This window comes from Streptococcus cameli, from assembly GCF_053207365.1.
This window is the reverse complement of the sequence record NZ_JBRUIM010000001.1, coordinates 345,216-401,560: the sequence shown is the minus strand read 5'-3', so window position 1 is coordinate 401,560 and position 56,345 is coordinate 345,216. Positions and strand designations below refer to the sequence as shown.

The following is a 56,345-nucleotide window of genomic DNA, read 5'->3' as shown; positions in this document are numbered from 1 at the left end:
TCTCCAAATAGACCTTGTCACCCAGCATTAGTTCAATATCGCGACGAGCCATGGAGCCAATTTTTTTCAACATGGCACCTTGTTTGCCGATGACAATCCCTTTTTGGCTGTCACGCTCGACCATAATGGTGGCCCGAATCCGGACCTTGTCTGTCTCCTCATCCCGTTTCATCTCATCAATCATAACGGCGATGGAATGGGGTACTTCTTGCTTGGTCAAATGAAGCACCTTCTCACGAATCATTTCAGAGACCAAGAACCGCTCAGGGTGATCTGTGATTTGATCAGCTGGGAAGTACTGAAAACCTTCTTCTAGATTCTCTTTCAGAATCTCCATTAGGCGATTGACATTGTTTCCTTGTGTAGCAGAAATTGGAACAATCTCCTTGAAATCCATCTGGTTACGGAAATCATCAATCTGCTCCAGGAGTTGGTCTGGGTGAACCTTATCAATCTTATTGATGACGAGAATAACAGGAACATTGGCTTTTTTTAATCGCTCAATGATCATGTCATCCCCTTTTCCACGGGCTTCATCTGCCGGCACCATAAAGAGGACCGTGTCTACCTCGCGAAGGGTTGAATAGGCAGATTCAACCATGAAATCTCCAAGAGCTGTCTTGGGTTTGTGGATACCAGGAGTGTCGATGAAGACAATTTGCTCGGTTTCCGTCGTGTAAATCCCCATGATTTTATTACGGGTGGTTTGCGCCTTATCACTCATGATGGCGATTTTTTGCCCCATCACATAATTCAAAAAAGTAGACTTGCCGACATTTGGTCGACCTAAAATGGCTACGAAGCCTGATTTAAACATAGATTTTATTGGCTTGATACCACAGAAAATGGAAGTTTTCCATTTCTGGTCTTGTCAAGCTATTCCTTTCATTGATTCATTTATGGAAAAAAGAGTTTCCAAATTTTTGGTAAGAAAATAATGGCCCCTGTTGCAACTGCATAACCTGAAACAAAAAGCACTGCACCTGCTGCCATGTCTTTGGCATTTTTAGCCAATATGGAAAAATGGTAACCACTGGCTAAATCGACCACACTTTCAATAGCCGAATTGACGATTTCAAAGGCAATGACCAAGGAAACTGCTAGGAGTAGAAAGAGCCACTCTGTCGCAGACACACGAAAAATCAGCCCCATTAAGACAACTAAAATGGCTGAAACTGCGTGTTTTTTCATGTTTCGCTCTTCTTTAAAAGCAGTGAACAAGCCCGTGATGGCAAATTCCATACTGGCTACCAAGTCACGGTTTTTCCATTTCCGTTTTGAATTAGTGTCGTGTGAGTCCATAAGCTGTCAATATCTCTTCCTGTAGTCCAAACATTTCCGCTTCTTCTTCTGGCGTATAATGGTCATAGCCATTGATATGCAAGAAGCCGTGTACCGCTAAGAATCCCATTTCTCTCTCAAAGGAATGGCCATAGTCTGCTGCTTGTTCCTTGGCCTTATCAATCGAAATAAAAAGCTCACCAATGTAGCTGTCGAACTCTTCCATCATTTCGGCTAACTCTGGATTGTCCTCTAAATCCTCTTCCTCAAACTGGAGAGGCATTTCGGGTTTGTATTCCAAACTGATAACGTCTGTCGGACGGTCAGTGTCACGGTATTCTAAATTGAGTTCATGGCTACGCTCGTTGGAAACATAGGTCACAGCCATCTCCTTGTTTTGCTTGCCTAATTTTTCTGAGGCAAATTGCAAGAGTTCTAGGGTCTGTTGCTTGATGTCTTCTGAAACCAGACCAGTTTCGTCTATCATTTCTACATACATGGCTCTCTTCCAATACAGTAGTTAGAGGGATTGTCTCGTATCCTACTACTTTTCTTTCTGTCCAAATTTTCACTTCTATTATATCACAAAGAAGCAGAAATACCGAACTTACCCCTACACCTTTTCTTTTAGCCAGCTAAGCAGTTGGTTCATGTTGTCCAAAACAGCGTCCGCAACAATACCTGGCTCACTCGGTTGACGGTGTCGATGGTTGAGCCAAACAGCCTGCCAACCTGCACCTTTTGCACCAACAATGTCATTTTCAAAGGAATCACCGACATAGCAAATCTCTTCTGATGCCATCCCTAGACGTTCTTCCAAGAGTTGGAAAATGGCTGGATTTGGCTTGGTCATGCCGACCTCTCCTGAGATAATAATCTTGTCCGACGCTATCCATTCTTCCACCTGCAAGGATTTGACCTTATTTAACTGGTGCAGGTGAGGTCCATTGGTAATAATCCCCAAGTCAATACCAGCTTGCTGGCACCAGTCAAAGACCGCTTTGGCTCCATCTACCAAAACTAGTTGTTCTTGGTAGCTTGCATATTGGTCTTGAATGGATAAGGCCTCTTCGTCTGAAACTGTATAGCCAAAGTCAGCCAGAGCTGTTTTCATACGGTAGAGGTGCATATCCCTCATGCTGAGCTTCCCCGAGACAGAGTCCTCAAAGGATAAATCTGAATAATGGCGAAACTGTTTGTATAGAGGAACAAGGTCCTCGTCTCTTAGAGTAACAAGATCTTTAATGGCCCGCTCAAATGGCAATACCTGATCATAGAGTGTATCATCCACATCAAAAATTAGTGCTTTCATGACCCTATTGTAGCATAAAATTCGATTTACCTCAGCTACTAGCCTAACACAAGTGCAAGTAAAAAACTCCTGATAACTATCAGGAGTCCTCCTACACTTTCTGCTGGATTTTGTGCATTTGTGCATAGTGACCATCTAGAGCCATGAGGCTGGCGTGATTGCCTCGCTCCACAATGCGACCTGCGTCCAAGACGAGGATTTGGTCTGCGTTTTGAATGGTCGATAGGCGGTGGGCGATGATAAAGCTGGTACGCCCTTCTTTCACCACTTCCATGGCATTTTGAATGATTTCTTCTGTCTCCGTATCAATGTGGGAGGTCGCCTCGTCCAAAATCAAAATTTTAGGATTGGCAATCAAGGTTCGGGCAAAGGCAATCAGTTGCCGTTCGCCACTTGAGAAGGCAGCTCCTTTCTCCACAACTGGCTCGTGAATCCCCTTATCCAAACGGTCTAGCATATCCTTTGCGCCAACCTTGTAAAGGGCTTCTTTGATATCCTCATCAGAAAACGCAGCGTTGTCCATGGTCACATTGGTCGCAATGGTTCCCGTAAAGAGATAGGGATCCTGTAAGACAATCCCCATCTGGGCCCGGACACTCTCCCGAGAAAAGTGGCGAATGTTTTGACCATCAATGGAAATGGTCCCTTCTTGTGGATCATAAAATCGGAAAAGCAGGTTCATAATGGAAGATTTTCCAGACCCGGTATGTCCAACCAAGGCAATGGTTTCTCCCTTATCAGCATGAAAGGAAATGTCTTTTAGAACATCTTGCTTGCCATCATAGGAAAAACGCACCTGTGAAAAATCAACAACTCCATCTGTGACCTGTAAAACCGCTTCGCTGTCGTCCTCAGGCATTTCTGTCAAGAGCTCCATCAACCGTTTTCCAGTGGTCAAAGAGCGTTGGATATTGGGCAATTGACGCACCAACATGCCCAGCAAATCAAACAGGGTCGTCACATAGTTAATATACAAGAACAAGCGTCCAGCAGTAATCCCAGCTTCTTGCCCTAAAAATTGGTAGCCAATCACGGTCAAAATCCCTGAGATAACCAGGTATTTCAATAGTTCGGTCAAGGTCCATGAAGCGGCGGAATCCACCAATACAATCCGCTTATCTGCTGCCATCATTTTGTGAGCAACTTGATAAAATTGTTTGAGAACGGCTTCTTCCTGATGAAAGAGCTGGATAATGGTGGAACCATTCATGGTTTCATTGACCTGGGTATTGACCTCGCTTCTGGCATCGTAATAATCCTTCATGGGTTGATCCGTCAAGCGTTTGTAGATGATTTGGAGCCCAAAGAAAATTGGTACCAACACAAGTAAACTTGCCCCAACAACCAAGTCCAAACTCATCAAAATGGCATAGATAAAGATAACCTGCACCAAGGTGATAAAGACTTGGGATAAGAGGGTATTGTAAAACTGATTGCGAAGCGTCTCTGAATCGTTGACGATTCGGGTCGCAATTTTTCCAGCTGGCTTGTCGTCAAAATAAGAAATCGGTAACCGTTGCATGACCTGATAAGCCCGGTTTCTTAGGGTCTGGGTAACCCGATTGGAACAAGCAATCAAGACACGAAAAGAGCCATATCGAAAGCTACCAGCTAAGGCCAGTAAACCAATGTAGAGTCCCAATTCTTTCAAAAAAACTAATTGGTCAAAGGGCATCCCTTTTGAGACAGCTGTCAGCTGGTTATCAATGATTCCCTGCAAGACAAGCGGAGCCAATTGGGCACCTGCAGTCGCCAGTAGCAAAAGAAGTAAGCCTGCCACAAAGAAGGTCCAAGCATGACGGATTTCTTTGATCAATTGTATCATGGTTTTCATCTGCTATTCCTCCTCTCCTTGTGCTTGTTGGCGTTGGTATTGTTCATAGTACCAACCTTTGTTGGCTAATAGGTTTTCCGGTGTTCCTTCTTCAATAATACGGCCTTCATCCAGCACAATGACCCAATCCGCGTGTTGCACAGCAGATAGGCGATGGCTGACGATAATCGTTGTTTTTCCAGCCCGTTCTTCTTGGATATTGGAAATGATGGCCTGCTCAGTTCGTGCATCCACTGCTGAGAGCGAGTCATCGAGTATCAACAGGTCTGGATTTTTCAAAAAGGCCCGGGCAATCGAAATCCGTTGTTTTTGACCACCTGAAATGGACACTCCTCTTTCGCCAATCATGGTGGATAAGCCATCCGACATTCGGTTGATGTCATCTGTGAAGGCAGCTGTCCCGATGGCCTCTAAAATGGCCTCATCAGAAGCCTGATCACCGCCCATGGCAATATTCTCTTGTACCGAGCGGGAAAACAAAATGTGTTCTTGCGGAACGTACCCAATCAAGTCTTCTACTGTTTTTCTAGAAAAGCCACTGATAGGTTGCCCATTCAAACGAAACTCCCCAGAACCAGTTGGGTACTGGCGAATCAATTGGCGGACAAGGGTTGTTTTTCCAGATCCCGTCTTGCCAACAATCCCCAATGTCTGCCCTGCTTTTAACTGCAAACCGATTCCTGACAAACTAGGCTTTTGAGCCGCTGGGTAGGTGAAGCTATAATCCGTCAATTCCAAATCCAACAAGGATCCAGCCTCAAGATCACCATCTTCTTCCATATCGTCCCCAGCTTCAATCAATTCTTGCAGTTTACCAAAAGAGTTTTTTCCAGCTTGGTAAACCAAAATAAAGTCAGATAACATAGAGAAGGGCTCAATCAAGGACACAACATAGAGCTGGAGAGCCACCACCTGCCCCAAACTAATCTGCCCTTTTTGCATAAAATAGACACCCGATCCAATAATGGTGATTGTGCTCAACCCCAACATGACACTGTATAGTGGCATATAGAGGGCCCGGTAGTTACCAATTTTATTCCATTTTTTAGCCAAGTCCAAGGTTTTTCCCTGAAATTTTGCTTCTTGGTGCTGTTTTTGGCTGTATGCCCTGGTTACCCGAATCCCTTCGATAGTCTCAAGGACTTCATTGCTCAAATCCGAGACAGACTCCCGCGCCTCATCAATTTTTTCTTCTAAAGGTTGTGAAATCTTGTAGGTCCCATAGGTCATCACCGCAATCGGCAGCATTCCCAAGAGACTGATCTCCCATGAAATCAAAAACATAACGGGGATGACAAAGGCAATCATACCACCCGCATACAGAACAATCATGAGACCATAGCCAACCATTTGCTCCATGGTTTCCACGTCAGTTGAAAAACGGGTCATCATATCCCCTGAGCGAAATTTTTCATAAAAGGCCGTTCGCATGGTGACCAACTTGTGAAAGGCACGTTCTTGCATATCAAATTTAAACTGAGTGGATTGCTGGAACAATTTGAGGTGCCAGATATAAGCCGTCACATAGTTTAAGACAGTCGCCACTACCAATACAAGAATATTGGTCCACAGGGTCTTCTCTGTCAGTGACTGTGTCGCCATGGCATCTACCAAACCTTGGACAACCTTGGTTGGGATGACCAAGGTTGCATCGTAAACAACCAAGGCAAGAGCCACCAGTAGATACACCCATTTGTGTTTTTTAACGTATTCAATTACAATTCCTATCATTTTCTCTCTCCTTTATTGACACATCAATTACCCTATTTCCCCTTTTTTAAACACAAAAAGGCCCAGATAGAATTACTCCATCTGAGACCCTCAAGTCCACAAAAAGAAACAGATTCCTAATTAGGAAACGGTCTGCCAAAGGAGTAATGGAAAATACAATGAATTGAACTCTTGTGTCTTGTTCATGATGCTACTCCTTTCTTTCTAAATTCGTTCTTATACCTATTCATTCTAACAGAATAATGGGCAATGTCAAGAAAAGTTTGTGATTTTTTTTACTTATTTCTTTATATATCCAAGAATCCCTTACGAGGGTTTACTTTCAAAACTTGACATACAGCATACAAATCTTGGTCGCTTAAACCTTCATAATTTTTTATATTCATAGTTTGTAAATGAATTTGGGCAGCTTTATCAACAGTTTCAATCAGACCAAAGCAATCCTGAAAATCTTTTCCAGTTGCAAGAATCCCATGAAAAGCCCAAACCACAATTCGGCATTCTTTTAACTTTTCAATTGAATTAAGAGCAATTTCTAAAGTACCAGGTAATTCCCATGGTAAGATACCAACACCATCTGGAAAAACAACTATGCTTTCCGTTAGGACTCTCCATAAAGGTAACGTATACGATTTATCATCATGCTTAGAAACCAATGAAAATGCGGTTGCATTCGGAGCATGATTATGTACAACTACTCTATGATCCGGATCAATTTCTAATCTTTGTGAATGGGCCAAAAGATGCATATAAAATTCACTTGTTGGACGTTTATTACCTTCAAACCCCCATATTACATTATAACCATCTTGCGTTACAAAAATAACCCCTGTATCTCTACTAGTATGATTTTTGAGAGTTCTAAAGTGACTTCCAGAAGCTGTTATTAATACATATTTCCCTATCATATTGTTAGGTATGTTTTCTACAATCACATTTTTAATACAGGAATCTAGATTTAAATATTCTAAATCACTTGCTGTCAAAATACAACTCACATTTCCTCCATTGTATTCATCCCATCCCTTATTCCACATATCGTATGTTAATTCACATAACTCAGCCATAATAGGAGAGTTTTCAAAACTGGTTTTCATTATTATTTCCTCCAAAAAGAGAGGATAGTTTCCCTATCCCCATCAATCAGCTTTATTCAAAACCTTCGTCTTTTTTCTCTTGATTCCAAATAGGACGATGATTGATTAAATCATCAATATCACCAATCTTTTGACCTTTAGAATAATAACCATCTAAAATGCCTAATTTTTGGAAAATTGTTTGTTTGTAAGCAATTTCAGCATTCCATTCAACTGTATCAATGATTTGTAATGCTTTATTCAATGCTTCCTCACCGTCAGCACCAGGAGTTAAAACTAGAATTCCATGGCTATCTAATAAATATTCTTTCGGAAGTTTATTACCAGATGACAGCAATTCTTGACGGACAATCTCTGCTAACTCAGGCGTTGTATTTGGTGCAAAATCTAAGACCTTAATATACTCCACTTTTTGAGTCGCTTCTGATAAATTTGGCATATCTAAATGACTCGTAGCCCAAAACATTGCGTTAGGTGCATGGGCATGAAAGACACACTTGATATCAGGATTTGTCTCATAACATGCAAAGTGTAAATTAATTTCACGTGTTGGTTTGCCTTCTCCAGCAACAACTTCTTGTGTTTCAAGATCTAAAACCAATACCTGAGCAGCACTTACCTTACCATGATATGTTTCTGACATCATAGATGGAGTCATAATAATATATTCTTTCCCAGAAGCATCTGTTGTCTTAAATGAGAAATTCCCACCTGCTGTATTGGTATTCTTTCTATAGAAAGTTAACTCAATAGCTTCTGCCATAGCTCGTCTTTCTTGTTCAAATAAAATTTTTCCACTAGTCATTTATTGTCACCTTTTTTCTTTCCTTCACGTAAGGCATTATATATTTTCTCAGCTGTCTCTCTTTTTTCCTTTTGTTGATCATCGTATTCTTTAAATAAATCTTGATAACCTTTTTGATATACAATAAAACTAAAGATAATCGCTAATAAGTTATAAAAGTAATTACCTGTATTGAGTCCTAACAAGAATAATATCAACGCAAGAAACAGTAGAGTTAACCATAGAGTTTTTTTAGTTTTCATAACGTTTTGACGGTACTTCTTGATGAATCATTGTTTTATATAGCCACACAAACAATAATAAGAATAATACCGCCCCTCCGATTGCTAAGAAATTACCATTAAATGTTTCAGCAAACAGGATGCGCAATTCTGGAGCTTCTAATGTTGACCATGTAATCAATTTTCCTTTTTCGACATCAACAGCGCCAGTTGAATTTGCTAACCCAGTTAAGATTGGAGCAAAATAAGTAGCACTATATAAGTACAATGGAAGATAGATTAAACCTAAAATCATCATACGAGCCAGGTTACCACCTGTTAGGAGCAAACCACCAACTGCAATAGAGTAATTAAGTACACCAGCGATAGGAAGAACAGTGTTTCCAGGCAAAATCAAAGAATAACCAATAAAGAATGGCACCATCAAAATCAATGTCACCCATACTTCAGAACGTCCAGCAAGAAGTGGCCAGTCCATTCCAATAAAGACTTCACGGTCATTGAATCGTTTTTTCATAAATTCACTCATGGAATCTGCTAATGGTGAAAGAGCTTGCATAAACAATTTACTTACCATTGGGAATAGTGCCATCGCAGTTGCCACTTGAATACCTAAGTTTAATGATTGAGAAACAGAATACGCACCAGCGAAACCTAACAAAACTCCAATAATAAAGCCCATTACAGAATTTTCAGAGAAAATCCCTAATTTCTTACGTAACGCATTAGTGTCTGCTTTTTTGTTTAAGAATGGAATTTTATCCATCAATTTATTGACAGGCAACATGAATACTGCAGATAAGTTCATACAGTGAGTTACTGTTACCAATGGAATACCAGTCAAATCTTCAATATGTTTCTGGAACATGTCCCCCAGTTTCAACTCCAACACTACTTGAAGAGCTGCAACTAAGAAACCTGCCCATAGATGACCACTTACATAATAGACAAGGTAACCAGTCAAAGCTTTACCCCAGACGTTCCACATGTCAACATTCAATGTCTTCGTCCAATTGAAACTAAGCATGATGATATTAATAATAATTTGGACAACAAAGAATGTAAATGCATAACCCCAAGACCAAACAATACTTGCTGCACCTGTCCATCCTAAATCAAGAGCAGGAAGAGAAATACCTGTATTTAAAGCCAATGCTTCTGACGCAGGAGATACTGCATTAGACATGAACCCAATAATCATGCCCATTCCTGTAAAAGCAACACCCAGTGTAATAGCTGATATAAAAGCCTTTTTTAGGTTCATTCCGACTAATAAACCTAGCACCAATATAATTAATGGTACAAAAATTGCAGATCCTAAATCCAAAATCCATTGAATTACATTTTGAAAGATTTCCATTATCTTATCTCCTTTAAAAAATGAAATGAAATTTAATATTAATTTATTTGTTAGTTGACTCTACAATTTGCTCGTAGACATCATCTGCCCCCATACCTGTCAAGAAGGGAACTCCAGGATAAACATCCACACCCAAACGAGCTGCTTCATCTAGTACTTCTTGTTCAGGCATAGCAATATATACATAGATTGACGCTTGAGGCAACTCATTCAAAATTGATTTATAATCTACTGCTTCTACAGGATAATCAATGCGATCGTCTTCAAAGCGAGATTTTATTTTTTCAGCAATAGTTGTACTTGTTGCAACTCCACTACCACATGCTACGATTAATTTTCTTGCCATTTTTATTCTCCTTTTCATTTATTGGCTTTTTATAATTGTTGATTGAGTACATGATACATTTCAGATTCTGTATCAATAGCTGCAAATTCTTTTACAAATTCTTCTTGATAAAACATTTCCATCAGTTTAGACAATAACCCTACTTGCCCTTTTGGATCTTTGATTCCTAGAAATAGAAAATGCTGACATATTGTTTCTGAATTATCACCCATTTGCAACATTCTTATAGGATTTCTATTTTTAACAACAAAGATAAATGGTTCTAAGATTACCTCTGGATCTGTATGTGGAAGAGCAATATTTAAAAACTTTGTCTTTAATCCTGTCGGAAATCGTTCTTCTCTTTTTAACAATGATTCAACATATTGTTCTGAAACATAGTTTTTTTCCAACAACTCCTTTCCAATTTGTTCAAATAAATCTTGATAATTTTGAGCGTTGCAATTTAAACGAATTAAATCCGAATGTAACATTGTTTTATACATGGTCAACTCCTTTTGTTAAAAAATGTTGTTTATTTTGTTGTTTTTTGTTATTTTTTGTTATAATGTGATTATAAATGTTTTTTTGTTAATTGTCAACGCTTTCACTGTTAAAAATGATATTTTTTGTTGGTGTTTTTAATGTTTATTTTGTTTGTGTTTATGGTATCATTATAATATCAATACTGTTGAAGGGAGAAAACTTTTGTTAAAGACAAATAGAAAAAAAGAAATATTAAAAATGGTTGAACAGCTCGATGTCGTCTCCTATCAAGAACTTGCTAATACCCTTAATGTTTCTACAATGACTGTCCGTAGAGATGTTGCAGAATTAGAAAAAGAAAACGCCGTGATTAAAGAACACGGCGGAGTTCGTAAATTGATGGTAAAAATAAAGACAACAGATGAGAAGCGACATCTCTTTTCTAAAGAAAAAGATTACATTGCAGAAAAAGCAGCTACTTTAATCACTCCTAATAGTGTTATCTATTTAGATGCAGGAACAACCATTCTTGCTCTAGCAAAACATTTACAGAAAGATCATAAACATATCATCACAAATAGTCTCTTTACATTTAATTGGCTCATTGAAAATCAATTTAAAAATGTTTTGTTAACAGGTGGCGAATTCGTATCCAAAACAGAAGAATTTCATGGCCAACACGCAGAAAGACTCGTTCGCGATTTTTCCATTGACTATGCATTCTTAGCTACAAATGGTTTAATCGATGAAAACTTAACAACTTTTTCTCCATTTAGTGGCCGCTTACAATCAACTGTTATCGAACAATCCAAAATGGTTTATTTAGTAGCCGATCATTCAAAATTTGGGCAGAGCGACTCTTATATATACGGTAAATTAAACCAAGTAGATGCTATCATCTCAGATAATAAATTAGATTCCTCTATAAAGAAACATTATGAACAATATACAAATATTATCAATTAACCCCATTATCTGAAAGGAAAAAAATATGGTATTGATCGTCACTTTAAATCCATCAATTGATTTACTTTATTTTGAAAAAAAATTCACTCTGGGAGCTCATAATCGCTTTAATAATTCTAAAATTATGGCCGCCGGAAAAGGAATCAATTGCGCACGTGCACTCTCTTGTATTGGTGAAAACGCAACAACACTTTCCCTTGTAGGAGGTTTATCTGGAGACTTTTTCAAACAACATCTTATAAAGGAACCTTTTGAGAAGTTATTTATTCCGAGTTCTGGAAATACACGACACTCTATCACCATTATGCACAATGATGGAATGCATACCGAAATTGTTGAAGCAGGCCCAGAAGTAAATGAACAATTGAAACATGAAATTTTTAACTCAATATTGACCACAGTCAAAGAAAAAAATATTAAAATAATTTCGTTAAACGGATCTGTACGCTCATCTAATGAATATTTCTATAATGAACTCATTGCATTTTTAAGACATAACACAGACTCTCAAACAAAAATATTGGCTGATTTTTCCCAACATGCATTACGAAAAATCGTAAACGAATCAAAATACTACCCTGATTTCATCAAGCCAAATATGGAAGAATTTTGTCAACTAACCGGTTTACATATTTCTACCAAAAATGAGGTTATCAATTATCTAATAGAAAACCCTTCTCCCATTCCATATACATTAGTTTCATGTGGTGAACAGGGGGCCGTCGCCCAATTTAATGGTCAATTATACGATGTCACAGCTCCTAAAATTAATCTAGTCAATCCGACAGGATCTGGAGATTCAACGGTTGCTGGTGCAATATATGCATTTAAACACAATATGGATGATGAAAGTATTATTCGTTATGCTATCGCTAGTGGGACCGCCAATGCTATGGAAGATGGTGTTGGTGTCGCACCCAGAAATATTGTCAAGGATTTAATTACAAAAGTTATCATTAAAAAAGTTTAATATTTTTTTGTCCATTGCAACGGACAAAAAAACTCCATATAGAAACTATATGGAGTTTTTTTATTCAATGCTAGTTGCCGGGATCGAACCGGCGACCTCATCCTTACCATGGATGCGCTCTGCCTACTGAGCTAAACCAGCATACTATGTAATTGTATCATATTCTCTTCGTTTGTCAATATCTTTGTGTTTGGAAATCGTGATTTCTGTCCCAGCTTGCATTTTGGTGTATTTTTCTTTAGAATAGAAAAAAACAGAAAATGAGGTGAATCTATGATTATTGGGGTTCCAAAAGAAATTAAAAATCACGAAAACCGCGTGGCTTTAACACCTGCCGGTGTAGCAAGTCTAGTCCAAGCTGGCCATACTGTCCAGATCGAAACAAGGGCTGGTGAAGGATCTGGTTTTGCAGATAAAGATTACCAAGAACAAGGGGCACAAATTGTGGCAACTGCTCAGAAAGCTTGGGCTGCTCAAATGGTCTTAAAAGTTAAAGAACCCTTGGAAGCTGAATATGGCTATTTACGGGAAGATTTACTCCTCTTTACCTATCTCCATATGGCTCCAGCCCCAGCATTAGCAGACGCTATGCTAACGGCCAAAACAACGAGTATCGCCTATGAAACAGTGACCAATAACTTTGGTCAATTGCCACTTTTGATCCCAATGAGTGAGGTCGCTGGTCGTATGGCTGTCCAAATCGGGGCTCACTTCCTGACCAAACAAGAAGGTGGTTCTGGTGTCCTATTGGGTGGTGTTCCAGGGGTACCAAAAGGAAACATCGTCATTATTGGAGGTGGTGTTGTGGGAACACAAGCGGCCCGCGTTGCCCTAGGATTCGGAGCAAAAGTAACCATTTTAGATATTTCTGCCAAACGCTTGGCTGACTTAGAGGATATCTTTGGTAACCAAATCCAAACCCTCATGTCCAACCCGTTTAATATCGCCCAAGCTGTGCAAGATGCCGATTTGGTCGTTGGTGCTGTCTTAATTCCAGGTGCCAAGGCACCGAAGCTCGTGACAGAAGAGATGGTGAAGACCATGCGTCCTGGATCTGTTATAGTGGATGTGGCCGTTGACCAAGGCGGTGTCATCGAAACAGCCGATCAAGTAACGACCCATGAGAACCCTGTCTATGAAAAACATGGTGTACTCCACTATGCAGTGGCCAATATCCCAGGTGCTGTTGCTAGAACATCAACTTTGGCCTTGACCAATGTTACCCTTCCTTATGTCTTGGAATTGGCCAACAAAGGATTCCAACAAGCCATTGCCGATGATAGTGGTCTTCTACAAGGCGTTACAACCCATAAAGGCCATATCACTAGCCTCCCTGTTGCTGAAGGTTTGGGAAGACTTTATACACCCGTGACTGATTTATTGTCATAATGAAAAAAGCTGGTTAACACCAGCTTTTTTCATTAGACTAATTCTTTTAACTTACTTTGATTGACCTCTGGATAGGCATCAAGGAAGTTGCTAATTTCTTTTAAAACCGCAGGAATGTGTCCTTTTTCGTCGTTTTCAACTTGTAAGACCAAGAGAGGCTCATGAAGGCTCATGCGGAGCAAGAACCAACCTTGGCCAAATGGCTCTGACAAGACAAAGCGGATGCCTTCTTCGTTTTCAGGATTGACGGTCCAACCTGCTACTGCATGATTTTCCAAGTCAGAAATAACTTGTTTTCCTAAGGTTTTGTAATCTTCGGTTTCCAATTTAAAACGGACTTCTTGTGTTTCAAGAGGTTGTTTCAAATCAGCAATTAAATCATCGACCGTTTGGCCTTTTTCCACTAGTTTTGGCAAGAGCATAAGAATTTTAGCTGCTGCATAGGTCCCATCATCTAGGAAATAATTTTCCTTAAAGGCTGCGTGACCACTTGTTTCAATAGCCAATTGGCAATCGATCCCCGCTTCATTTGCAGCAATCGCCCGATTGATGACATTTCGGTAGCCCGAAATATAGCGAATTTGTTTGCCACCTAAGTTTTCAATAAAGTCCTTAAGGTGGTCAGAAGTTGGTGAGTTGGTGACAATGCTAGTACCTGGGTGTTCGCTAAGGGCAATCTGGCTTAAAACAGCAATCAAATTGTTACGGTTGAGAATTTCTCCCTTACTGGTCACCACTGCCGCCCGGTCCACATCGGTATCAAAGATAATTCCTAAATCTGCCTTATGGTTTAAAACAGCCTCCTGAATGCTGGCCATAGCTTCCTTATTGTCTGGGTTTGGAATGTGATTTGGGAAGGTCCCATCCGGCTCTAAGAATTGCGAACCATCTGTATCTGCTCCTAAGACCGCCAATACTTTGTCTGCAAAGAAACCACCCGCACCATTTCCTGCATCCACAATAATCTTCATCCCAGACAAGGGTTGATCAGTAGCAACACCACTACCCTTTTGGATTTTTTCAACCAAGTCTTTGGAATACGGAGTTAGAATATCGGCTTTTTCGATTTGTCCCTCACGGTCATGGTGATTGTAGTCCGTGTTTTCTAAAATAAAATCGATATCTTCGTGTTCTGCTCCGCCTTTTTTGCTAAAAATCTTAATCCCATTAAAGTAGTATGGCAAATGGCTGGCTGTAATCATAACGCCCGCATCACAGGAAAATTCGTCGTACTGGGTCGCCATAAACATGGCTGGAGTTGTTGCTAATCCAAAATCAAGCACTTGAACACCTTGGGCGGTCAATTCATCCATCAAGATTTGAGCCAACTGAGGCCCACTGAGGCGACTGTCTCTTCCGACACCAATTTTGAGCTTGCCTGCTTGATAAGCCTCTTCATTTTCTTTTCGAAGCCAAGCAATCAATCCTGCCGCAATGCTTTTAACAGCTTCTGGGGTTAGGGTAACTGCGAGTTCATCGGTTGCGATGGCAATCCCTCGAATATCGGATCCATTTTGTAACGTTGCCAATTTTGACATAGGTGACCTCCTTGAAATAACGCTTTCACAGGTCTATTCTATCATAATTTTTTGATTTTTGAAACTGCTTGCAAATCTTTAGAAAGTTTTTTGAGAAAGAACACCATCTTTCATCTCATAAACCTTGTCACAGTTTTCAATCATACGAAGATCATGGGTCACCATGACAATCGCTTTTTGGCGTTTTTTAGCTTCTTTAGCCAAAAGCTCTACCACCTCATAGGCCCGATTCGTATCCAAACTAGCTGTTGGCTCGTCAGCTAAAATGATATCAGGATCATGGTAGAGTGCCCGCGCAATCGCCACACGCTGTCGTTCACCACCTGAAATATCCTTTGGTAATTTCTTAGCTAAATGACTCACGCTTAATTCTTCCAAGAGTTGTTCTTTTAATTCAATTTGTGGCTTTTTCGTAATCTTATCCACTAACTGCAACTGTTGCTCAACAGTTAGATATGGAATCAGATTAGAACTTTGTAAAACAAAACCGATCTGTTTAAAGCGCAAGGCTGCTCGGTCTTTTTCTGATAAATTGCTGTAGGAATGCTGCCCAACCAATACGTCACCACTTGTTGGCTGCTGCAAACCACCTGCAATGGTTAAAAAGGTACTTTTTCCAGAACCAGATGGACCAATAACGGCTACAAATTCTCCCTTTTCAATTGAAAAGTCAGTTGGATGCAAGGCCACAATCTCCTGATTTCCATCGAAAAAGGTTTTCGTGACTTGTTTTAATTGTAATGCTGTCATACTCTCTCCTAACTAATACTTTTAAGGGGATCAATTTTAGCAATAATCCCAACCGAAAAGAGACTGCCGAGGGTTGAAAATAGCAGCAATGACGCCACTACCAGACCATTTAGAGTCCAATTCATCTGAAAAGGAACCTGGCTCGGTAAAACAAGGGCAGATGCAACCGTTGCTAATAAGCCCAATCCAACACCAGTCGCGACTAAAAGTAATGTTTGAATAAGGACAGAACGTCCGATATAGGTTGTTGAAATCCCTTGCGTCTTCATTACACCAAAAATCTGTGTTTTTTGCATGGTTAAAACATACATAAAAATACCGATGACAATCGCAACAATTAAGATTAAAAAGCCAATCATAAAGCCAAAGGTTAAAACTTGGGCAGAGTAGCCAGGGATTTTATTGATAAATTCAGCTATTGTGATGGCTTCTAACTGCTCACTCGGGTAATCCTTTAGCGCTCCTTGAACGACGATGGCATTGATGCGGTCTTCTCCTTGAGAAATTGAAGAGGCTTGCAATGTAGAAAATGTCTCAAAATTGGTGTACATGAGGGGCGCAACATTGTAACTAGCTTCTTTGGCAAGGCCCACAATCTCCAAAGTAACATCTGTTTTTGCAATTTCAACCTCATCCCCAATGGCAAATTCATTTTCCTTGGCCAAGCGTTCGGAAATGACGACCTGCCCCTCATCAGAAATAGCTTCCCCTTCAATAATGGTCGGTGATAAGAAGCTATCTTCTTCTATGGCAAAAATGGTAGCCTTGACCTTGTCTTCATCCGCAGGGTCTTCGACAACCCAGCTGACAACCGATTGGAGGGCCAAAGGACTGGCCTTGTCCGCCTCGACTTCTTGTACCAAGTCTCTTTCAAAACTAGACAAGGTCAGGGTTTGGTAGGCATCTTCAGCCAGCAAAACCGTATCGGCTTTCCAAAAATCGACACCACTTCGATTCAAATTGGCTAAACCATTAGCCAATCCAACTAGAAAAAAGACCAAGTACGAGATCAGTAAGATCAGGCTGATGATTAAGCCATAGCGAAGCTTGGCTTGTTTGATTTCATTCAATGCGAGAAACACGTTCTCTCCTTTCTAAAAAAACAAGATGGAGACAAGCTCCATCTTTTCGTCAGTTCTTGTATGATAAAATATGTGAAATGTGCTCTTTTAAAAGCGGTACTGTCTCCGTTTGAAACCAAGGATTCTTGGCTAACCAGATTTGATTGCGAGGCGAGGGGTGTACTAAGGGAAAGTATGTTGGCAAATAATCTTTAGCATCTCGAACAGTGGCAGTTAGATTTTCTTTGCGCTGGTCCCCTAGATAGTGGGCTTGGGCATACTGGCCAATCAAAATGGTCAACTCGATTGCCGGCATCTGGGCCAGCAACTGGGGATGCCATTTTTGCGCAAAACCCTTTCGAGGTGGCAAATCACCCGATTTTCCAGAACCTGGGAAATAGAAATCCATGGGCAAGATTGCAAAAAGGCCCGAGTCATAAAACGTTTCCTCATCCACACCCAGCCAGTCCCGCAAGCGATCCCCACTCCGGTCTTGAAAGAGTTGTCCCTTTTCCTGGGCTAAAAGACCAGGTGCCTGCCCAATCAATAAGATTCGAGCAGATGCCGGCGCCTGAAAGAGAGGCTCAATACCCACCTGTGTATAAACAGCATTGGCCTCATCCAGTTTGATGGCAGCCTTCAGTTTATCCATGGTCATCTTTGTCTACTGCCGGTTGTCCAATGGTCTCATAGCTGGTTTTCTCTGCCTGTTCATTTTTGGGAAAAGAGCGGCGCTCTGCCTCTGTTTCGTAGGCCTTGATGATGTCCGCTACCACAGGGTGGCGCACCACATCCTTGGCAGATAGGTATACAAAATCAATTTGGGAGATATGGCCCAGTTTGTCCTTGGCATCAATCAAGCCCGACTTGACATTTCGTGGCAAGTCAATTTGACTAACGTCTCCGTTGATGATCATCTTAGAATTAAAACCAAGACGGGTCAAGAACATCTTCATCTGCATGATGGTTGTATTTTGAGCTTCATCCAAAATCACAAAGGCATCATCCAAGGTCCGCCCCCGCATGTAGGCCAAAGGAGCAATCTCAATGATTTCTCTTTCCATCAAACGGGTCGTCTGCTCTTTTCCTAGAATTTGGTAAAGGGCATCGTAAACAGGACGAAGATAGGGATCTACTTTTTCCTTTAAATCTCCTGGCAAAAATCCGAGGCTTTCACCAGCTTCTACAGCCGGACGGGTCAGGATAATCCGCTTGACTTGACCTCGCTTGAGAGCAGTCACAGCCAAGGTCACCGCTAAAAAGGTTTTTCCTGTGCCTGCAGGACCAATTCCAAAGACCACATCGTGGCGTTTAACACTGTCGACATAGACCTTTTGCCCCAGTGTCTTAATTCGAATCGCTTTACCAGCATTGTCCTTAATAATTTCTTCTTCGTACAGGGCGACAAACTTGTCAATGGTCCCATTTTGGGCCATGGACAAGGCCGTCACCACATCCGAAGTGTTGACCAACATGCCACGTCCCACCAAGACCAAGAGGGCTTCAATGGTTAAGCGGGCTACTTCAATCGCCTCTTCATCATCTCCCAAGATTTGGATCCGCTCCGTACGCGCGTGAATGATCACTCCAAGATTTTCTTCCATAAAGCGCAGATGGCGTTCGTTACTGCCAAACAGGGCCATCACATCATCTGGGTGCTTTAAAGCAATCTCAACAGAATACTCTTGCAAATAGGCTACCTCTTACTTTCGTTTTTCCTTCTTTCATTATAGCTTATTTACAGCAAAAAATCACGACAAAGCGTGATTTGTTCTTATCTCAACTTCTCCAGAGACTGAGCTAAACGCCTTTTCATCTCTTCCAATTGCTGGCCAGAGACAAGTTGTTTTTCACTGGTCATTTCCTCAAATGGTAACCACCAGACGGGACCTTTCCCCTTGTGGCCATACTGCTTCAAATCGCCATCTTGACGCGGAAAGAGGTGCCAATGCAGGTGGGCATCCCCATTGCCTAGCGATTCAATGTTCATTTTCTGGGAACCAAAAGCTTGGGCTACAGCTTCTGCCACATCAGCCATTTCAACCAAATGCTGATTGCGCACTTGCTTATCTAAAAAATGGAGTTCCGTTACATGCTCTTTGCTCAAAAAGAGAGTGTAACCTTGAAAATACTGGTGGTCTCCAATCACAACGTAGCCCGTTTCCAGCTCTGCGACAAAATAAGGATTTCGTCCGTTTTTAATGGCCCCGATTCGCTCACAAATCAAACACATGTATTTCTCCTTAATGGCTCAAATAGTCTTCCCAAATACGGTCAAAGTCTCCTAAATGAAAGGCAAAGCTCGCCTCATCTTCTAGGTAGCGACTGATGGTATCAAAATCATCTGTGTGCTTTGGAAAAGTAGTGTCTTCAAAGGCCAAATCTGCTAAAAGCGCCACCGGTTGGTTGGATTTAGGATTTCGCTCTGTCATTAGCCAAGTGTAAAAGGATTTTCGCATGTTCTCACCTCATTTTATTCTGATACATTATACCATAAAATAAAACAGAACAGTCTTCCTGTGTTACAATAGACAAAAGGAGAAAACGATGACAAGAGAACATCAATCTTTACAGATGCCACCGATCGGATTTGGCACATTTGGACTTCAAAAACAAGAAGGGGAAGACTTGATCCAAGTAGCTGTTGCAAATGGTTTTCGGCTTTTTGATGCCGCTAACCGCTACCAAAACGAACGCGTTGTAGGAAGAGGTCTACAAGCCTCTGGAGTAGCCAGACATGACTACTACCTCACGTCTAAAATTTGGCCAACCGATTTTGCTGCTTACAAGCTCAAAAAAGCCCTTGCCACTACCCTGGACCGCCTGCAAACGGACTACCTTGATTTGGTCCTCTTGCACCGTCCTATCGGCGATTACAAGACAGCTTGGAAAGCCCTCGAAGAAGAAGTTCTAGCCGGTAGAATCAAAGCTATTGGCCTGTCCAACTTTAGTATTTCTCAAATCAAAGAGATTCTCAGCACGGCTAGAATACGCCCAACAGTCTTACAAGAAGAGTGCCACCCCTACTACCAACAAAAGGAGATGAAAACCTTCGCCCAAAAAGAAAATATGACCATCCAGGCATGGTACCCACTGGGCTCTGGTAAAAGTGGTCTCTTGCAAGAAACCATCTTGAAAGACTTGGCCACAAAGCACCACACCACTCCTGTCAACATTATCCTAGCCTGGCACCTGCATTCTGGAGTCGTTCCTATCGTTGGCTCTAAAAATCCAGCCCACATCGCCAGCAATCTTGATAGCCAAGCAATTAAGCTGAGTGCAGACGAAATCCAAGTGATTGAAGGATTGGATAAAAACCAGCCACTCTTTACAGAACCGAAATGGTGGACGTGGATTATGTGCCATATCGGGATGATCCACCAAGCCTAATCACAAGCATGGCATCACAATCGTAAAAAGAGCTTGCCAAGACCAACTTCCTATGGTACACTAGCTACAACTACAACAAAAGGAGGACCGAATCTATGTTAAAAATGAAAAGAACTACACACCTATCGTCGCTCTTTGATTCGGTTTCTACCTCATCAGGGTCTTTTGTCGTGTACTAAGAAAGTCCCTACATCAATGATTAGAACATCCTTTCAGAGAGCTTACTCTGCGGTCCTGACCGCCTCTTTGAAAGGATTTTTTATGTCGATTAAAACCTATCTTTACCGTTGCCCTAAGGAAAATAGCATTCTTCTCTTTTGGCTAATCATCAACTCTGCTTGCTTGTGGGCAAATGGGATTTTGAGCGCCCGCGCCCTGACAAGCCTAGTCGCCCTTGAGTTTCAGACCTTCTTCTTGACTTGTTTGGGAATTTTTCTGGTCTACCTGCTTTGGAGTCTCCAAATCCAACAAGTTAACCACTGGCGTGAACGGGCCATTCAAGCCATAGATACGGAATTACGCAAGGATATTGCCCAAGCCCTAAGCTATGCGGATAGCCAAACCTTCCAAAAGGAAACTCCCGAAACCTATGCGTCTTGGTTGACCAATGATGTGGCAACCATCAATGATTTGGGCTTTGAAGTCTTAGAATACATGATCATGCAAGGCATGAATGCCCTTATCGGAGCCCTGACCTTGTTGCGGTTTCACCCGACGTTTGCCGTGACACTGATTTTCTTTGCAGCCTTGATGCAACTTGTTCCTAAGGTCTTCCAAAAAGCGATTGAGGAAAAAGCTCTGCTCTTTACCAAGAAACAAGAGGCCTTATTGGCCCAGATTACAGATGTTCTAGAAGGCTTTCAAGCCTTACTAACAGCCAACCGTCTTTTTGTCCTGCCACAAAAAATCGAAGAAGCTTCACACAATTTTGCCAAAAGCAAGATTGACTACAGCACCACCTTTGGACACTTTATGGTCACACAAAATCTCCTGTCTATGGCCAGCCAAATTGCCATTTTGACCCAAGCTGGTTACTTGTTTTCCCGTGGATTAGTGCCTGTTGGTGCGGTAACTTCTTCCCAATATTTTGCCTCAACCATCTTTACCAGTTTGACAGGCTTTTTAGCCAATGCCAGTGAACTCAAGTCCTGCCAGCCCATTTTTGAAAAATTCGCAGCCTTACCAAACCAAAAATCTGAGGAAGAACAAATCGTCTTGAAACAAGCAAACATAGACGTGGTAGATCTCTCCTTTTCATATGAAAACCAACCCATCTTCCAAAACCTGAACCTTGCTTTTCAAGCTGGTCAAAAATACGCCATTACAGGCCCTTCTGGTCGTGGAAAATCAACCCTCTTAAAATTATTGGCTGGTGAATTACAGGCCAGTAACGGACTCATTCGCTACGGTGAGCAAGCAATGAGCAAACTGAGCCAACATAATATCAATTCCTTTTTAACCTACCTTCCGCAAACAGCCTACCTCTTTCAAGAAAGCTTGGCCTTTAACCTGACACTTGGTGCCCCCCTAGAAGAAGAACGTGTACTCAGCCTTTTTAACAAATTGGCGTTAACTGATTGGTTCACTAGTCTTCCTCACGGATTTGACACAATTTTAGACGGGCAATGCCGTCCATCTGGAGGACAAGCCCAGAAAATTTGCTTGATACGGGCCCTTCTTCTGGACAAACCCTTCTTGCTATTAGATGAAAGTCTTTCTGCTATTGACCCCACAAGCCGTCAAGCGATTGAAGATTACCTCCACTCGCTAGATACAACCCTCATCCATGTCAGCCACCAACTGGAGCCAATACACTCTCAAAACTACCAAATTATCAATTTGACTGTCTAAATAGATGTGCCTTAACAACAAAACAGACCGAGAAGTCTCAGTCTGTTTTTTCTGTTAGCTAATTTTTTAAATTAGATAATTCTTCTAACATTGGTGAATAATCTACTTTATCAAAATCAGTGACATCAAACTCATATAATTTTCCTAATGAAAAATGATTGTATTGCCTATCTTCAATAATTTGATGAAATGCCTGTTTTGTTATATGATTATCCGCTAATGTACGATCTTCTATAACATCACCATAATGATAATGACTCATAATGAAGCTTAAATGCCGGCTTTCATCTATATCCCTCTTACGTCTTCTTTCCCATAAAACTTCAAAATCAGCTACTAAGCGAATGGTTATAATTTCATAATGATGTTTTTCAGATAATGCAATAAAGTGATCTTTTTGCTTATGTGAAAATGGGTATTCTGTTAAAACAAATTGTTTCCCAACAGACATATAGAGATCTAAAGCCTGATAATAATATTGCCAAACTTTTTTTTCCAACTCATCTTTTTCAGATAAATTATTAAAACCAACACTTTCCGCCATATCTTCTTTAAATTCATCTGGAGATACAACAAATAGCTTAGGAAGAGTTTCACGAATTAAATTGACAAGATAACTTTTTCCTGTTGCCGGCGGTCCAGCAATCAAAATCAAATATTTCTTCATGAGTTATTTAACATTTAGTGCTTCGCCAGTATTCATAAATAAAGAAATTTTATGTTTGACAATTTCTTTTACTTTTTGGTTGGCAGGAATCACATTATAACGAAGAGATTTGTTAACAGCTGTTTCTGCAAAACAATTTTTTGCCTCTTGGGTCCAATTTACCAATAATTCAGTTCCGACATTAAATTTACGGATACCATTATTAATTAATTCTGGATAGTCTTCTTCTTTCACACCAGTTCCACCGTGGATAACCAATGGAACGTCAACTACATTATGAATTTCTTTTAATAATGGAACCTGTACATCCGTTTTAGATTTAAATTGACCATGGTTGGTTCCAATCGCAACAGCTAAAGCATCTACTCCTGTTTCTCTAACAAAGACTACTGCATCTTCTGGGCGAGTGTATACCTTGTCATTTTCTGCAACCGAAATACCTTCTTCTGTTCCACCAATGGTACCTAGCTCTCCTTCAACCGAAACACCACGTGCATGAGCATACTCAGCTACCAATCTTGTTTTTTCAATATTTTCCTTAAATGGAAGATTTGAACCATCAAACATAATACTAGAATAACCGGCATCAATTGCATCTTTAATAGCTTCAATATCTCTAGCATGATCTAGGTGGAGAGCAACATCAACTAGACTATTATTTGCTAGTTCTTTGACAACCGCCACGATGACGTTATATCCGATATATTTGGCTGTATCAATACTCGTTTGAATAATGATTGGGGCACCCATTTCCTCAGCAGCTCGAATCATATCTGGAAGCATTTCTAAATTGTGCATATTAAATGCACCAACAGTCATATTTAATTTTTCAGCAACTTCAGTTACTTCTTTCATCGTTTTATACATGTCTCAACTCCTTATCTAGACAGTGTTAACTTTTTGGCTATATTACGCATGTCATCCATTTTAGACATGTAGTAATCAATCCCTTCGTTATCTCTTTCTTTAGCTGCTTGTGCACGTTTTTGATTATAGAGACTCATTAGCTTTTTATAACCATCACCCATTGATAGTTTCTTATCAAGACTAGTTTCCAAAGCTTTTATAGCCCCATCTACATCATTTAATTCAGATTTCCAGATACCAATTTTTTCATATGATACTGCCAAATCTTCTTCTGAATGCAAAGTTTCTAGTAAAGATTCTTCTGCAGCGATATTATTTTGTATTTCAGTTTTATCTTCTTCAGATAATAAAGGTTCTACAACTTCTTTTGAAGTTGTTTTTTCTTTCTTTTTAAAAAATGAAAACATATCTTTCTCTCTTTCTTAAAGCAATTAGATACCCATCATTCTAAAGATTGGACTAAGGATCCATGCGTAGAGTAATGCTGCTGCTACAGTATCTACGTCAGTTGCAGTCGCATTTACAAAACCAAGAGTATTAAAGGCAGTTACCAATAATGCTGGTAATAAAGTAATGAAGAATCCATGAGCAATACCACCGATGATAGCACCTCTTCTTCCACCAACAGCATTACCAAAGATACCTGCTGTACCACCAGCAAAGAAGTTAGTTAACATACCTGGTAAGATAGTTGCTAATCCAAACAATGGGAGAGTTAACATTGCAATAACTGTACCAATAGTTGTTGTAATGAAGCCAAGGATAACTGCATTAGGTGAATAAGGGAAGAATACAGGACAGTCCAATGCTGGAATAGCATCTGGAACCAATTTCATCGCAATTCCACGGAAAGCAGGAACGATTTCTGCCAAGAGCAAACGAACACCAGCAAGCAATACATATACACCAACTACAAACTGAATTGATTGCATGAAAGCATACATCACATATTGTTGGCTACCTGTATCAACTGCGTCTGGTCCAGCAAAGATAGCAGTCACAATATAAAGTGGAACCATCACTACCATTACTGATAAATAAGTATGTTGAAGGAAGTCGAAAGCTTTTGGAAGTTCGATATCTTCAATAGAGCGTTTGTTTTCTCCTTTTTCGCCAAAGATTTTAGCTACACCCGCTTCAAAAAGATAACCAATCGTACAGAAATGCCCAAGAGCGATATCATTTGATCCAGTTACTTTTCGAATAATCGGTTGTGCGATAGCTGGCATTGCAACAGCAAAGAAACCACCGACAATACCACCGAGAATAATTAGAACAAAGCCACGAAGTCCTGCGAAATAACCAAAGACAGTTGTCATGGTTGCCATCCATAGAATCGCTTGTCCTGTTAGGAAAATATATTTCCATTTCGTAATACGAGCAAAAATAATGTTAAATACAAAGATGGCTAAGAAAGTCAGTGCAATATCGCTACCTAATCCTAAGTCATTCATTGCTTGACCATTGATTGCTTCAATTGATGGAACAATACCTTGAGTATGGAAACCTTTCTGGAAAATTTCACCAAAATAAGTCAAACTTCCAACAATAATACTTGATCCTGCACTGAGAACCTGGAAACCTAATAGTGTTTTCAATGTTCCAGAAATAACTTGTCCAAATGATTTCTTCTGTAAAACCAAACCTAACATTGCAATAAGGGCAATCGTAATAGCTGCCTGAGTTAGAATGTTATTGATAATAAAATTAACAATTCCCATTTCCTAAATCTCCTTTTTTATAAAATATTTTTTTCTTTTAGAACTGGAAGTAATTTTTCTTCAATTTCTGCTGAAGAAACAATGTTTTTAAGATAGATAATAGAAGTTTTACTTTCATCTATTGAAAAAGTTGCAAATTGCTTTTGGAAGTTTTGTGCGGTGATAATAATATCTGGTTGCACTGAAGCTGCTGTAGAAATATCAACGTGGTCTAATTTTGCATCAACCTGATATTTGTTTAAAACATCCTCAGCGGCCATTTGAGCTGCAAAGCTACTTCCTAGCCCTGCACCACAAACAAATAAAATTTCTAACTTCTTACCCATTATTTTTCCTCCTTTGAATGGAATAGAATTTGTTTTACTGTATTTATATCTCTTGCTTGAGATAATTGCTCAATCTTATCCGTATCTCGAATCAGGCTAACTAGACTCTTCATGACATTCAAATGAGAGAATGCATCTACTGCTGATAAACAAAACATAACTTGAACAGGTTTTTCTTCATTCTCATCTTCAAATTGTACTGGTTCTTCAAATATCACTAAACTCAAACCCAGTTGTTTGGCCCCATCTTCAGGTCTAGCGTGAGCCAAAGCCATTCCAGGTGCCATAACTATATAAGGCCCGTAGTTTTCCACACTCTGAATCATGGCATCAATATAAGATTCTTCAATAATATCTTGTTGGTGCAAAACATTCCCTGCAATTTTAATCGCATCACGCCAGGTTTCTTTTTGATTCCAGATAACAATTTTGTCATCTGTTAGAATATCTTGTATCATTGGCTGTACCTCTCTTTTATTAATCCGTAACTGATTTTTATGAAATAAATTTTCAATCTGCTCATATACTCCTTTATCTAGAGAATGATGCTTTTCAAATTCTTTTAAAATATCTAGAAATAGTGACGTATAATCGTGTTTATGATTGATGATAATTTGTTTATCCTGATGAAGTTTTAGAAACTGTTGAATTCTTTCTTTCGTGTCCTCTTGAATAATAGATTCTAAAACCAAAAACGGTTTCTCATAGTATTCTAATTCAATCGTAGAGAAAACCAAATCAACATCTAATTTTTGGACAACATCTATTTCTCTTGAATTTAATACTGCAAGTACTTCAATGTTGAAATACTCTTTTAAATTTTCAGCTAATAGCTTGCCAGTTACCATCCCTTGATTACATATGACAACTGCACGATATGAACCTTGTTTTGATTGATTTATCTCACTTAATGCAGTTGAGAAATGTATTGTCAAAAATGCAACTTCATCATCGATGATATCATTCTCTAAAATTTGACTTAACCGCTTAGAAAATTCTTTAACTGCTAAATAGATTGTTCCATAACTATGCTTAATGCGTTCAGTAAGTGGATTAGACAATTGAATTCCCTTAGAAACTCGTGCTACCATACCGACCATATGGTTATATAATCCTTTTTGAAGTTGATTTTCTTTTTTAGCAAATGGAATTCCAGTTTTTTCAGAGACATAATGAATCAATTGAACAATCATCATTTGCAACTCTAACCAATTTGTCGGATTATCATTTTCATTGGTGTAAAGTGTTTTTAATATAAAAGCGATATAACTCTTTTCCCATTTTGGAATGACAATTGGAAATTCTTCATAGACTTGATTCAGATAACTATCTATAGAAGGCGTTAGATGAATCACTTCATCCTCAGTTTTTTCACTAATAAAGTTGCCAGAACTTAACCTCAATAACCAAATGCCTGTAAACAAATTAAAGTACATGCGATATAGGTTATCTTCTCTGTCTGAAATTGTCTTGTCAAATATTGATTCCAATTGGTATAGAAATTTTTCAGGAATATGCTCTGAAATAATTTTAGATTTGGTAATTTCTACACGATAGTGTGAAATGACCATCTCTTGTCCTAAAATTTTAAAAAGCATAATCCTAATCGACGATTCTTTTCCTTCAAACAAAAGACCGTCTTTGGGATGGCTGACGATATCAATATGATATGACTTCAACAGCCGTCTTAACTGCCGCATATCTTCGTCCATCGTAGATTTCGATACATCATATTCAATTTCTTTTTTATTGAGAAAAATACCTTCTTTACCAAAAGCAATTGATAAGATTAAATCTAACTGTCGTTCTTCTCTGCTTAAAAATTCATGCCCATCGCTTAAACGAAGTAAATTTCGCAAACGATCTTTTTCATTATCAGATAGTTGAAGTTGCACTCCTTGAGTTCTGATAGATTTTATTTCTAAAAATTCATGTTCTCTTAAAAATTCATTTATCGTCAAGATTTCATTTCGAATCGTCCTAGAACTTATCGAAAGATCTGTCTCAAAACGTTTGATTGGTATAGGAAACTTTGAAATGAGTAACCTATTTAAGATGTGTAGAGAACGGTCTTTCATATTTCCCACCTTTCTTATAGTTCAAGTATAACTTGAAAGCGTTTTTATTTGTAGTAGATATTTTTGCAAGTTTATATTGCAAAAAACTAAACCTAATTTTCACTCTTCCTATACAACAAAACAGACCGAGAAAGCTCAGTCTGTTTTTCTTGTTAGTGCGCACCTTAGATGAGTTCTGTTCCAAGGGCGTCTTGTTTGATTTTTTTAGCCTTCATAAGTCCACCTAGAGCCTTTTTAAATTGGCCTTTCGAAATGCCAAAGGTCGCCTGAATGTCTTCTGGTGAGGACTTATCATTGAGGGTCATAAAGCCACCATTTGCTTCCAAATAGGTCAAAATCATTTGGGCATCATTTTCCAACATCTCAAAGGAGCGGGGTTTCAAGGATAGATTGAGTGTACGGTCAACTTGGCGGTAGCCAATCACTCGAACCTTTAATTCCTGACCCAAACGCGGTTCACTATAACGCTCACTTGGATGGATAAAGCCCAGCATATTGTTGTCTGGCAAATAGACAAAGGTTCCATTTAATTTCAAGCGGTAGACAATCGCCCGCAACACTTGGTTTTGCATGTTGTCATAGGCTGGTCCAGCCACCTTTTGAAAATCTTCTGGAAAGGCTGGCGAAGCCCAAATCCGGTCCTTCTTGTCTACATGGTACTTAACGTAGAGCTGGTCTCCTTTTTTCGGCCAAAGTTCCTTGATTTCTGGCAGAATATCTAGCGACACAACCACTTCCTTATCTGGAAGTCCAGTATCTAAGAACACACCTAGGTCCTTCCGCACTTCGGTCACAGTCCCCCAGCCAAATTGTGTCTGGGTCACACCAACCTCTTTGGTCGTCAGGCGCAAGCGTTGCTTCATATCCGTGTAAGCAAATCCCTTAACGGATTCCCCCAAACGGTGCTCCCCTTCTTCCTTTGAAAGGGCAAAGGTCAAGCCATCTTTTTGGATAAAGTAAAAATCCGTATTTTCATCTGTCACTATACCTGTGACAAAGGTTGCAAGTAATTGATTCATCTTTTCTTTCTAAAAATGGAGCCAGCGAGGATTTCACTGACTCCTTTGGTTCATTGCACCAGTACAGTTTAATCTGAACTGGTCCTATGACAAGCAAATCCGTGATTAAACTTCTAGCAATTCTTTTTCTTTCGTCGCTGTCATCTCATCAATGTGTTTGATGGCATCATCGGTTACTTTTTGAATGTCTTTTTCAAGACCCTTCAATTCATCTTCTGTAATCTCTTTGGCCTTTTCAGCTTTTTTAGCTTCATCCATGGCATCACGACGGATGTTGCGGATAGCAATCTTAGAGTTTTCACCCACTTTTTTCACTTCTTTGGCCAAGTTTTTACGGGTTTCTTCCGTCAAAGCTGGAATGACCAAACGGATAACGGTACCGTCTGACTGTGGTGTTAAACCGAGGTCTGAAGCGTTTAAGGCCCTCTCAATTTCTTTTAAAATCGACTTATCAAATGGTGTGATCAAGAGCACACGCGCTTCTGGAATCGTAATTCCAGCTAATTGATTGAGGGGAGTTAGGGCACCGTAATATTCTACTTGAATGCGGTCTAAGAGACTGGCATTGGCACGACCAGCACGGATATTTCCAAATTCACGAACCAAACTCTGGTGAGATTGACTCATGCGTTCTTGGGCTTTTGTAACAATTTCCTTTGACATAACTTCTCCTTTATTTTTCTTCCTTATTTGAAACAGTGGTACCGATGGCTTCACCAAAGACAACACGCTTGATATTACCTGGTTCGTTCATATTAAAGACAACGAGGTCAATATCATTGTCCATTGACAATGTCGATGCTGTCGCGTCCATAATTTTGAGGCCACGGCTAATGACTTCACGGTGGGTCAATTCGTTAAATTTAACGGCATTGGCATCCTTCTTCGGATCGGCATTGTAGACACCATCGACACCATTTTTAGCCATGAGGATAGCATCTGCTTCAATTTCAGCTGCACGAAGGGCTGCGGTTGTGTCTGTTGAGAAGTAAGGGGAGCCAATCCCAGCACCAAAAATGACAATCCGATCTTTTTCCAAATGGCGAAGAGCGCGTCCACGAATGTACGGTTCTGCTACATTTTGCATTGGAATAGCTGTTTGCACACGGGTATCTACACCATATTGTTGCAAACTATCTGCCATCACAAGGGCATTCATCACTGTACCAAGCATACCTGTGTAGTCCGCTTGGACACGATCCATACCGGCTTCTGCTGCTGGCTCACCTCGCCACAAGTTTCCACCGCCAATGACCAAGGCAATTTGAATCCCTGAATCATGAACCTCCGCAATTTCTTTTGCCATCAATTGAACCGTTGGTAAGTCAATCCCGACACCACGATCACCAGCCAAAGCCTCACCAGATAACTTAATCAGAATGCGTTCATATTTTGGTTTCATTGTTTCCTCATACTCCTCTTTATTATCTTAACCATTTTATCACAAAAAATCGTTTTTATATAGTATTATCTCTAACAAAAAAGAAAAACCAGACTGGTTTTTCTTTAGGAAATTCGTAATTTTTGACGAAGCGTATTGGCTCTGGCCCCAATTAAGCAGTCAATCTGACGTGATTTTAAGGTTAAGACACCATAAATAAGGATTCCAACACCACCAGAAATAACCAAATGCACCAGACTAGCTATTTTTCCTGTCGGTGGATAGAGCTGAGTCAAGCCCCATTCCACTACAAATACGCAGACAGCCATTATGAATGTACTCATGCTAATGCTCAGAAGATCCTGGCGAATTTTTACCTGATCAAAAGGAACAACTCGATTGATACGACGGGCAAAGAAGTAAGTAGAGACTGACAAGCCGATAGCTGATGATACTAAAGAGCCATATACCTGAAAAAGGTATAAAAACGGAATCTGCAAGGCAACTTTGACCATAAAACCAAGAGCAAAGAAGAAAATAGCCCTGCGATTTTCAAAAATGGCCTGAATAATGGCTCCAAAGACAGAATACAAACCTTGCACAAAAATCAATAGAAGATTAACGACAAACAATTGAATCTCTAAGTAACTTGGATCTTTGTAAAAGACAGCATAGAGTGGCCGGGCTACTAGGATAGCACCAATCACTGCCGGCATTACAAAAACAAAGAGCATTTGTAAGTTACCCGTCATCAATTCCGAAACAGCTTGTTGATTCTTTTTGACAAATTGACCCGTAATCAAGGGAATGACAATACTGGCTAAAGACCCTGTAATCCCGATAATGAGCATAGTAATCTTACTTGGATTGGCCGTCATGTAGGAATACCAAACAATCAATTCATCCTTAGTTTGACCAGTGATCGCATGCAAGGTATTGGCAAAGGTCATTTGGTCAATAAATTGGTAAATTTGAAAAGCACTTCCCAAAATAATGAGCGGAATAGCCTCTTTAACCGTTTCAATAATCAAAGGCTTGAGTTGTACCTCACCCGAAGCCTGCTTGCTATGATATATTTTTACAATTAAACCACGTTTTTGCATGACATAAAGTAAAAAGGCAACACTAGCAATCATTCCGATAAAAGCAGCAAAAGTGGATTGAATAACCGCTTCGTGGTAATGGCCAGAACCCAACTTCATAATGTAAAAAGTAGTCAATAAAATCCAGATGACACGAACAACTTGTTCTGCCACCTGACTAATGGCATAAGGTTTTAAGTCGTTGTGACCTTGGAAAAAACCACGCATAATACTCATGGCTGGGAAAATAAAGAGAGGAGGAACCAGACTATACATCACAGGTATCAACAACTCTTTTGAGCCTGACATCTCTGCTAACAGCGGTGATGCCAGATACATTACACCTGCAAATATGGCCCCTAGAACCAACATCAATTTAAAGAACTCTCGTACTAAATAATAGGAAATATCTTCTCGACCCAGGGTATTGTACTTGGCAATTTGTTTGGCAACCGCTGTTGGTAAACCAACCGTTGAAATCAATAAAAAATTAGCATAGACTTGGTAGCCCATATTAAACAAACCATTGGCCACATCCTGATTTTCACCTAGCATGGCATACCATGGAATAATATAGAGAACACCTAAGAGGCGGCTAATGAAATTTCCTGCTGTTAACCAGGCCATCCCACGAACCATGGTTGCTTGGTGATTTTGTTGTGTAGTTGTCGACATCTTTTTCTCTTTCTTCATAGACTATTCAGTAATTCATTATAAACTTTTCCTTGTAACTTGTAAAACGGGAACATTTAAGATAGAATAAAATAAGCCTTTAGAAGGATAGAAAAGGAAACACATGAAGAAACACGCCTATTTAATCATCGCTTATGACAAATTTGAACAATTGGCTTTTCAAATCTCCCTGTTAGATGACCCTCGTAATGATATTTTTATTCACATTGACAAACGTAGTCAGATTTCTGAAGAAGAACTTCAAAATATTCGAGAAGCCGCGGTGCACTCCAATGTCTATTTTACACCAAGAATCGCGGTGCACTGGGGACATTTTTCATTAGTAGAGTGTGAATTAATTCTATATAAAACAGCCATTGCAACAGGTCAGTATGACCTCTATCATTTGATTTCTGGTACCCATCTTCCACTAGCCTCTCAAGAGACTATTCATGCCTTCTTTGCTGATAAAACGGACAATATTTTTATCGCCCGCTACAACCAAGAAGAAGCTGAAGAATTAAAGTTGCATAAATTGGTAGAGCATTACCATTTCTCCCGTCGCATCCATCCAAGAACACTTTCTCCTCTCCCCCGAAAATTATTAAGGGCCTATCAGATTGCAGAAAATAAGATTCAAACCTGGCTTAAAGTGGATCGCTTGCATGGAAAACGTGTTGAGATGGGCTTTGATGGCTTCTCTGAGTGGAAATCTCTTCCACATGCTGTCGTCTTAGCCATTCTTTCAGAAGAAGCTTTTATCCGAAAGCATTTCAAGTTTACTTTTTGCTCAGATGAATATTTCCTACCTTTGGTATTGAAAAAAGTCAATATGCTAGATCGCATCTACCATTACGAGCCCGTAAACGACATTCCTGACGAATTACAAGGCAATCTCAATTATATCAACTGGTGGGATGGCCATCCTTATGAATGGACAGACAAAGCTGAAGACTTGGCTCAGCTGGAAAAAGGCCGCCAACTCGGCCACTTCTTCTCTCGAAAATTCGACTTAGATAAATATCCAGGTCTCAAGGAATTTATCCTTGAAAAAGTTAAAAACTAATAAAAACTCCTCGAACAACTGTTGGAACAGCCTCTCGAGGAGTTTTTCTTTTTAGAAAATCAAGCAAGTAAACGCAACTAATTGTTGGCTATTTAATCTGAAATGCGAATAAATGGCATCCCTTCTGTTCGATCAATTGGGTCTGTACTTGGTACACTCCAAATATAAGCCAAACTTGTCCAACCGTTATTAGATGGATTATAAGGATCCAAGACATAGGTCTGTCCATTTTGATAACCTTTTAATAAAATTTGATGGCCACCACCTCGAACATACTTACTATTTCCAACACCAGCTGCGATATAATATCCTTCCTTAAGTGCTGTTTCAAAAGCAGCATATGAATTCAGGGCAGATGCTTTTAATCCCCAATGTTTTGCCGCTAAAACAATCCCTCGTGAGCTGGTCCCCATAAAGTTTCGATTAAATTCTAACGTATTGTAATGTAAATAATGACCCACTTGAGCAGGAGTGACAATATTCCCCTTGATACCTGAGATAATCATGGCCATCGTAGCAGGCACGCAACCTGTTGGTCCAAAATACCATCTACCATACAACAATCCGCTCCATCTCGCATCTAATTGTGAAAAATACGGAGCTTGATAATGAGATTTCGCAACATGGAAGCTAGAAACGCCCAATCCAATCATTTGACCATTTGATTCTGCATAGGCATGAATCTGGTAACGTCCTGTTCCAGAATGTGCTTGAACATTAAAATGACTGGCAAATACAACATCTCCATGGCGATTGGCCTCGTACCACTTCAAATCATCTTGGCCACCAACTTCTGACCAGACCGCATACTTCACTCGACCAGCACCAAACACTGGCTCAAAACGAACAGTGTAATTTCCCATTCCTTGGTAAGCGAGCTGAATTTTTGTCACCATCTTCGGTGTATCCAAATGAGTCGTTGCGACGGCAATCCCCGTCCGCTTGGATAAAGAATCAACTAGGTAAGCATGGACATGGTACTTTCCAAAACTGTATTTATGATCTGCCGCTGAAACCGTTACCTTATAGGTGCCATCTCCTTGTTTTTTAGCAGTGTACCATCTGATATCGTCTTGTCCATTGATCTCTGACCAAACTGGAACTTGCACAGACTGTAATCCACCTGGTGCTACAACATTGGAAATCACTACATCAAAACGACCTGCTTGATGGTTAACATTGGTGATATTCATACTAGCTCGAGCATTTCCCAAATCACCTACCATAAACCCTGGCGTTACCCCGCCACCGTACTGGTTCTTCAAAAACGGTGCCTTAAAATAAATGTGAGCCTGGTATTTACCTGTGGTAAATTGGTGTTCTGACAAGAAAACGCGGACCTGATAATGCCCACTCGCTACCTTTTTAGCAGGATACCACTTCAAATCGTCTTGGCCACCTTTTTCTGACCAAACTGGAATGGTGAGTTCACTCACATAGTTTGGAACATTTGTGACATCAATTGTATAGCTTGTGTCGCTTGTTTTTTTAATCAAAGAAGTAAACGTTGGTTTATCCAGATTGGTCGTAGTAGTTGTCAGACCACGCATGCGACCATTGTTAGATAAGTAGGCATGAACCTGGTATTTACCAAATTCAGACAAGGCTGTATAAGGTATCAAGAGCTCCCCAGTTTTTGATGGAGTATACCATTTTAAGTCATCTTGACCATTAGCTTCTGACCATACAGCCAATCTGACCTTGCTATAATCAGAAACATCAGTAGATACTAATTGTGCTTGTAGACCCTTTTCAGTCATCTTAGCTTGTAAGTCATGTTTAGAAACAGGTGCTTGAATAGCAATCAAGCCAAGATTCGTACCCTGTTTTCCAAGTCCTTGATAAGTCGTATATACATGAACAATGTAATTCCCTGACTCATTGCCATGGTGGCGAACATCAACTGTCACTCTCCCCTTACCATCAGCAACTGGAATTCGATACCATTTCAAGTCATCTTGGCCATTTTTTTCGCTCCAAACCGCTACTTCCACCATCTCAATTGGCGCAGTATCCTTAACGGAGGCGATTGAAACATCAAATTGATGAGTTGGGTTTGGATTTGCATGTAAGGCAATAGAGGCATTTGCCTTACCTTTACTATGTGCAAAACCAGAACCCGCAACTAGCAAGTTCTGTTTGCCTGTTTTCTTATGGGTGCCATAGACATGGACTTGGTAGTGTCCTAAGGTATGCTTGTGATCCGCTACATTAAGAACAACTTCCCATTGACCATTGCCCTTATGGTTTGCACGATACCATTTCAAGTCATCTTGGCCATCTTTATCTGACCAAATTGGAACCAAAATATTGGCCAGTGTCGTCGGAACATGTTGGATGGTTACCTTATATTGTTTGGAGCTGATTGCTTCGACTTGAATACTTGGTGCTGGAATGGAAAATTCCAATTTGCCTAAATTTACCCCAACCTCTTGACCATTTTGGTAGACGGTATAGGCATGAACAATATACGGCCCTTTCCCAGTATATTTAGGAAGAGAAGTTAAATCGACACTCAAACTACCTTGATTAGACTGAATTGGAATTGCAATCCAAGACAAATCATCTTGTCCATTTTCTTCAGACCAAATTGCAATCCGAGCACTTTTGACAGGTGTCGTTGTTGCATCACTTTTTAATCTTACTGTAAAAAATGGCGAATCGACCTTATAATCTTCAATACTCAGCTGGGCTTTTGTAAAAGTGATATCAACTACTGAAGTAGCCGGTTGAGTCGGTGCGTCTTGAGGAATTTCTGAACTAGAAGTAGAAAGAGCAGGTTCGGTTGGCGTAACAACTGACGAAGATGGTTCTTGACTAGTAGGAAGCGTTACCGAGGAGTTAGAAGGTATTTCTTCTGACGAAGAAGAGGTTGAAGCAATTGTAGCTGTACTAGAAGATACAGTACTACTTGGTGCAACAATATTGCTAGAACTAGTACTAGCAGTAGAACTTGTTCCTGAATTCTCTCCCAAAGCAAATACAGGTAGGCTCTGAGATAGTAACAAAACGCTCACTGCAATAGCAGTCGAACACTTGGACAACCGTCTGTTCTTCCGATTTTTCATTATTTCTCCTTATTGCTTTCTATAGAAAAAAATAGAATATTTTACTAATATAGTATACTATTTTCCTTTTGTACCTGTCAAACTTCTATCAATTTCCTTTCACACTTTAAACGAACTCAAAAATAAGATATAATAATAGTAGAATTTACAGTTTTTTTAGCAAGGAGTCCCTCATGATTGAATTTACCAATATATCCAAACAATACGATACCACCTTGGCCCTGAACAAGCTCAATCTCACCATTGAAAACGGTGAAATTTTTGGACTGATCGGCCATAATGGAGCTGGAAAAACAACCAGTATCAGCTTGTTGACCTCCATTATCGAACCGACCTCTGGTCAAATCAGTGTCGATGGACTGGCTTTATCAGAACACCGTGATGCCATTAAAAAGAAAATCGCCTATGTTCCTGATTCACCAGATTTGTTTCTGAATCTGACAGCAGATGAATACTGGCATTTTTTAGCCAAAATTTATGATGTTCCCGATCAAGTGACAAAAGAACGCATCGCTTCTTTGACCCAATTATTTGATATAGCTGACCGCCAATACGAAACCATTGATAGTTTTTCCCACGGCATGCGGCAAAAAGTCATGATCATCGGTGCCCTCATTCCCAATCCAGATATTTGGATTTTGGATGAACCCTTGACTGGCCTTGATCCCCAAGCTTCTTTTGACTTAAAACAAATGATGCGAGAACATGCGCAAGCAGGTAACACCGTCATCTTCTCCACCCATGTCCTTTCTGTGGCAGAACAACTCTGTGACCGTATCGCCATTCTCAAAAAAGGAGAATTGCTTTTTGTCGGTAGTTTGGAAGAATTACGCCAAGAATACCCTGACATGGATTTGGAAAGCATTTACCTCAAGCTAGCTGGTCGCCCAGAAAGTGCAGGTGAGTAAGATGAATTTGAAACACATTTGGGAGCTGACCAAGATTAACCTGCTTTATTCCAACCCACAAGCCCTCACAAAAATCCGAAAAAAGACTGCTAAACAGCCTGGTACCAAACCAAAACCAGCCTATAAAAGCATCTTATGGCAACAATTGGGACTCATTGCGCTTTATAGCTTTATTTTCTTCTACCTCTTTACAGGAATCGATTACCGAACTTACCCTGGTTATTTTTCCTTCCAGTTGACCATGTTTTTTCTGATGTCAATCACATCGGCCTTTTCAACCATGTTTGCAGTCTTCTATAACAGCAAGGACAGCAAACTCTACCTCCCTCTCCCAGTTACCGAGAAAGAAATTTTCATTGCAAAACTACTATCTTCTATCGGTCTTAATCTCACTTTTCTAATCCCAACTCTCTCGCTCTTAGCCATTGCTTACTGGAGGGCATTGGGAAATATAGGGATTGCCCTACCTCTTGCTTTGCTCCAATTTCTACTATTAGCACTGACCAGCATTCTCCTTTCGGTTATTCTTAACTTTTTCTTAGGACAACTCTTGATGAAAAGTCGCCACAGAAATCTGATTTCAACTGGCTTGATGCTCTTATCCAGTTTTGGTGCAGTCGGCATGATTCTTTTTATTCAAAATAACCAATTTGCACAGCAAGTAGGCGAAACGACTCTGATTGATATGCCGAAAATTCCCTTGATGATTGGGTTTTATGAAGTTTTGTCCAACCCTCTTTCTCTCCATTATTGGCTATTTGTCACTTTGTTTTTAGTGGTAATTGTTTTCTTATTTAAGATTATCATTCCAAATTATTATAAAAATTTAGCTACCCTTGATGCCAAACACATTCGGACTCGCAAAAGCAAGGCAGTCAGTCGCACACTATCATCCACCCTTGTGCGCCATCATTTAGGAACCTTAAAAGAACCCACTTTGTGGACAACTAGCTTTTTATCAACCTTCTTATTTGCTATGTTTTTTATCCCACAACTTGCTACTGCAAAAGATCTTTATGCAAGAATTCCCAATGAGTATTTTGGTATTGTCCTATTGGTTGGTCTGACACTTGGCTATATGACGTCAGGTGCCTTGACCATGGTTGGTATGTCGCTAGAGCGGGAAAACTTTTATTTTCTAAAGAGCCTCCCCATCCATTTCTACTCTTTTTTAAGGCAAAAATTCTTTCTCTTCTGGATAATTCAAACGCTTGTCCCACTGCTAACATTCGGAATCATTGCTCTGCTGGCGGAGCTTTCTCCATTATTGATCCTGTCTCTTTTAGCCGGAATTGTCCTGGCATCCTACCCAACATCATTAGCTAGCTATAAAAAGGATTACAAGTACCTCACTTTGCAATGGCAAAATATCAGCCAGCTTTTTACCAGAGGCGGTGGCCAATTAATGGCCTTTCTACTCTTTTTCCTAGCCATTATTATTGCCGCTACTCTTGGAACAGTGAGCTTCTTCCTTTCCCAGTGGTTGGGAACCTGGCTTGTCAGCATCTGTATTCTTATCGCTAGTCTGTTAGTGGTCTTTGGCTTGCATCTATATTACGAAAAAACCTTTTGGAAAAAATTTCAATAAAAAAATCAGTTGAGTTCTCTCAACTGATTTTTTGTTTCTTATAATGAGTTAGGATCAACTTTGATACCGACACCTTGAGTAGTGGTGATGGTAACAGAAGTCATGTAAGTTCCTTTAGCTGTAGCTGGTTTTGCTTTAGCCATTACATCGTGGAAAGCTTTGAAGTTTTCAACCAATTTGTCTGCGTCAAATGATACTTTACCGATGATTGCTTGTACGATACCTGCTTTGTCAGCACGGTAAGTGATTTTTCCACCTTTAGACTCTTCAACTGCTTTTGCAACATCCATTGTTACAGTACCAGTTTTAGGGTTTGGCATCAAGTTACGTGGACCAAGCACACGACCAAGACGACCAACAAGTGCCATCATATCTGGTGTTGCGATAACCACGTCAAAGTCTAACCAACCACCTTGGATTTTTTGTACCAAGTCGTCTTCACCAACAAAGTCTGCACCAGCAGCTTTTGCTTCTTCAGCTTTTGCACCACGTGCGAAAACCAAAACGCGTTGTGTTTTACCAGTACCGTTTGGCAATACCATTGCACCACGAATTTGTTGGTCTGCTTTACGAACGTCAATGTTCAAGTTGTATGCAACTTCTACTGTTGCGTCAAATTTTGCAAAGTTAGTTTCTTTTGCAAGTGCTACAGCTTCTTCTACGCTGTACGCTTTTGTGCTGTCGATTTTTTCAAGAGCAGCACGCAATTGTTTGCCTTTTTTAGCCATTATATGTTTCTCCTTGTAATGTGTTCAATCAAATTCATCTCCACCTACTGGATCGATCGGATCAATAGGGGTTAGGGGTGCTATTGGTGATTAGTCAGCAATAGTGAATCCCATAGAACGAGCAGTACCTTCGATCATACGCATAGCAGCTTCAAGGTTTGCAGCGTTCAAATCTGGCATTTTTGTTTCAGCAATTTCTTGTACTTGCGCACGAGTAACTGATGCAACTTTTGTTTTGTTTGGTGTGCCAGAGCCTTTTTCAACACCTGCAGCTTTTTTCAAAAGAACAGCAGCTGGTGGTGTTTTACAGATGAAGTCAAATGATTTATCTTCATACACTGAGATAACAACTGGGATAATCATACCAGCTTGGTCAGCTGTACGAGCGTTAAACTCTTTTGTGAATCCCATGATATTGATACCTGCTTGACCAAGTGCTGGTCCGACTGGTGGAGCTGGAGTAGCTTTACCTGCAGGAATCTGAAGTTTTACAAGTTTTTCGACTTTTTTAGCCATGATATAAAATCCTCCTATTGTGGTTTTGGCGGTAATTTCAGATTTTTACCTCCCACAAATATGTGTTTTTACACATACCTTTTTATTATACAGGATTTTCTTAAAAAATCAAGCTAAAAGTTTACTTTTTGGGACTTTTGCGCTAAAATAAAACTATGGTATTTTTGAGATTTGCAGCAGTATTATTTATTTTTTTGATTCTGATTATATCCATCACCAGCATCAAATTAGTCGGCCTACAAAAAAAAGGTTGGAACTTCGCTGATATTGCTTTTCCACTTTTTGCTTATACATTTTACATCATTTCAGATAAGGCTTTCTATCATAGCCTTCTACCGTATTTAACCTTCGCTCTTTCTTTATTGGCTATTGGGATTACGTCCTTGTTCCTCATTAAAAAACGTGACTTTTCTTATCCTCGTTTTTTTAAGTTCTTTTGGCGAGCTGGTTTTTTACTAACTTTTTTCTTGTATCTCATCTTAACGATTTCCCTCTTTTTCAAGTAAAACAACAGACTGAGTTTTCAAACTCAGTCTGTTTTAGTTTATTATAAGGCAAATTTTTCCAATAACTGTGTTGCTCCAGCTTCTAATAACTGAACTTGAATGCGGGCCAAGGCTTCTAAATCACAACTATTTTCAATCTCCCCCATATCCAGAACAGAAAACGAAGCTTTTTGTAAGGTTTCAGTGACAAATTGTTTGGCAGAAACTTGATTTCCCGCCATTAAGACCAGCGGCTGACTTGTAGGCGATACCCGACTCGATGTAAAATTGGTATTAAAGGCCTTTAAAAAGGTTAACTGCGGAAAAGCCTCCGCAAGATTCATTGTGACAGATTGCTCTGAAGGAAGGAGAGATTGCTTTGTTTGGTAATCCATAGGATTACTGATGTCAATAATTATTTTATCTGCCAGCTGATCTTGGTAGACTAAGACCATTTCTGAAAGAATAGTATAAGGCAAGGCCAAAATGACGATTTGACCCTCGATTTGTGTCGTTTCACGTCCAATTATTTGAGTTGGAATCTTCTTTTTTTCAAAATAACCTGCCAAGGTTTTCCCCATCTTGCCCTGGCCAATAATCGTAATGGTATCGTTCATCATTTCTATCTATTCATCCTTTTTTCAATCTCAGTTCCAGCTCTAGTCTATCACATGTTTCCCAACATGCCAAAGACTTGGTTTTTAAAACCTACACTATGTTTGTGGTACAATAAATTTATTCGCCTCAAAAATACTACTATTTTGAGACTTGAAACACAGTTACAGATACGTGACGCATACAGAAAGGGGTTTACATGGCCAAAATTTGTCCCAAAGGCTTCACTGAAGATATGGTAGAAAATCCATCATCTCTCTTTTATCTTTTGTACACACAAACCTTATTGTCTGGACGGTGGAAACCAATCATCCTTGATTATTTAGAAGATGGCCCCAAACGTTTTAGTGCGATTCAAAGACAATTAGGCAACCTTTCGCAAGGCTCCTTGTCCAAACAACTGAAAGAATTGGAAAACGACAAACTCATTAACCGTATCGTCTATCCAGAAGTTCCGCCCCGTGTAGAGTACCATTTAACGGATAAAGGAACAGCTATTCTTCCTATTTTAGAAAAAATGGTGGCCTTTGGCCAAGAATACCAAGCCGATATCGTCATCCATTCTTCTTAATTTCAAACAAAGAACTTGGTACAAAAAAATGTACCAAGTGCCAAAAAATTGCTCTCTTCACAGTTTTCTTCTGTCATGATACACTCTTTATTAACAACATACAAAGGAGTTTATTATGGCAAACAGAATTACTGAAATCTTAGATATCCAATACCCAATCATCCAAGGTCCAATGGCTTGGTTAACAAACGGAGAATTAGTGGCAGCTGTCAGCAATGCTGGTGGACTAGGCATTCTTGGTCCAAACGCAGGACAAACAACTATTACCCGTGACCCACAAGAGACGGCTGAGCGCATGCGTCGTGAAATTCAAAAAACCAAATCACTAACGGATAAACCATTTGGCTCTACCCTCGTCGTGGACTATGATTTAACCTATACTTGGCCCATTCTTCAAGTCGTCATTGAAGAAAAAGTTCCAGTAGTTTTGGTCAACGGTATTTTAGATGAACGGATTTTCAATCCTTTGAAAGAAAATGGTATTAAGATTGTCTACCGACCAGGAAATCCATCAATTGCAGATGCTAAGGCCGCTGAGGAATTTGGAGTGGATATCTATGTCGCCACTGGATTTGACGAAGGAGGAACTGTTCCAGAAAAAATTATCGGTACCTTCTCCATTGTGCCAATGATTGCAGATGCAGTCTCTATTCCGGTGATGGCGGCAGGTGGTATTGGTGATATCCGTGGTGTTCGGGCAGCTCTAGCTTTAGGAGCTGAAGGCGTCTTTGCCGGCTCCATCTTTTTACCAACAATTGAAAGTCCTGCCCACCCATCAGTCAAAGAACAAATTGTAAATAGCACTGCTGAAGACCTGCTCCTCTTCCGGACGCTACCTGCCTACTACCGCTCTCTGCCAACTGATTTGGCCCATCAAATCGTCGAGCGAGATCAAGCGGGGGCTCCACGTGAAGAATTGGCCAAACTCCAAAACGGAGGCATGGGTATGCTCAAAGGAATGGTCGAAGGCAATTCCCAAGAAGGCTTTATCTCCGTCGGAACCGGTATTACTCCGATAAAGGAAATCCGACCAGTACGTGATGTCATTGAAGACTTGATGGCTGATTTTAAGGCTTAGGAAAACTGAAAAGACAAGTTCAATGAACCTGTCTTTTTGTTATTCATGAATTTCCAGCGGTAGGCCGTCTGGGTCGAAGAAGAAGGCCATTTTCTTGCCATCAAAATCATCAACTCGTAATCCTTGATGGGAAATACCTAGGCGGTCAAATTCTTGTAAGCAAGCGGCAACATCGTCAACACGGAAAGCCAGGTGACGAAGACCAGTATGTTCCGGGTTGGGCATAGCTGGCCGCAGGGGAGCTTCTTCCTTGATAAAGATTTCAAGGACCAACTCTCCCTTTTGAACATTGAACAGAATATCTTGTTTCTCGGGTCGAATATGTTCATCGAGCTGGGTAAAGCCGAGCTTGTCTACATAAAATTCCCGAGTTTTTTCATAATTGCTGCCAATAATGGCAATGTGGTGGACCGTATCCAATTTCATGTTACTGTGTCTCCAATACTTTTCGTGGTTTGGTTCCTTCTGCTGGCCCAATGACCCCTGCCGCTTCCAACTCTTCCATGAGACGGGTTGCTCGGTTAAAACCAACAGACAAGCGGCGTTGGATCATGGAAGCACTGGCTTTTTGTGTTTCAATCACTAGGGCCTTTGCTTCAGTAAATAAAGGATCTCCCATCTCATCACCTGAGGCGCCAGCTTCCATTTCTTGTTCCGAAACCTCGCCTGGATCAAAGTTGTCATCGTATTCTGCATCGGCTTGGGCCTTGATAAAGTCCACAATAGCTTCCACATCCCCATCAGAGATAAAGGAGCCTTGCAAACGAACAGGATGGTTTTCATCAATCGGTTTAAAGAGCATATCTCCTCGCCCAAGCAGTTTTTCAGCACCGTTGACATCCAAGATGGTTCGACTATCCGTACCAGAAGACACGGCAAAGGCTATTCGTGAAGGAACATTGGTCTTAATCAAACCAGAGATGACATCCACCGATGGCCGTTGGGTGGCTAAAATCATGTGAATTCCTGCCGCACGCGCCTTTTGACCCAAGCGAATAATGGCATCTTCCACTTCTTTGCTGGCCACCATCATCAAGTCAGCCAACTCGTCCACAATGACCACAATCAATGGCAGGGGAATATGTTTTTCAGTGGATTGACGGTTAAATTCTTCTACTTTTGCATTATAACCTTCTAGATTCCTGACCCCGATATGGCTAAAGAGCTCATAACGTTTTTCCATCTCGTCAACGACTTTTTGAAGGGCACGCGCTGCTTTTCGTGGATTGGTTACAACCGGAATCAATAGATGGGGAATGTCATTATAAACGGATAATTCTACCATCTTAGGGTCAATCATCATAAATTTGACCTGATCTGGAGCTGCCTTCATCAAAATGGAGGCGATGATGCCATTAACCGCAACTGATTTACCAGATCCAGTTGATCCAGCTACTAAGAGATGGGGCATGCGGCCCAAATCAAAGGAACGAACGGAACCATTAACTGCTTTACCAAGTGGAATCTCCAGTAACTTCTCTGGAGCTGTCTTGGCCTGTTCCCATAATTCTCGGAATGGCACAGTAGCCACTTCTGAGTTGGGTACCTCGATGCCGACCAAGGATTTTCCTGGAATCGGCGCTTCAATCCGAACGTCTTTTGCTGCTAGGGCCAGTGCCAAATCATCTGCTAAATTGGAAATCCGGTTAACCCGAACACCCACCGCAGGCTTAACCTCGTACTTGGTAACAGACGGCCCAATTTCAGCCCGTTCCACCACAACTTTTATCCCAAAGCTGGCAAAGGTGTCTTCCAAAACCTTAATATTTTGTCGGACAATTTTCTTTTCACCCGCTTGACTTTTGACCTTCATTGGGGCCAAAAGATGAACCGTTGGCAATTGATAGGCCAATCGTTTCTTGGGTTTGAAATCAATCTGAACATCTTCTTCATCCAAGTCTTCTTCCAATACAGGCTCTTCTTCTGCTAATAGAACCGGAAATTCCTCTTCTTCCAAATAGGAGCCAACTGGTTCTGGTGAAAAGATTTCGACTTCAGAAGCCACATCCTCTCCTTGGTCAAAAATCTCACCCGTTTCCATATCAACTTGTCTGGCAGACAAGGAAATCTGTGATTCCAATTCTATGCGGGTCTGTTCGGCTTGTTCTGCTTCCATTCGTTCTTGTTCCAATTGTGCTTGACGCACTTCTTTTTCAGCTCGTTTGATGGCTTTTTTCTCAGCACGAACAATCGCCTTTTCCTTGTGTTTTTCCCTCGCTACTGCAAAAGCATCCGCCAAGTCATAAATGGTCCAGGGGCTTATGAAAAAGAGACCAAATAAGATGAGTAAGGCAGCGATAAAGAATGTCCCAAGATTCGCAAATAAAAAGGAAACTGGCATATAGAGAAGGCCTCCGAGTATACCACCACCCAAAAATTCTTTGATTTGGAATTGTGTCAATTCTTTGATGCCCAAATCAAGGGTATGGGCAAAGAGATCTTTTCCTTTAAAATCCAATGCGAAATAAGCTTGAAAGACCAATAAAACACCTGCCAAGGTGAGGAGATAACCAGAAATCATCCCTTCGTGTTTGTGTAGCCACTTGGCAAATAAAACATAAATCAGGCAAGCGACCAAAACAAAGTAAGCCGCACTTCCTGCTAGTAAACGAAAGACATTGTAAGCTGTGATGCCAACCACACCCATTCGCAAAGCTGCAAAGCCTAATACGATCATCAAAAGGAGGCGAACTCCCCACTCTTTCACTTGTTGCTGTTGCGCCAACTCTGCCTTAGTCGGTTTCCGAGTTGTTCTTCCTTTTTTTGTATTTTTTACCATAATATCCTCTTCTGTTGCAATCTCTTCATTTTACCATATTTTCTTATTTTTTTCAGCAGTAAAAAAGCTAGCTCTACGGAACTAGCTCAGCAAACTCTTCTAAAATTTCTTCTTGGGGTGTCGGTCAATAATATCTGGATAAGCCGCTAGCATATCCTGCCCCTTTTCGGTCAAGGCAAGCCCACGAACTGTAAAGCAAGCGCTCAACTCCTCTTCTGAAAAAAACTGTTTTAAGGCAGCATCTACATCTGCCGCCTTCATTTTAGACAAACCTGTCACCGATTTGTCTTTTAAAAATTGCTTTTTCTGACCGGCCGACAAATGATCCAAAGATTCAAAGGCAGATTCCAATCGGACATATCCTTTTTCGATTAAAAGCACCAAATGACTGTCTGCATCAATCCCATATGTGTATTCAAAATACTTGGAAACCCATGTTTCCGTTGTGTAGGTTCCAAAGGCTATACGCCACAAGAGTATTATGTCTCCAGCCAACAAGCCTTCTGCCAAAGGCTCCATGTTTCTTCGTGGAACTGGCTTAAACAGTTCTGTTTCTAAATCACGTTTCGGCGAAATATAGGGTTTTACAGGGTAATCCGCATATCTTTTCATGTTCGTTTCCTTTCTGGCTCTGTTTAAGTATAGCACAGCTTCTTTATTTATGATAGAATAAGAGCTAGGACCTAACGGGAAACACTCTGGTGATATACCCCAGTAATCCATCGTCTAGAAAGGACTATCATGAAAAAAATTACCTATCTACTCTTGGCATCTAGTATCTTTTTAACAGCTTGTTCTACAACTTCTAAATCAACCACTAGTTCCTCCAGTCAAGCACAAGAAACAAGCTCTAGTGATACTACATCAACTTCTAGCCAGTACGCCAAAGACTTAGCCTATGCCATCAACAATCCAAATGCCAGCTTTCCACAATTAAACTCTGAGATTGCAGAAAACGAAGCTGCTGTCAAAATCAAGACAAGTGCTGGCGATATTACACTCAAACTGTTTCCAGAACAAGCCCCTCTTGCAGTAGAAAACTTTTTAACACACGCCAAAGAGGGTTATTATGACGGAATTATTTTCCACCGCGTCATCAATAACTTTATGATCCAAGGAGGCGATCCGAAAGGAACTGGTACTGGCGGCCAATCTATTTGGGCTGGAAAAGAAGAGAGCATCGATGCAGGAAATGGTTTCAAAAACGAAATTTCTGCCTTTCTCTACAATATCAGAGGAGCTCTTTCGATGGCAAATGCTGGTGCAGATACCAACGGCAGCCAATTTTTCATCAACCAAAATCCAACAGATGCCTCTAGCCAATTAACAACGGCCAAACACCCAGTCAAAATCATCGAAGCCTACAAGAACGGTGGAAATCCCAGTCTAGATGGTGGTTATACTGTATTTGGACAAGTCACAGAAGGGATGGATATTGTGGATAAAATTGCCGCTGTTGAAGCTGATGAAGCCGACAAACCAAAAGAAGATGTGACCATCACAGGTATTGACATTATCAAAGATTATGCATTTAAATAAACCGAAAAAGGAGCAACCTCTTGCCTCCTTTTTTCTAAACAATAAAAAACAGAAAAATAATCAGAGTACATCACATTTTACTCCTAAAAATGGTAAAATAGAAGTAGTTTAATGAAAGAGAAATAAATATGGAACAATTTTCATCTACCCTCGAGCTGTGGACAGACAAAATAAAACCTTATTGTACTAGAAAAAATGCCGAAATAGCTAGTCTTAGTCTGATTATCTTGTGTGCAGCGAGTCTCATCTTAGGACAAATTAGCTTTCAAAAAACCTTAACCTATGACAATGGGAACATCACCTATACTGGCTCTCTCAAATCCAATAAAATGACCGGAAAAGGAACCCTTACTTTTAAAAACGGCGATCGTTACAAGGGCGAGTTTAAAAACGGTATCTTTCATGGTCAAGGAACCTTTACTGCCAAAGAGGGGTGGACCTATGTTGGAGAATTTAAACAGGGGCAGCCAGATGGTCAAGGAAAATTAACCACAAAAGAAAAAACTGTCTATGAAGGCACATTCAAACAGGGGATTTATCAACATGAAGATTAAATGGTTTTCGTTTATCCGTGTGACAGGACTCATCTGGGTCTTGCTCTATCACTTTTTTGTCAAATTCTTTCCAGGCGGTTTTATCGGGGTGGATATCTTTTTCACATTCTCAGGTTACCTCATTACAGCCCTCCTCATTGACGAATTCAGTCGCAAGCAAGAAATTGATATCTTAGGTTTCTTTAAAAGACGGTTTTATCGTATTTTTCCACCATTAGTCCTAATGATCTTAATCGCAACTCCACTGGCCCTTTTAGTGCGAAATGATTTCATTGCTAGTATCGGCAATCAACTAACAGCGGCACTAGGCTTTGTTACCAATTATTTCGAAATTTTACTGGGCAGCTCCTACGAGAATCAATTTACGCCGCACCTCTTTTTACATACTTGGAGTTTGGCGATTGAAGTCCATTTTTATATTTTATGGGCACTACTACTTTGGTTCTTTAGTCGGAAAACTAAGACACTCGGACAGCTAAAAGGGATGATTTTTCTAACTTCAGCTGCGGTCGCACTCGCAAGTTTCTTGACCATGTTTATCTCCAGTTTCTTTGTGGAAGAATTTTCACGCATCTACTTTTCAAGTTGGACGCATATCTTCCCCTTCTTTATTGGGGCTAGCCTATCGACCATCGTTGGCGTTAATAATACAACCAAGGGCTTCAAAAAACTGGTTGAATCTATCCAGACAAAGACACTTGTTTCTCTCTTAAGCGGTGCCTATCTGGTCTTAGTCCTACTCCTTCTCTTACTAAAATTTACCTCTATTTGGACCTATTTATTTGGCTTCCTACTCTCTAGTCTCTCAACAGCCACTCTGATCTATGTCAGTCGCATTCTTCATGAACGCCTTTCTGATAAAGAGGAGCCGCGGTTTATTGGATTTTTATCGGATATTTCCTACGGTGTCTATCTGTTCCACTGGCCTCTTTATATTATTTTTAACCAACTGATGAATCATAGTGTTGCAGTTCTGCTAACCACAGTTTTTTCCATTGTTCTAGCTACTTTTTCATTCTACTTACTGGAACCCTCTCTTCTTGGAAAAGATGGCAAACTCTTTGGTCTGACCATTTCACTCAAGCCATATAGCAAATGGATTGCTACAATTGGAGCTGTCTTTGCAATTGCCACAACTGGCATTGCTCTCTTTGCTCCTAAAATCGGTGCTTTTGAAACAGACCTACTCGTCAATGGACTAAACCAAGCCGATACACAAATGAAACAAACTCTCCTATTTGCCCAAAAAGGAAAAGCTTCCTCCTTTGAGATTACGGAGGGAACAACCATCATCGGAGATTCTGTTACATTACGGGCAACAGCTCAGTTACAAGAGGCGTTGCCAGAAGCATTGATTGATGCAAAAGGTAGCCGTAATACCCAGCAGGCCTTAGAAGTCATGCAAACCAATATTGATAATAGTACTCTTTTAAAAGAGGTTGTCATTGCAACAGGTGTCAATATCGTATATAGCTACCAAGAAGAACTACAAAAAATCATCGATGCCTTACCAAATGGCCACCATTTAATCTTGCTCACTCCATATGATGGTAATTCTGCAAGCTACAGCGATCCTGTTGCTGAAAAGCATGCCCAATATGTCCGGAAATTGGCCGATCAATACGACTTTATCACAGTTGCCGATTGGAATACCATCTCAAAAGAAAATCCACAAATTTGGGCTGGTAGTGACTATATCCACTTTGGAAGTGACCAAGCTACAACGATCGAAGGCGGCACTCTCTATGCCCAAGCCATCAAGACTGCCATTGAGACTGCTCAAAGTAAACCTGTTAAAAATGAAGGTAAAGCAGAATAAACAAAAATAGAATCCAGTAGGATTCTATTTTTGTTTGCTTTGAAAACGCCAGGTAAAGCGTTTTTCATCATAAATTGGGTACAATAGCTTTAGGAGTACAAAGGCCAGTAACCAGCCGCCAACAATATCTGTCGGGTAATGAACCCCCACATAGATACGGGATAGAGCTACCAAGACAGCTAGCAGCAAGAGTACCCCTTGAGAAAGGACTCGTATCCATTTTGTCTTCACTCGCTGATATAGAATCACTACCAAAATTCCTGCTAACATCATGGTAGAAGCGGTATGCCAGCTCGGAAAAGAATAGCCTGTTGTTGAAACAACCCATTCAAGCGTTGGACGTGGTCGTTGATAAAGGAACTTCAGGGCAGTCGATGCTCCTGCTAACAAGACCATGCCAATCACTAAAAAGTAGATTTCCGCTTTCCATTTTTTGAAATGGAAAAAGAGAGACAAACCTGCAATCAAGGCTAAGATAATCGTGACTTCACCAACCACTGTGATGGCAGACCAAAAGACATTGGTCACTTGAGACAATTCTCCACGGATGGCTAGTTGAATCGGTGAATCAAAGGCCGTCAACTGATCTGGGTAAAACTTGACAACATAGCCAAGAATGACAAAGAGTAAGGCTCCAAAGGAAGCGTAGGTAAAATGTTTTTGTTTATTTTTCATGTTCCCTATTGTAACAGATTTTTATTAAAATTTCTTTAAAATAGGTCGTAGTGCTTGATAAATCGGATAAAAGACCAGTCCGAAAATCAATCCCTGCAAGACATTGAATGGCAAAACCATTTTAAGCAGATAATTTTGTGTCCCAATAAACTTCGCCACATCGAAATTGGCAAAAGCAGCATACATCGGCATGGCATAAATGTAATTTAAGATTAGCATAGCTATCGTTAAGGTTACGGTCCCAACTAAAACTGCCTGGATGTAGTGTTTCACATCTAGTTTTTTTACCCAGATGTGAGCCAAGGCAAAAATAAAAAACGCATAGGCAATGACATTCATCGGCATCCCAATCATAGAGGATGGCCCGTTGTTGTTGAGAAGCAGTTGCAATAAGGAGCGGATCAGTAAAATCACCAAACTGCTCTTTGTATCCAACATCACCAAACCAATCAAAATCGGCACGATGGAAAAATCCAGTTTCAGGAAATCTACACCAGGTAATAGTTGAAATTGAACATACATCAACAAGAATGAAATTGCCGATAAGATAGCAATATAGGCCATCTTACGTGTGCGTGTTTGAGTGTGTGTCATCTAAGGTTCCTCCAATTTGTAACAAATTAGAGAAGTGAAAATGCCAAAAAGGCCTTTTCGTCTTCTCCCATCCAGACTCTACTGTCGGTTGTGGAATCGCACCACATCAGCTTTCGCTCGCGGACTACACTACTGTGATTACCGCCGGTCGGGAATTTCACCCTGCCCTGAAGACTCTTTTATCATACCAAAAAAACCCTGCATTAGCAAGGCTTTAATCCACTCTTTGATAAAAACATCACAATTACTTCAATTTATCCGTCTCATAGGTGTGAACCAACTCCAATCCTTTAAAGGACTGTTGACGGAGGGCTTCGTAGACAACCATACAGACGGTGTTGGAAACATTGAGACTCCGGACATGTTCATCATTCATGGGAATCCGCAAAGCTTTTTCAGCATGCTTCCGCATAAAGTCTTCTGGCAAACCAGTATCTTCTCTTCCAAAGACAAAATAATGAATTTGGTTATCATCATAATGGGCATCTGAATAGGTATTCTCCGCAAACTTGGAAATCAAATGTACCTGACCCTGCTGAGCTTTTTCCATAAATTCATCAATGGATTCGTAGAAGCGAACATCCAGCTTGTCCCAATAGTCCAGACCCGCCCGTTTCATCTTACGGTCATCAATGGGAAAGCCCATGGGTTTAATGATGTGCAAGGGACTGTTGGTAGCGGCACAAGTCCGTGCAATGTTTCCTGTGTTTTGAGGAATTTGTGGTTCAAACAAGACCACGTGGTTTTGGGATTGTTCTTCTTGGTAGGAAAGGTGTTCAATGTTCATAAGACTGTCCATTTCTGAATTTGATGCAAAAAAAATGCCACACTGCCCGGAGTCAAGCTCAGCAAACAGCATGGTGAATGAAGATTCATTCACTTAAATCACAACAGGTTTGATTTAAATCAATGAATAACTTGTTACTATTATATCACAATCTCATGACATTTCAAGCAATATGACGCAAAAATTATCAGTTTCTGTCACTTTTTCGAGACTGGTATGGTGGAGGAGTCCGTCTCAAAGAAAAGCGATCCGGAACAGGGTCTTCACCAACTGCTGAAAGAGGATGGCAGCGGAAGATACGGGCAATCCCCATCAGCACCCCCTTTACCCCATGCTTGTCAATGGCTTGGATCATGTAATTGGAACAGGTTGGTTGAAAGCGACAGGACGGAGGGGTTAGAGGCGAAACCCAGCGTTGGTAGGCTCTCACTAGGCCAATCAAGATTTTTTTCATTATTTTTTCTTGGTCACCGCCAAGGTATGGAGGCGGCTCACTTCTTTTTTATTGAGGCGACGGGATTCTCCTGGGCGCAAGCCTGTCAAATCCAAATTTCCAAAACGAGTCCGAGACAATTTATCCACTAACAAGCCCACTGCTTCAAACATTTTTTTGACCTGGTGATTACGGCCTTCGTGGATGGTCAACTGAACAACGGAACGGTTTTTAACGGGGTCTACCTTAATAATTTCATAGATTGCAGGTTTGGTCTTCTTCCCATCAATGACCACACCTCTGGTTAAAGGTCGCAAGACTTCCTTGTTGGCAATTCCCTTGACCCGGGCCACATAGACCTTGTCAATCTCGTTACGTGGATGGACCATTTCATCTGAAAAATCACCATCGTTGGTCAACAATAAGAGACCAGAAGTATCCCAGTCCAAGCGTCCAACTGGGTAGATCCGCTCTTTGACCTGGGGCAATAGATCGACAACGGTTTTGCGCCCTTTATCGTCAGAGACACTGGAAATCACGCCGCGTGGCTTGTTTAAAAGGTAGTATACCTTTTCTTCATTGTAGATGGGTTGCCCTTCTACTTCGACCTTGTCCCCTGCTTTAATAGTGGTCCCCAATTCTGTCACCGTCACACCATTAACAGTGACTAGGCCTTGTTTGATTAATTCTTCTGCCTTACGGCGACTGGCTACACCAGCATGGGCAATGTATTTATTGATTCTCATCTTTTTTGTGAGAAATGGCCTTATATGCAATAGATGCTAAAAACCACTTCTTCCTTTCTATTCAAGCTCTCGCCTGTATTATACTACTCTTCTGTCTTTTCGACAAACAATTCTGTTTCTTCTTCGACCAATTCCAAATCCGACACATCTGGTAACTCTTCTAAGCTATTGATCCCCATATAGTCCAAGAAATAGTCTGTCGTAACATACAAATTGGGACGGCCGATGACTTCTTTTTTCCCATTTTCACGGATTAAATCAAAGGCTTGAAGCTTACTGATTGCTCCACTGGAATTAACCCCTCGAATGTCATCCACTTCAATCCGGGTAATCGGTTGTTTGTAGGCCACAATGGAGAGGGTTTCCAAAAGAGCACGACTCATCGATTGATTGATTGGGGTACGAGAGTAGGCTCGAAGCAAGTCTGCGTAGGCTTTTTTTGTCACCAATTTGTAACGATTGGAGGTTTCCACCAAATCCAAACCAGACTGGTCATCAGCAGTGTACTTTCCCTTTAGTTTTTCCAATTGTTGTAGTAAGGCGGATGGTTGCAAGCTGGTAATATCGGCTAGTTCTCTGATACTTAGTCCGTCTTCACCTGCTACAAACAATAAGACTTCAATCTCTGCTAAATGCTGCATCGTCTCTCCTTATCAATACGATATCTCCAAAGGTATCTGCCTGCTCCATGGTCAGTTCCTGTACCTTAACAAGTTCCAAGGTCGCTAAAAACATGGTAATCAACTCATTGAGGTCCTGGCTGTTTTTAAAAATAGCCTGTAAGGTCACACGATTTGTTCCAGAAAAATGAGAACGGACCTGGTCCATGACATCTTCAATCCGGTATTCATCTTTTGAAATTGTGGTGTGGGACTGCCGCAATTCAGCCTGTTTTTCGGCCATAACTTTTGAAAAAGCCAAGAACAAATCGATGGTAGTCTTATCTTGGACCAAGGTCACATCTTCATAGACCAATTCCAATTTTGGCTTTGAAAAATAGTTGGCCCGCTCTTCATGCTGCTGACCGAGTTTTTCACTAAGCAGCTTAAATTTACGGTACTCTTCCAATTGTTCCAACAAGAGCAATTCTGGATCTTCTTCCTCAGGTATTTCCTCTACAACCTTTGGCAAGAGTCTCCGGCTCTTGATTAGCATGAGTTGACTGGCCATGAGCATGTATTCCCCCGCCACTTCCAAACGCATGGCTTGCAAGGTTGCCACATAAGCCAAGTACTGCTCAATAACTTCAGTGATCGGCACCTCATAAATATCTACTTGGTACTTTGACACCAAATGGAGGAGCAAATCCAGCGGTCCTTCAAAATCTTTTAATTTTATATCCATTATCTATATTTCTCTAACCCCATCTGTGAAGTTAATCCCAATTGTTTGGCCACTTGATCTAAGGTCTTCCCAGATTCCAATTCCCGCAAGATATACTGATCCCGCAAAAATTGAGCTGTCCACTCTTTTTTTCCAATTGATGCCATGTACTCCGTCAAGCGATTATAAAACCATTGACGCGAATAGGGCTTGCCCTTGTGTTCAAAAAGGTATTGCCCTTCAAGTCTGTCCTCCAAATACGGCAACAACTTATTCGAAATCGGAATAACACGTTTCGCACGTGCAGTTCCTAAGCTCAGTACTTGGAAAGAAAAATCAAACTGATCAACCCGCAAAGAAACCAACTCATTTGGCAACAAGCCCACTTCCAGCATCAGCAAGGCAATCACTTGCCCAATCGGAAATGAACTAGCTTCCCAGAGACAAGACGGATCTTCTAGCTGAGGAAGTTTCTTTTTGACACGGGGCGAGCGTCCCTCAGCCGGCTTAAGCTTATAAAAACGATTCAGTTGATTGGCTTCATACAAAAAATACAAAAATTGATTGATGGTAGACAATTTCCGCCTCTGAGCTGTTGGAGCTAAATCCTGTAAAAAAGCTTGATAAATGGCTAACTTAGATGGAGTGATTTGCTCCTGGCAAATCTCCAAAAATTGTTCCAAATCATACTGATAGGCCTTTTTAGAATTCAGGGCCAGCTGTTTTTCGTCTAAAAACTGGGAAATAAGTTCCTGCATTTACTTGTGTTTCTCCGTAATATCAACAGTATGCACCAGAGCATTGACAGCTTTTAAAATCGATTTCCGTGTGATAATGCCTAAGAAACGACCATCTGCAGCAACAACCGGCAGAAAAGAATCGTCTACCAGCTTACGTAAGACATCGGCTAATTCATAGTCTTCAGGAACCGTAGCGACTTCTTTTTTGGCAATGAGGGAAATATCCTGGTTTAACTCTTCGTCTGTTAACTCATTTTCTGACTGGTATTGGATAATCTCTTTGAGACTAATGGTCCCAACAAAGTGATTGGCTTCGGTCACAACAGGCACACGAGAATAGGACATGTGGCTAAGCAACAACTTAGCATGGTCCATGTTGTGGGTATCTACAATCACTGCTAACTTATCTGCAGGAGTTAAGAAGGTCTCTTCGTTCTCCCAGAAAAAATCTTCTATCTTTCTTGAAATCATCTTGGAAATTCCTCTGTCAGGGGTTCATAAAGCTGGTGGTCCAGCGTGTAATAACGAACCTGATAAGCCTGATCCGTTATGGTGATTAAGGCATACAACTTCTCTTGAATCGGTCCTCTTGGCTGTAAAACAGAACCCGGATTGAGAAAGAGGGTCCGGCCTCTTTTTTCTGCATGTGCTGCATGCAAATGGCCATAAAGACAGATATCCGCCTCTTCTTCCTGAGCCCAGTAATCTAAAATCTGCCAAGTATAATTGATGCGGTATAAATGCCCGTGCGTCTGAGCAATTCGAACATCTCCAACAAGAGTGACCAGCTTATCTGGGTAGCCTCCATAGTAATCGCAGTTGCCATTGACCACGTGGATTCCTTGCCAAATGGGGTCATCTGCTGGCAGTTCCGAATCACCATTATGGAATAGGGCATCAACCTTGCCAAGGTAGTGGTGTTTAATGTCTTCCACGACGGAACGATTGCCATGGGAATCGCTCATGACTAGGATGGTTTTGCGACTTGCTTCTGCCATACTGGAAAAGCCTCCATTAATTTTTTCAATGCTAGGGCGCGATGAGAAATCTGATTTTTTTCTTCAAGCGACAATTCTGCTGCGGTTTGAGCCGTTTCGCCAACTAGGAAAAGCGGGTCATAGCCAAATCCATGTTCACCTTTTGCTTCTAACCCAATATAGCCTTCCCAGTCTGCTTCCACCACTAGACTTTCCGTCTCTGGTGCTGCAACGACTAAGGTGCAATGAAATTGAGCAGAGCGTTTTTTGGGGTCGAAAACCATGGTTAATTCATGTAAGAGCTTGGCATTATTGGATGCATCTGTCGCATCTGGACCTGAAAAACGAGCGGACCAGACACCAGGCAGACCGCCCAGTACATCCACCTTCAAACCAGAATCATCTGCTAGAACCATTTTACCAGTCAAATTGGCAATGGTTTCTGCCTTAAGACGGGCATTTTCTTCAAAAGTGACACCCGTTTCAGCTACATCTGGCAAATCAGGGTATTGATTCAGATTTTCAACCTTATACCCCAAGGGCTCAAAGAAGGCCCGAAACTCTTTGGTTTTGCCT

Annotated in this window: 61 protein-coding genes, 1 tRNA gene and 1 riboswitch (2 of these 63 cut by a window edge); of the genes, 14 read left to right on the top strand and 48 right to left on the bottom strand. The window is 40.6% G+C overall.

Going from position 1 to position 56,345, the window contains the following annotated elements; all coding sequences use genetic code 11:
* The 12 genes from era to ACVR1I_RS02005 all read right to left on the bottom strand — a co-directional run.
* On the bottom strand, positions 1-817 hold the 5' portion of the coding sequence (era, locus tag ACVR1I_RS02060) for a GTPase Era (RefSeq protein WP_447442386.1). 80 nt of this gene lie to the left of the window's left edge; 817 of the gene's 897 nt are visible here — the first part of the coding sequence; the start codon lies at positions 815-817; its stop codon lies beyond the left edge, outside the window.
* A gap of 80 nt (positions 818-897) precedes the next feature.
* On the bottom strand, positions 898-1,302 hold the full coding sequence (locus ACVR1I_RS02055) for a diacylglycerol kinase family protein (protein ID WP_447442385.1): 405 nt from the start codon (positions 1,300-1,302) through the stop codon (positions 898-900).
* Complete coding sequence (gene ybeY, locus ACVR1I_RS02050) at positions 1,283-1,780, bottom strand: rRNA maturation RNase YbeY (protein ID WP_447442384.1); 498 nt, start codon at positions 1,778-1,780, stop codon at positions 1,283-1,285. Before ybeY ends, ACVR1I_RS02055 begins: the two co-directional genes overlap by 20 nt.
* Positions 1,781-1,894: 114 nt before the next feature.
* Positions 1,895-2,593, bottom strand: coding sequence for an HAD family hydrolase (locus ACVR1I_RS02045; protein ID WP_447442383.1), 699 nt, complete (start codon positions 2,591-2,593; stop codon positions 1,895-1,897).
* Positions 2,594-2,684: 91 nt separating this feature from the next.
* Entirely contained in the window at positions 2,685-4,427 is a 1,743-nt protein-coding gene (locus tag ACVR1I_RS02040; RefSeq protein WP_447442382.1) for an ABC transporter ATP-binding protein, read from the bottom strand.
* Between the two features lie 3 nt (positions 4,428-4,430).
* Positions 4,431-6,158: an ABC transporter ATP-binding protein gene (locus ACVR1I_RS02035; protein WP_447442381.1), complete on the bottom strand. Its 1,728-nt coding sequence runs from the start codon at positions 6,156-6,158 to the stop codon at positions 4,431-4,433.
* 287 nt (positions 6,159-6,445) lie between these two features.
* Positions 6,446-7,255: a rhamnulose-1-phosphate aldolase gene (rhaD, locus tag ACVR1I_RS02030; protein WP_447442380.1), complete on the bottom strand. Its 810-nt coding sequence runs from the start codon at positions 7,253-7,255 to the stop codon at positions 6,446-6,448.
* 52 nt (positions 7,256-7,307) lie between these two features.
* The gene (locus tag ACVR1I_RS02025; RefSeq protein WP_447442379.1) at positions 7,308-8,060 is read right to left on the bottom strand and encodes a class II aldolase/adducin family protein; all 753 of its coding nucleotides are present in this window, start codon (positions 8,058-8,060) and stop codon (positions 7,308-7,310) included.
* Positions 8,057-8,302: a hypothetical protein gene (locus ACVR1I_RS02020; protein WP_447442378.1), complete on the bottom strand. Its 246-nt coding sequence runs from the start codon at positions 8,300-8,302 to the stop codon at positions 8,057-8,059. The genes ACVR1I_RS02025 and ACVR1I_RS02020 overlap by 4 nt, the downstream gene beginning before the upstream one ends.
* Positions 8,292-9,641: a PTS galactitol transporter subunit IIC gene (locus ACVR1I_RS02015; protein WP_447442377.1), complete on the bottom strand. Its 1,350-nt coding sequence runs from the start codon at positions 9,639-9,641 to the stop codon at positions 8,292-8,294. The genes ACVR1I_RS02020 and ACVR1I_RS02015 overlap by 11 nt, the downstream gene beginning before the upstream one ends.
* 43 nt (positions 9,642-9,684) lie before the next feature.
* Positions 9,685-9,987, bottom strand: a complete 303-nt coding sequence (locus ACVR1I_RS02010; RefSeq protein ID WP_447442376.1) for a PTS sugar transporter subunit IIB — start codon at positions 9,985-9,987, stop codon at positions 9,685-9,687.
* Between the two features lie 29 nt (positions 9,988-10,016).
* Entirely contained in the window at positions 10,017-10,472 is a 456-nt protein-coding gene (locus ACVR1I_RS02005) for a PTS sugar transporter subunit IIA (protein ID WP_447442375.1), read from the bottom strand.
* 202 nt (positions 10,473-10,674) lie between these two features.
* Here ACVR1I_RS02005 and ACVR1I_RS02000 point away from each other — a divergent pair, with 202 nt between their 5' ends.
* Both ACVR1I_RS02000 and ACVR1I_RS01995 read left to right on the top strand, forming a co-directional pair.
* Positions 10,675-11,418: a DeoR/GlpR family DNA-binding transcription regulator gene (locus tag ACVR1I_RS02000; RefSeq protein ID WP_447442374.1), complete on the top strand. Its 744-nt coding sequence runs from the start codon at positions 10,675-10,677 to the stop codon at positions 11,416-11,418.
* Between the two features lie 25 nt (positions 11,419-11,443).
* Positions 11,444-12,388 carry a 1-phosphofructokinase family hexose kinase gene (locus ACVR1I_RS01995; protein ID WP_447442373.1) on the top strand — a complete coding sequence of 315 codons (945 nt, stop codon included), beginning with the start codon at positions 11,444-11,446 and terminating at the stop codon, positions 12,386-12,388.
* A gap of 68 nt (positions 12,389-12,456) precedes the next feature.
* Here the strand turns inward: ACVR1I_RS01995 and ACVR1I_RS01990 are convergent.
* A tRNA-Thr gene (locus ACVR1I_RS01990) sits at positions 12,457-12,529 on the bottom strand.
* A gap of 132 nt (positions 12,530-12,661) precedes the next feature.
* On the opposite strand from ACVR1I_RS01990, the gene ald reads away from it, so the two are divergent.
* Entirely contained in the window at positions 12,662-13,777 is a 1,116-nt protein-coding gene (ald, locus tag ACVR1I_RS01985) for an alanine dehydrogenase (protein ID WP_447442372.1), read from the top strand.
* Between the two features lie 32 nt (positions 13,778-13,809).
* Here the strand turns inward: ald and ACVR1I_RS01980 are convergent, their stop codons facing one another.
* From ACVR1I_RS01980 to ACVR1I_RS01950, 7 genes are all read right to left on the bottom strand, one after another.
* A complete protein-coding gene (locus tag ACVR1I_RS01980) occupies positions 13,810-15,315 on the bottom strand; it encodes a phosphohexomutase domain-containing protein (protein WP_447442371.1) in 1,506 nt (501 codons plus the stop codon).
* 78 nt (positions 15,316-15,393) lie between these two features.
* Positions 15,394-16,065, bottom strand: coding sequence for an ABC transporter ATP-binding protein (locus ACVR1I_RS01975; RefSeq protein ID WP_447442370.1), 672 nt, complete (start codon positions 16,063-16,065; stop codon positions 15,394-15,396).
* Positions 16,066-16,073: 8 nt separating this feature from the next.
* Entirely contained in the window at positions 16,074-17,147 is a 1,074-nt protein-coding gene (locus ACVR1I_RS01970; RefSeq protein ID WP_447442369.1) for an ABC transporter permease, read from the bottom strand.
* Positions 17,148-17,196: 49 nt separating this feature from the next.
* Entirely contained in the window at positions 17,197-17,778 is a 582-nt protein-coding gene (locus tag ACVR1I_RS01965) for a uracil-DNA glycosylase family protein (RefSeq protein WP_447442368.1), read from the bottom strand.
* Positions 17,771-18,817: a PhoH family protein gene (locus tag ACVR1I_RS01960; protein ID WP_447442367.1), complete on the bottom strand. Its 1,047-nt coding sequence runs from the start codon at positions 18,815-18,817 to the stop codon at positions 17,771-17,773. Before ACVR1I_RS01960 ends, ACVR1I_RS01965 begins: the two co-directional genes overlap by 8 nt.
* A gap of 83 nt (positions 18,818-18,900) precedes the next feature.
* On the bottom strand, positions 18,901-19,359 hold the full coding sequence (locus ACVR1I_RS01955; protein ID WP_447442366.1) for an HIT family protein: 459 nt from the start codon (positions 19,357-19,359) through the stop codon (positions 18,901-18,903).
* Between the two features lie 10 nt (positions 19,360-19,369).
* Complete coding sequence (locus tag ACVR1I_RS01950) at positions 19,370-19,585, bottom strand: YozE family protein (protein ID WP_447442365.1); 216 nt, start codon at positions 19,583-19,585, stop codon at positions 19,370-19,372.
* Between the two features lie 88 nt (positions 19,586-19,673).
* Here ACVR1I_RS01950 and ACVR1I_RS01945 point away from each other — a divergent pair, with 88 nt between their 5' ends.
* Complete coding sequence (locus ACVR1I_RS01945) at positions 19,674-20,516, top strand: aldo/keto reductase (protein ID WP_447442364.1); 843 nt, start codon at positions 19,674-19,676, stop codon at positions 20,514-20,516.
* A gap of 195 nt (positions 20,517-20,711) precedes the next feature.
* Positions 20,712-22,367, top strand: a complete 1,656-nt coding sequence (locus tag ACVR1I_RS01940) for an ATP-binding cassette domain-containing protein (protein ID WP_447442363.1) — start codon at positions 20,712-20,714, stop codon at positions 22,365-22,367.
* Positions 22,368-22,425: 58 nt separating this feature from the next.
* Here ACVR1I_RS01940 and ACVR1I_RS01935 read toward each other — a convergent pair whose 3' ends face one another.
* From ACVR1I_RS01935 to ACVR1I_RS01890, 10 genes are all read right to left on the bottom strand, one after another.
* A complete protein-coding gene (locus ACVR1I_RS01935) occupies positions 22,426-23,034 on the bottom strand; it encodes a P-loop nucleotide/nucleoside kinase family protein (protein ID WP_447442362.1) in 609 nt (202 codons plus the stop codon).
* Between the two features lie 3 nt (positions 23,035-23,037).
* The gene (locus ACVR1I_RS01930) at positions 23,038-23,901 is read right to left on the bottom strand and encodes a class II fructose-bisphosphate aldolase (protein WP_447442361.1); all 864 of its coding nucleotides are present in this window, start codon (positions 23,899-23,901) and stop codon (positions 23,038-23,040) included.
* Positions 23,902-23,912: 11 nt separating this feature from the next.
* The gene (locus ACVR1I_RS01925; protein WP_447442360.1) at positions 23,913-24,308 is read right to left on the bottom strand and encodes a tetratricopeptide repeat protein; all 396 of its coding nucleotides are present in this window, start codon (positions 24,306-24,308) and stop codon (positions 23,913-23,915) included.
* A 24-nt stretch (positions 24,309-24,332) separates the two neighbouring features.
* Positions 24,333-25,622 (bottom strand): PTS sugar transporter subunit IIC, encoded by a 1,290-nt coding sequence (locus ACVR1I_RS01920; protein ID WP_447442359.1) that lies wholly within the window; start codon positions 25,620-25,622, stop codon positions 24,333-24,335.
* 17 nt (positions 25,623-25,639) lie between these two features.
* Positions 25,640-25,948 (bottom strand): PTS sugar transporter subunit IIB, encoded by a 309-nt coding sequence (locus tag ACVR1I_RS01915; RefSeq protein WP_447442358.1) that lies wholly within the window; start codon positions 25,946-25,948, stop codon positions 25,640-25,642.
* The gene (locus ACVR1I_RS01910) at positions 25,948-28,026 is read right to left on the bottom strand and encodes a BglG family transcription antiterminator (RefSeq protein WP_447442357.1); all 2,079 of its coding nucleotides are present in this window, start codon (positions 28,024-28,026) and stop codon (positions 25,948-25,950) included. The genes ACVR1I_RS01915 and ACVR1I_RS01910 overlap by 1 nt, the downstream gene beginning before the upstream one ends.
* Positions 28,027-28,190: 164 nt before the next feature.
* The gene (locus ACVR1I_RS01905) at positions 28,191-29,045 is read right to left on the bottom strand and encodes a CvfB family protein (protein ID WP_447442356.1); all 855 of its coding nucleotides are present in this window, start codon (positions 29,043-29,045) and stop codon (positions 28,191-28,193) included.
* Between the two features lie 105 nt (positions 29,046-29,150).
* Entirely contained in the window at positions 29,151-29,708 is a 558-nt protein-coding gene (frr, locus tag ACVR1I_RS01900) for a ribosome recycling factor (RefSeq protein ID WP_447442355.1), read from the bottom strand.
* 10 nt (positions 29,709-29,718) lie between these two features.
* Positions 29,719-30,447 carry a UMP kinase gene (pyrH, locus tag ACVR1I_RS01895; protein ID WP_447442354.1) on the bottom strand — a complete coding sequence of 243 codons (729 nt, stop codon included), beginning with the start codon at positions 30,445-30,447 and terminating at the stop codon, positions 29,719-29,721.
* A 104-nt stretch (positions 30,448-30,551) separates the two neighbouring features.
* Entirely contained in the window at positions 30,552-32,183 is a 1,632-nt protein-coding gene (locus ACVR1I_RS01890; protein WP_447442353.1) for a putative polysaccharide biosynthesis protein, read from the bottom strand.
* A 121-nt stretch (positions 32,184-32,304) separates the two neighbouring features.
* Here ACVR1I_RS01890 and ACVR1I_RS01885 point away from each other — a divergent pair, with 121 nt between their 5' ends.
* Positions 32,305-33,246, top strand: coding sequence for a beta-1,6-N-acetylglucosaminyltransferase (locus tag ACVR1I_RS01885; RefSeq protein WP_447442352.1), 942 nt, complete (start codon positions 32,305-32,307; stop codon positions 33,244-33,246).
* Positions 33,247-33,338: 92 nt separating this feature from the next.
* On the opposite strand, the gene ACVR1I_RS01880 is transcribed toward ACVR1I_RS01885, so the two are convergent.
* A complete protein-coding gene (locus ACVR1I_RS01880) occupies positions 33,339-36,314 on the bottom strand; it encodes a GBS Bsp-like repeat-containing protein (RefSeq protein ID WP_447442351.1) in 2,976 nt (991 codons plus the stop codon).
* Between the two features lie 173 nt (positions 36,315-36,487).
* On the opposite strand from ACVR1I_RS01880, the gene ACVR1I_RS01875 reads away from it, so the two are divergent.
* Positions 36,488-37,222: an ABC transporter ATP-binding protein gene (locus ACVR1I_RS01875; protein ID WP_447442350.1), complete on the top strand. Its 735-nt coding sequence runs from the start codon at positions 36,488-36,490 to the stop codon at positions 37,220-37,222.
* A 1-nt stretch (position 37,223) separates the two neighbouring features.
* Complete coding sequence (locus tag ACVR1I_RS01870; protein ID WP_447442349.1) at positions 37,224-38,810, top strand: permease-like membrane multi-spanning protein; 1,587 nt, start codon at positions 37,224-37,226, stop codon at positions 38,808-38,810.
* A gap of 38 nt (positions 38,811-38,848) precedes the next feature.
* Here ACVR1I_RS01870 and rplA read toward each other — a convergent pair whose 3' ends face one another.
* Positions 38,849-39,538, bottom strand: a complete 690-nt coding sequence (rplA, locus tag ACVR1I_RS01865; RefSeq protein ID WP_447442348.1) for a 50S ribosomal protein L1 — start codon at positions 39,536-39,538, stop codon at positions 38,849-38,851.
* 90 nt (positions 39,539-39,628) lie between these two features.
* A complete protein-coding gene (rplK, locus tag ACVR1I_RS01860) occupies positions 39,629-40,054 on the bottom strand; it encodes a 50S ribosomal protein L11 (RefSeq protein ID WP_447442347.1) in 426 nt (141 codons plus the stop codon).
* Between the two features lie 155 nt (positions 40,055-40,209).
* Here rplK and ACVR1I_RS01855 point away from each other — a divergent pair, with 155 nt between their 5' ends.
* Positions 40,210-40,560 (top strand): DUF3397 domain-containing protein, encoded by a 351-nt coding sequence (locus tag ACVR1I_RS01855; protein ID WP_447442346.1) that lies wholly within the window; start codon positions 40,210-40,212, stop codon positions 40,558-40,560.
* A 41-nt stretch (positions 40,561-40,601) separates the two neighbouring features.
* Here the strand turns inward: ACVR1I_RS01855 and ACVR1I_RS01850 are convergent, their stop codons facing one another.
* Positions 40,602-41,156, bottom strand: coding sequence for an NADPH-dependent F420 reductase (locus ACVR1I_RS01850; protein WP_447442345.1), 555 nt, complete (start codon positions 41,154-41,156; stop codon positions 40,602-40,604).
* A 197-nt stretch (positions 41,157-41,353) separates the two neighbouring features.
* Between ACVR1I_RS01850 and ACVR1I_RS01845 the strand changes: the two genes are divergently transcribed.
* Both ACVR1I_RS01845 and ACVR1I_RS01840 read left to right on the top strand, forming a co-directional pair.
* The gene (locus ACVR1I_RS01845) at positions 41,354-41,725 is read left to right on the top strand and encodes a winged helix-turn-helix transcriptional regulator (RefSeq protein WP_447442344.1); all 372 of its coding nucleotides are present in this window, start codon (positions 41,354-41,356) and stop codon (positions 41,723-41,725) included.
* Positions 41,726-41,840: 115 nt separating this feature from the next.
* Positions 41,841-42,803: an NAD(P)H-dependent flavin oxidoreductase gene (locus tag ACVR1I_RS01840; RefSeq protein WP_447442343.1), complete on the top strand. Its 963-nt coding sequence runs from the start codon at positions 41,841-41,843 to the stop codon at positions 42,801-42,803.
* A 39-nt stretch (positions 42,804-42,842) separates the two neighbouring features.
* Here ACVR1I_RS01840 and gloA2 read toward each other — a convergent pair whose 3' ends face one another.
* The 3 genes from gloA2 to ACVR1I_RS01825 all read right to left on the bottom strand — a co-directional run bounded on the left by gloA2 (position 42,843) and on the right by ACVR1I_RS01825 (position 46,194).
* A complete protein-coding gene (gloA2, locus tag ACVR1I_RS01835; protein WP_447442342.1) occupies positions 42,843-43,229 on the bottom strand; it encodes an SMU1112c/YaeR family gloxylase I-like metalloprotein in 387 nt (128 codons plus the stop codon).
* Between the two features lies 1 nt (position 43,230).
* Entirely contained in the window at positions 43,231-45,582 is a 2,352-nt protein-coding gene (locus ACVR1I_RS01830; protein WP_447442341.1) for a DNA translocase FtsK, read from the bottom strand.
* Positions 45,583-45,681: 99 nt separating this feature from the next.
* Positions 45,682-46,194, bottom strand: a complete 513-nt coding sequence (locus ACVR1I_RS01825; RefSeq protein ID WP_447442340.1) for a hypothetical protein — start codon at positions 46,192-46,194, stop codon at positions 45,682-45,684.
* A gap of 129 nt (positions 46,195-46,323) precedes the next feature.
* Between ACVR1I_RS01825 and ACVR1I_RS01820 the strand changes: the two genes are divergently transcribed.
* The 3 genes from ACVR1I_RS01820 (at position 46,324) to ACVR1I_RS01810 (ending at position 49,494) form a co-directional block, all read left to right on the top strand.
* The gene (locus tag ACVR1I_RS01820) at positions 46,324-47,121 is read left to right on the top strand and encodes a peptidylprolyl isomerase (RefSeq protein ID WP_447442339.1); all 798 of its coding nucleotides are present in this window, start codon (positions 46,324-46,326) and stop codon (positions 47,119-47,121) included.
* 128 nt (positions 47,122-47,249) lie between these two features.
* A complete protein-coding gene (locus ACVR1I_RS01815; RefSeq protein WP_447442338.1) occupies positions 47,250-47,675 on the top strand; it encodes an MORN repeat-containing protein in 426 nt (141 codons plus the stop codon).
* Positions 47,665-49,494, top strand: coding sequence for an acyltransferase family protein (locus ACVR1I_RS01810; RefSeq protein WP_447442337.1), 1,830 nt, complete (start codon positions 47,665-47,667; stop codon positions 49,492-49,494). The genes ACVR1I_RS01815 and ACVR1I_RS01810 overlap by 11 nt, the downstream gene beginning before the upstream one ends.
* A 24-nt stretch (positions 49,495-49,518) precedes the next feature.
* On the opposite strand, the gene ACVR1I_RS01805 is transcribed toward ACVR1I_RS01810, so the two are convergent.
* From ACVR1I_RS01805 to ACVR1I_RS01755, 11 genes are all read right to left on the bottom strand, one after another.
* A complete protein-coding gene (locus ACVR1I_RS01805) occupies positions 49,519-50,169 on the bottom strand; it encodes a phosphatase PAP2 family protein (RefSeq protein ID WP_447442336.1) in 651 nt (216 codons plus the stop codon).
* Between the two features lie 24 nt (positions 50,170-50,193).
* Positions 50,194-50,763 carry an ECF transporter S component gene (locus ACVR1I_RS01800; RefSeq protein WP_447442335.1) on the bottom strand — a complete coding sequence of 190 codons (570 nt, stop codon included), beginning with the start codon at positions 50,761-50,763 and terminating at the stop codon, positions 50,194-50,196.
* Positions 50,764-50,818: 55 nt separating this feature from the next.
* A riboswitch (FMN riboswitch) is annotated at positions 50,819-50,942 on the bottom strand.
* Positions 50,943-51,007: 65 nt separating this feature from the next.
* Positions 51,008-51,550, bottom strand: coding sequence for a tRNA (cytidine(34)-2'-O)-methyltransferase (locus ACVR1I_RS01795; RefSeq protein ID WP_447442334.1), 543 nt, complete (start codon positions 51,548-51,550; stop codon positions 51,008-51,010).
* 187 nt (positions 51,551-51,737) lie between these two features.
* A complete protein-coding gene (yidD, locus tag ACVR1I_RS01790) occupies positions 51,738-52,004 on the bottom strand; it encodes a membrane protein insertion efficiency factor YidD (RefSeq protein WP_447442333.1) in 267 nt (88 codons plus the stop codon).
* The gene (locus ACVR1I_RS01785) at positions 52,004-52,729 is read right to left on the bottom strand and encodes a pseudouridine synthase (protein ID WP_447442332.1); all 726 of its coding nucleotides are present in this window, start codon (positions 52,727-52,729) and stop codon (positions 52,004-52,006) included. Before ACVR1I_RS01785 ends, yidD begins: the two co-directional genes overlap by 1 nt.
* A gap of 83 nt (positions 52,730-52,812) precedes the next feature.
* A complete protein-coding gene (gene scpB, locus ACVR1I_RS01780; RefSeq protein ID WP_447442331.1) occupies positions 52,813-53,370 on the bottom strand; it encodes an SMC-Scp complex subunit ScpB in 558 nt (185 codons plus the stop codon).
* Positions 53,348-54,073, bottom strand: coding sequence for a segregation/condensation protein A (locus tag ACVR1I_RS01775; protein WP_447442330.1), 726 nt, complete (start codon positions 54,071-54,073; stop codon positions 53,348-53,350). The genes scpB and ACVR1I_RS01775 overlap by 23 nt, the downstream gene beginning before the upstream one ends.
* The gene (xerD, locus tag ACVR1I_RS01770) at positions 54,073-54,810 is read right to left on the bottom strand and encodes a site-specific tyrosine recombinase XerD (protein WP_447442329.1); all 738 of its coding nucleotides are present in this window, start codon (positions 54,808-54,810) and stop codon (positions 54,073-54,075) included. Before xerD ends, ACVR1I_RS01775 begins: the two co-directional genes overlap by 1 nt.
* On the bottom strand, positions 54,811-55,263 hold the full coding sequence (cbpB, locus tag ACVR1I_RS01765; protein ID WP_447442328.1) for a cyclic-di-AMP-binding protein CbpB: 453 nt from the start codon (positions 55,261-55,263) through the stop codon (positions 54,811-54,813).
* The gene (locus ACVR1I_RS01760; protein WP_447442327.1) at positions 55,260-55,790 is read right to left on the bottom strand and encodes a metallophosphoesterase; all 531 of its coding nucleotides are present in this window, start codon (positions 55,788-55,790) and stop codon (positions 55,260-55,262) included. The genes cbpB and ACVR1I_RS01760 overlap by 4 nt, the downstream gene beginning before the upstream one ends.
* Positions 55,760-56,345, bottom strand: partial view of a nucleoside-triphosphate diphosphatase gene (locus tag ACVR1I_RS01755; RefSeq protein ID WP_447442326.1) — the 3' portion only. 419 nt of this gene lie beyond the right edge of the window; 586 of the gene's 1,005 nt are visible here — the last part of the coding sequence; its start codon lies beyond the right edge, outside the window — the gene reads right to left on this strand; it ends in the stop codon at positions 55,760-55,762. The genes ACVR1I_RS01760 and ACVR1I_RS01755 overlap by 31 nt, the downstream gene beginning before the upstream one ends.

Excerpts from the sequence above, each read along its gene's own strand:
- ACVR1I_RS01905 (WP_447442356.1), bottom strand. The coding sequence starts at position 29,045 with ATGAATCAATTACTTGCAACCTTTGTCACAGGTATAGTGACAGATGAA.
- frr (WP_447442355.1), bottom strand. The coding sequence starts at position 29,708 with ATGTCAAAGGAAATTGTTACAAAAGCCCAAGAACGCATGAGTCAATCT.
- ACVR1I_RS01975 (WP_447442370.1), bottom strand. The coding sequence starts at position 16,065 with ATGACAGCATTACAATTAAAACAAGTCACGAAAACCTTTTTCGATGGA.
- ACVR1I_RS01935 (WP_447442362.1), bottom strand. The coding sequence starts at position 23,034 with ATGAAGAAATATTTGATTTTGATTGCTGGACCGCCGGCAACAGGAAAA.
- rplA (WP_447442348.1), bottom strand. The coding sequence starts at position 39,538 with ATGGCTAAAAAAGGCAAACAATTGCGTGCTGCTCTTGAAAAAATCGAC.
- yidD (WP_447442333.1), bottom strand. The coding sequence starts at position 52,004 with ATGAAAAAAATCTTGATTGGCCTAGTGAGAGCCTACCAACGCTGGGTT.
- ACVR1I_RS01815 (WP_447442338.1), top strand. The coding sequence starts at position 47,250 with ATGGAACAATTTTCATCTACCCTCGAGCTGTGGACAGACAAAATAAAA.
- ACVR1I_RS01800 (WP_447442335.1), bottom strand. The coding sequence starts at position 50,763 with ATGACACACACTCAAACACGCACACGTAAGATGGCCTATATTGCTATC.
- gloA2 (WP_447442342.1), bottom strand. The coding sequence starts at position 43,229 with ATGAAATTGGATACGGTCCACCACATTGCCATTATTGGCAGCAATTAT.
- ACVR1I_RS01855 (WP_447442346.1), top strand. The coding sequence starts at position 40,210 with ATGGTATTTTTGAGATTTGCAGCAGTATTATTTATTTTTTTGATTCTG.
- ACVR1I_RS01920 (WP_447442359.1), bottom strand. The coding sequence starts at position 25,622 with ATGGGAATTGTTAATTTTATTATCAATAACATTCTAACTCAGGCAGCT.
- ACVR1I_RS01925 (WP_447442360.1), bottom strand. The coding sequence starts at position 24,308 with ATGTTTTCATTTTTTAAAAAGAAAGAAAAAACAACTTCAAAAGAAGTT.
- ybeY (WP_447442384.1), bottom strand. The coding sequence starts at position 1,780 with ATGTATGTAGAAATGATAGACGAAACTGGTCTGGTTTCAGAAGACATC.
- ACVR1I_RS01820 (WP_447442339.1), top strand. The coding sequence starts at position 46,324 with ATGAAAAAAATTACCTATCTACTCTTGGCATCTAGTATCTTTTTAACA.
- xerD (WP_447442329.1), bottom strand. The coding sequence starts at position 54,810 with ATGCAGGAACTTATTTCCCAGTTTTTAGACGAAAAACAGCTGGCCCTG.
- cbpB (WP_447442328.1), bottom strand. The coding sequence starts at position 55,263 with ATGATTTCAAGAAAGATAGAAGATTTTTTCTGGGAGAACGAAGAGACC.
- ACVR1I_RS01910 (WP_447442357.1), bottom strand. The coding sequence starts at position 28,026 with ATGAAAGACCGTTCTCTACACATCTTAAATAGGTTACTCATTTCAAAG.
- ACVR1I_RS01880 (WP_447442351.1), bottom strand. The coding sequence starts at position 36,314 with ATGAAAAATCGGAAGAACAGACGGTTGTCCAAGTGTTCGACTGCTATT.
- ald (WP_447442372.1), top strand. The coding sequence starts at position 12,662 with ATGATTATTGGGGTTCCAAAAGAAATTAAAAATCACGAAAACCGCGTG.
- ACVR1I_RS02045 (WP_447442383.1), bottom strand. The coding sequence starts at position 2,593 with ATGAAAGCACTAATTTTTGATGTGGATGATACACTCTATGATCAGGTA.
- ACVR1I_RS01785 (WP_447442332.1), bottom strand. The coding sequence starts at position 52,729 with ATGAGAATCAATAAATACATTGCCCATGCTGGTGTAGCCAGTCGCCGT.
- ACVR1I_RS01995 (WP_447442373.1), top strand. The coding sequence starts at position 11,444 with ATGGTATTGATCGTCACTTTAAATCCATCAATTGATTTACTTTATTTT.
- ACVR1I_RS01810 (WP_447442337.1), top strand. The coding sequence starts at position 47,665 with ATGAAGATTAAATGGTTTTCGTTTATCCGTGTGACAGGACTCATCTGG.
- ACVR1I_RS01830 (WP_447442341.1), bottom strand. The coding sequence starts at position 45,582 with ATGGTAAAAAATACAAAAAAAGGAAGAACAACTCGGAAACCGACTAAG.
- ACVR1I_RS02035 (WP_447442381.1), bottom strand. The coding sequence starts at position 6,158 with ATGATAGGAATTGTAATTGAATACGTTAAAAAACACAAATGGGTGTAT.
- ACVR1I_RS02005 (WP_447442375.1), bottom strand. The coding sequence starts at position 10,472 with ATGTATAAAACAATGTTACATTCGGATTTAATTCGTTTAAATTGCAAC.
- rplK (WP_447442347.1), bottom strand. The coding sequence starts at position 40,054 with ATGGCTAAAAAAGTCGAAAAACTTGTAAAACTTCAGATTCCTGCAGGT.
- ACVR1I_RS01950 (WP_447442365.1), bottom strand. The coding sequence starts at position 19,585 with ATGCGAAAATCCTTTTACACTTGGCTAATGACAGAGCGAAATCCTAAA.
- ACVR1I_RS01845 (WP_447442344.1), top strand. The coding sequence starts at position 41,354 with ATGGCCAAAATTTGTCCCAAAGGCTTCACTGAAGATATGGTAGAAAAT.
- rhaD (WP_447442380.1), bottom strand. The coding sequence starts at position 7,255 with ATGAAAACCAGTTTTGAAAACTCTCCTATTATGGCTGAGTTATGTGAA.
- ACVR1I_RS01955 (WP_447442366.1), bottom strand. The coding sequence starts at position 19,359 with ATGTGTTTGATTTGTGAGCGAATCGGGGCCATTAAAAACGGACGAAAT.
- ACVR1I_RS01805 (WP_447442336.1), bottom strand. The coding sequence starts at position 50,169 with ATGAAAAATAAACAAAAACATTTTACCTACGCTTCCTTTGGAGCCTTA.
- ACVR1I_RS01875 (WP_447442350.1), top strand. The coding sequence starts at position 36,488 with ATGATTGAATTTACCAATATATCCAAACAATACGATACCACCTTGGCC.
- ACVR1I_RS01915 (WP_447442358.1), bottom strand. The coding sequence starts at position 25,948 with ATGGGTAAGAAGTTAGAAATTTTATTTGTTTGTGGTGCAGGGCTAGGA.
- ACVR1I_RS01775 (WP_447442330.1), bottom strand. The coding sequence starts at position 54,073 with ATGGATATAAAATTAAAAGATTTTGAAGGACCGCTGGATTTGCTCCTC.
- ACVR1I_RS02015 (WP_447442377.1), bottom strand. The coding sequence starts at position 9,641 with ATGGAAATCTTTCAAAATGTAATTCAATGGATTTTGGATTTAGGATCT.
- ACVR1I_RS02040 (WP_447442382.1), bottom strand. The coding sequence starts at position 4,427 with ATGAAAACCATGATACAATTGATCAAAGAAATCCGTCATGCTTGGACC.
- ACVR1I_RS01840 (WP_447442343.1), top strand. The coding sequence starts at position 41,841 with ATGGCAAACAGAATTACTGAAATCTTAGATATCCAATACCCAATCATC.
- ACVR1I_RS01890 (WP_447442353.1), bottom strand. The coding sequence starts at position 32,183 with ATGTCGACAACTACACAACAAAATCACCAAGCAACCATGGTTCGTGGG.
- ACVR1I_RS02025 (WP_447442379.1), bottom strand. The coding sequence starts at position 8,060 with ATGACTAGTGGAAAAATTTTATTTGAACAAGAAAGACGAGCTATGGCA.
- ACVR1I_RS01945 (WP_447442364.1), top strand. The coding sequence starts at position 19,674 with ATGACAAGAGAACATCAATCTTTACAGATGCCACCGATCGGATTTGGC.
- ACVR1I_RS01980 (WP_447442371.1), bottom strand. The coding sequence starts at position 15,315 with ATGTCAAAATTGGCAACGTTACAAAATGGATCCGATATTCGAGGGATT.
- ACVR1I_RS02055 (WP_447442385.1), bottom strand. The coding sequence starts at position 1,302 with ATGGACTCACACGACACTAATTCAAAACGGAAATGGAAAAACCGTGAC.
- ACVR1I_RS02020 (WP_447442378.1), bottom strand. The coding sequence starts at position 8,302 with ATGAAAACTAAAAAAACTCTATGGTTAACTCTACTGTTTCTTGCGTTG.
- ACVR1I_RS01760 (WP_447442327.1), bottom strand. The coding sequence starts at position 55,790 with ATGGCAGAAGCAAGTCGCAAAACCATCCTAGTCATGAGCGATTCCCAT.
- ACVR1I_RS01940 (WP_447442363.1), top strand. The coding sequence starts at position 20,712 with ATGATTAGAACATCCTTTCAGAGAGCTTACTCTGCGGTCCTGACCGCC.
- ACVR1I_RS01930 (WP_447442361.1), bottom strand. The coding sequence starts at position 23,901 with ATGTATAAAACGATGAAAGAAGTAACTGAAGTTGCTGAAAAATTAAAT.
- ACVR1I_RS01885 (WP_447442352.1), top strand. The coding sequence starts at position 32,305 with ATGAAGAAACACGCCTATTTAATCATCGCTTATGACAAATTTGAACAA.
- scpB (WP_447442331.1), bottom strand. The coding sequence starts at position 53,370 with ATGCAGCATTTAGCAGAGATTGAAGTCTTATTGTTTGTAGCAGGTGAA.
- ACVR1I_RS02010 (WP_447442376.1), bottom strand. The coding sequence starts at position 9,987 with ATGGCAAGAAAATTAATCGTAGCATGTGGTAGTGGAGTTGCAACAAGT.
- pyrH (WP_447442354.1), bottom strand. The coding sequence starts at position 30,447 with ATGAAACCAAAATATGAACGCATTCTGATTAAGTTATCTGGTGAGGCT.
- ACVR1I_RS01870 (WP_447442349.1), top strand. The coding sequence starts at position 37,224 with ATGAATTTGAAACACATTTGGGAGCTGACCAAGATTAACCTGCTTTAT.
- ACVR1I_RS01825 (WP_447442340.1), bottom strand. The coding sequence starts at position 46,194 with ATGAAAAGATATGCGGATTACCCTGTAAAACCCTATATTTCGCCGAAA.
- ACVR1I_RS01850 (WP_447442345.1), bottom strand. The coding sequence starts at position 41,156 with ATGAACGATACCATTACGATTATTGGCCAGGGCAAGATGGGGAAAACC.
- ACVR1I_RS01795 (WP_447442334.1), bottom strand. The coding sequence starts at position 51,550 with ATGAACATTGAACACCTTTCCTACCAAGAAGAACAATCCCAAAACCAC.
- ACVR1I_RS01965 (WP_447442368.1), bottom strand. The coding sequence starts at position 17,778 with ATGGATAAACTGAAGGCTGCCATCAAACTGGATGAGGCCAATGCTGTT.